The sequence below is a fragment of the Maritimibacter dapengensis genome (genome assembly GCF_019218265.1).
Classification (GTDB): Bacteria; Pseudomonadota; Alphaproteobacteria; order Rhodobacterales; family Rhodobacteraceae; genus Maritimibacter; species Maritimibacter dapengensis.
This window is the reverse complement of record NZ_JAHUZE010000005.1, coordinates 1-55,565: the sequence shown is the minus strand read 5'-3', so window position 1 is coordinate 55,565 and position 55,565 is coordinate 1. Positions and strand designations below refer to the sequence as shown.

Annotated in this window: 57 protein-coding genes and 1 pseudogene (1 of these 58 running past the window's edge); 35 read left to right on the top strand and 23 right to left on the bottom strand. The window is 61.8% G+C overall.

Annotated features, from left to right (window positions below; genetic code table 11):
• A protein-coding gene (locus KJP28_RS18335; RefSeq protein ID WP_255552475.1) for a TetR/AcrR family transcriptional regulator crosses the window boundary here: on the top strand, window positions 1–1,141 show its 3' portion. The gene continues 260 nt to the left of window position 1, outside the view; 1,141 of the gene's 1,401 nt are visible here — the last part of the coding sequence; its start codon lies off the left edge, out of view; the stop codon is at window positions 1,139–1,141.
• On the opposite strand, the gene KJP28_RS18330 is transcribed toward KJP28_RS18335, so the two are convergent.
• From KJP28_RS18330 to KJP28_RS18305, 6 genes are read right to left on the bottom strand one after another with little or no spacing between them, the layout of a single operon-like run.
• Complete coding sequence (locus KJP28_RS18330; RefSeq protein ID WP_204114568.1) at window positions 1,123–1,524, bottom strand: PaaI family thioesterase; 402 nt, start codon at window positions 1,522–1,524, stop codon at window positions 1,123–1,125. The genes KJP28_RS18335 and KJP28_RS18330 overlap by 19 nt on opposite strands.
• A complete protein-coding gene (locus KJP28_RS18325) occupies window positions 1,524–2,006 on the bottom strand; it encodes a PaaI family thioesterase (RefSeq protein WP_204114567.1) in 483 nt (160 codons plus the stop codon). Before KJP28_RS18325 ends, KJP28_RS18330 begins: the two co-directional genes overlap by 1 nt.
• A gap of 12 nt (window positions 2,007–2,018) precedes the next feature.
• Window positions 2,019–2,822 (bottom strand): enoyl-CoA hydratase-related protein, encoded by an 804-nt coding sequence (locus KJP28_RS18320; protein WP_204114566.1) that lies wholly within the window; start codon window positions 2,820–2,822, stop codon window positions 2,019–2,021.
• Window positions 2,815–3,669, bottom strand: a complete 855-nt coding sequence (locus KJP28_RS18315) for an SDR family NAD(P)-dependent oxidoreductase (protein ID WP_057796873.1) — start codon at window positions 3,667–3,669, stop codon at window positions 2,815–2,817. The genes KJP28_RS18320 and KJP28_RS18315 overlap by 8 nt, the downstream gene beginning before the upstream one ends.
• Before the next feature lie 9 nt (window positions 3,670–3,678).
• Complete coding sequence (locus KJP28_RS18310; protein ID WP_204114565.1) at window positions 3,679–4,878, bottom strand: acyl-CoA dehydrogenase family protein; 1,200 nt, start codon at window positions 4,876–4,878, stop codon at window positions 3,679–3,681.
• Window positions 4,879–4,891: 13 nt separating this feature from the next.
• Window positions 4,892–6,106: an acyl-CoA dehydrogenase family protein gene (locus KJP28_RS18305; RefSeq protein ID WP_204114564.1), complete on the bottom strand. Its 1,215-nt coding sequence runs from the start codon at window positions 6,104–6,106 to the stop codon at window positions 4,892–4,894.
• Between the two features lie 134 nt (window positions 6,107–6,240).
• Here KJP28_RS18305 and KJP28_RS18300 point away from each other — a divergent pair, with 134 nt between their 5' ends.
• From KJP28_RS18300 to KJP28_RS18280, 5 genes are read left to right on the top strand one after another with little or no spacing between them, the layout of a single operon-like run.
• Entirely contained in the window at window positions 6,241–7,026 is a 786-nt protein-coding gene (locus KJP28_RS18300; protein WP_204114563.1) for an enoyl-CoA hydratase-related protein, read from the top strand.
• Between the two features lie 21 nt (window positions 7,027–7,047).
• A complete protein-coding gene (locus KJP28_RS18295) occupies window positions 7,048–8,847 on the top strand; it encodes an acyclic terpene utilization AtuA family protein (protein WP_043753627.1) in 1,800 nt (599 codons plus the stop codon).
• Window positions 8,848–8,859: 12 nt separating this feature from the next.
• Window positions 8,860–10,329, top strand: coding sequence for an acetyl-CoA carboxylase biotin carboxylase subunit (locus tag KJP28_RS18290; protein WP_043753624.1), 1,470 nt, complete (start codon window positions 8,860–8,862; stop codon window positions 10,327–10,329).
• On the top strand, window positions 10,329–10,832 hold the full coding sequence (locus KJP28_RS18285; RefSeq protein WP_233145717.1) for an acyl-CoA carboxylase biotin carboxyl carrier protein subunit: 504 nt from the start codon (window positions 10,329–10,331) through the stop codon (window positions 10,830–10,832). Before KJP28_RS18290 ends, KJP28_RS18285 begins: the two co-directional genes overlap by 1 nt.
• Window positions 10,833–10,834: 2 nt before the next feature.
• Window positions 10,835–12,442 carry an acyl-CoA carboxylase subunit beta gene (locus tag KJP28_RS18280; protein ID WP_138424259.1) on the top strand — a complete coding sequence of 536 codons (1,608 nt, stop codon included), beginning with the start codon at window positions 10,835–10,837 and terminating at the stop codon, window positions 12,440–12,442.
• Between the two features lie 111 nt (window positions 12,443–12,553).
• Here KJP28_RS18280 and KJP28_RS18275 read toward each other — a convergent pair whose 3' ends face one another.
• A complete protein-coding gene (locus tag KJP28_RS18275) occupies window positions 12,554–13,165 on the bottom strand; it encodes an acyltransferase (RefSeq protein ID WP_204114562.1) in 612 nt (203 codons plus the stop codon).
• Window positions 13,166–13,418: 253 nt separating this feature from the next.
• Here KJP28_RS18275 and KJP28_RS18270 point away from each other — a divergent pair, with 253 nt between their 5' ends.
• The 11 genes from KJP28_RS18270 to KJP28_RS18220 all read left to right on the top strand — a co-directional run bounded on the left by KJP28_RS18270 (window position 13,419) and on the right by KJP28_RS18220 (window position 24,789).
• The gene (locus KJP28_RS18270) at window positions 13,419–14,603 is read left to right on the top strand and encodes a lipid-transfer protein (RefSeq protein WP_204114561.1); all 1,185 of its coding nucleotides are present in this window, start codon (window positions 13,419–13,421) and stop codon (window positions 14,601–14,603) included.
• Between the two features lie 24 nt (window positions 14,604–14,627).
• Entirely contained in the window at window positions 14,628–15,458 is an 831-nt protein-coding gene (locus KJP28_RS18265) for an SDR family NAD(P)-dependent oxidoreductase (RefSeq protein WP_204114560.1), read from the top strand.
• Window positions 15,459–15,637: 179 nt separating this feature from the next.
• Window positions 15,638–16,267 carry a TetR/AcrR family transcriptional regulator gene (locus KJP28_RS18260; protein WP_057817049.1) on the top strand — a complete coding sequence of 210 codons (630 nt, stop codon included), beginning with the start codon at window positions 15,638–15,640 and terminating at the stop codon, window positions 16,265–16,267.
• A gap of 4 nt (window positions 16,268–16,271) precedes the next feature.
• The gene (locus KJP28_RS18255) at window positions 16,272–17,870 is read left to right on the top strand and encodes an acyl-CoA carboxylase subunit beta (protein ID WP_204114559.1); all 1,599 of its coding nucleotides are present in this window, start codon (window positions 16,272–16,274) and stop codon (window positions 17,868–17,870) included.
• A gap of 9 nt (window positions 17,871–17,879) precedes the next feature.
• Window positions 17,880–18,674, top strand: coding sequence for a crotonase/enoyl-CoA hydratase family protein (locus KJP28_RS18250; RefSeq protein WP_138424255.1), 795 nt, complete (start codon window positions 17,880–17,882; stop codon window positions 18,672–18,674).
• The gene (locus KJP28_RS18245; protein WP_204114558.1) at window positions 18,659–20,674 is read left to right on the top strand and encodes an acetyl/propionyl/methylcrotonyl-CoA carboxylase subunit alpha; all 2,016 of its coding nucleotides are present in this window, start codon (window positions 18,659–18,661) and stop codon (window positions 20,672–20,674) included. The genes KJP28_RS18250 and KJP28_RS18245 overlap by 16 nt, the downstream gene beginning before the upstream one ends.
• On the top strand, window positions 20,671–21,837 hold the full coding sequence (locus tag KJP28_RS18240) for an acyl-CoA dehydrogenase family protein (protein ID WP_036540250.1): 1,167 nt from the start codon (window positions 20,671–20,673) through the stop codon (window positions 21,835–21,837). Before KJP28_RS18245 ends, KJP28_RS18240 begins: the two co-directional genes overlap by 4 nt.
• Window positions 21,838–21,885: 48 nt before the next feature.
• Window positions 21,886–22,452: a biotin transporter BioY gene (locus KJP28_RS18235; RefSeq protein ID WP_043753595.1), complete on the top strand. Its 567-nt coding sequence runs from the start codon at window positions 21,886–21,888 to the stop codon at window positions 22,450–22,452.
• 201 nt (window positions 22,453–22,653) lie between these two features.
• Entirely contained in the window at window positions 22,654–23,472 is an 819-nt protein-coding gene (locus KJP28_RS18230; protein WP_028288548.1) for an MBL fold metallo-hydrolase, read from the top strand.
• Window positions 23,473–23,680: 208 nt separating this feature from the next.
• On the top strand, window positions 23,681–23,935 hold the full coding sequence (locus KJP28_RS18225) for a hypothetical protein (RefSeq protein ID WP_141102078.1): 255 nt from the start codon (window positions 23,681–23,683) through the stop codon (window positions 23,933–23,935).
• A 107-nt stretch (window positions 23,936–24,042) separates the two neighbouring features.
• On the top strand, window positions 24,043–24,789 hold the full coding sequence (locus KJP28_RS18220; protein WP_088626515.1) for a hypothetical protein: 747 nt from the start codon (window positions 24,043–24,045) through the stop codon (window positions 24,787–24,789).
• A gap of 140 nt (window positions 24,790–24,929) precedes the next feature.
• Here the strand turns inward: KJP28_RS18220 and KJP28_RS18215 are convergent, their stop codons facing one another.
• Together KJP28_RS18215 and KJP28_RS18210 are read right to left on the bottom strand one after the other, a co-directional pair.
• Window positions 24,930–25,187, bottom strand: coding sequence for a helix-turn-helix domain-containing protein (locus KJP28_RS18215; protein WP_043753586.1), 258 nt, complete (start codon window positions 25,185–25,187; stop codon window positions 24,930–24,932).
• Between the two features lie 156 nt (window positions 25,188–25,343).
• Window positions 25,344–25,607: a hypothetical protein gene (locus tag KJP28_RS18210; RefSeq protein WP_202076281.1), complete on the bottom strand. Its 264-nt coding sequence runs from the start codon at window positions 25,605–25,607 to the stop codon at window positions 25,344–25,346.
• Window positions 25,608–25,808: 201 nt separating this feature from the next.
• Between KJP28_RS18210 and KJP28_RS18205 the strand changes: the two genes are divergently transcribed.
• The 16 genes from KJP28_RS18205 to KJP28_RS18130 all read left to right on the top strand — a co-directional run bounded on the left by KJP28_RS18205 (window position 25,809) and on the right by KJP28_RS18130 (window position 38,546).
• Complete coding sequence (locus KJP28_RS18205) at window positions 25,809–26,165, top strand: hypothetical protein (protein WP_028093938.1); 357 nt, start codon at window positions 25,809–25,811, stop codon at window positions 26,163–26,165.
• A gap of 43 nt (window positions 26,166–26,208) precedes the next feature.
• A complete protein-coding gene (locus tag KJP28_RS18200) occupies window positions 26,209–26,829 on the top strand; it encodes a lytic transglycosylase domain-containing protein (RefSeq protein ID WP_028093939.1) in 621 nt (206 codons plus the stop codon).
• Window positions 26,826–27,116: a TrbC/VirB2 family type IV secretion system protein gene (locus KJP28_RS18195; RefSeq protein WP_009803468.1), complete on the top strand. Its 291-nt coding sequence runs from the start codon at window positions 26,826–26,828 to the stop codon at window positions 27,114–27,116. Before KJP28_RS18200 ends, KJP28_RS18195 begins: the two co-directional genes overlap by 4 nt.
• Window positions 27,117–27,128: 12 nt before the next feature.
• Complete coding sequence (locus tag KJP28_RS18190) at window positions 27,129–27,407, top strand: VirB3 family type IV secretion system protein (RefSeq protein WP_028093940.1); 279 nt, start codon at window positions 27,129–27,131, stop codon at window positions 27,405–27,407.
• On the top strand, window positions 27,397–29,772 hold the full coding sequence (locus KJP28_RS18185; RefSeq protein ID WP_043753576.1) for a VirB4 family type IV secretion/conjugal transfer ATPase: 2,376 nt from the start codon (window positions 27,397–27,399) through the stop codon (window positions 29,770–29,772). The genes KJP28_RS18190 and KJP28_RS18185 overlap by 11 nt, the downstream gene beginning before the upstream one ends.
• Entirely contained in the window at window positions 29,769–29,936 is a 168-nt protein-coding gene (locus KJP28_RS18180) for a hypothetical protein (protein WP_185959040.1), read from the top strand. Before KJP28_RS18185 ends, KJP28_RS18180 begins: the two co-directional genes overlap by 4 nt.
• Before the next feature lie 10 nt (window positions 29,937–29,946).
• Window positions 29,947–31,080 carry a lytic transglycosylase domain-containing protein gene (locus KJP28_RS18175; RefSeq protein ID WP_407682148.1) on the top strand — a complete coding sequence of 378 codons (1,134 nt, stop codon included), beginning with the start codon at window positions 29,947–29,949 and terminating at the stop codon, window positions 31,078–31,080.
• On the top strand, window positions 31,080–31,907 hold the full coding sequence (locus KJP28_RS18170; RefSeq protein ID WP_229861760.1) for a type IV secretion system protein: 828 nt from the start codon (window positions 31,080–31,082) through the stop codon (window positions 31,905–31,907). The genes KJP28_RS18175 and KJP28_RS18170 overlap by 1 nt, the downstream gene beginning before the upstream one ends.
• Window positions 31,908–31,917: 10 nt before the next feature.
• Window positions 31,918–32,574, top strand: a complete 657-nt coding sequence (locus KJP28_RS18165; RefSeq protein ID WP_121066915.1) for a VirB8 family type IV secretion system protein — start codon at window positions 31,918–31,920, stop codon at window positions 32,572–32,574.
• A 123-nt stretch (window positions 32,575–32,697) separates the two neighbouring features.
• On the top strand, window positions 32,698–33,366 hold the full coding sequence (locus KJP28_RS18160; protein WP_035366665.1) for a TrbG/VirB9 family P-type conjugative transfer protein: 669 nt from the start codon (window positions 32,698–32,700) through the stop codon (window positions 33,364–33,366).
• Entirely contained in the window at window positions 33,363–34,745 is a 1,383-nt protein-coding gene (locus KJP28_RS18155; RefSeq protein WP_028093946.1) for a TrbI/VirB10 family protein, read from the top strand. The genes KJP28_RS18160 and KJP28_RS18155 overlap by 4 nt, the downstream gene beginning before the upstream one ends.
• 1 nt (window position 34,746) lies before the next feature.
• On the top strand, window positions 34,747–35,745 hold the full coding sequence (locus tag KJP28_RS18150) for an ATPase, T2SS/T4P/T4SS family (RefSeq protein ID WP_218394043.1): 999 nt from the start codon (window positions 34,747–34,749) through the stop codon (window positions 35,743–35,745).
• A complete protein-coding gene (locus tag KJP28_RS18145; protein WP_028093948.1) occupies window positions 35,732–35,926 on the top strand; it encodes a DUF4177 domain-containing protein in 195 nt (64 codons plus the stop codon). The genes KJP28_RS18150 and KJP28_RS18145 overlap by 14 nt, the downstream gene beginning before the upstream one ends.
• Complete coding sequence (locus KJP28_RS18140) at window positions 35,923–36,321, top strand: hypothetical protein (protein ID WP_028093949.1); 399 nt, start codon at window positions 35,923–35,925, stop codon at window positions 36,319–36,321. The genes KJP28_RS18145 and KJP28_RS18140 overlap by 4 nt, the downstream gene beginning before the upstream one ends.
• A gap of 6 nt (window positions 36,322–36,327) precedes the next feature.
• Window positions 36,328–37,407: a TrbL/VirB6 family protein gene (locus KJP28_RS18135; RefSeq protein WP_028093950.1), complete on the top strand. Its 1,080-nt coding sequence runs from the start codon at window positions 36,328–36,330 to the stop codon at window positions 37,405–37,407.
• A gap of 575 nt (window positions 37,408–37,982) precedes the next feature.
• Window positions 37,983–38,546, top strand: a complete 564-nt coding sequence (locus KJP28_RS18130) for a hypothetical protein (RefSeq protein ID WP_048534205.1) — start codon at window positions 37,983–37,985, stop codon at window positions 38,544–38,546.
• 70 nt (window positions 38,547–38,616) lie between these two features.
• Here the strand turns inward: KJP28_RS18130 and KJP28_RS18125 are convergent, their stop codons facing one another.
• The 6 genes from KJP28_RS18125 to KJP28_RS18100 all read right to left on the bottom strand — a co-directional run bounded on the left by KJP28_RS18125 (window position 38,617) and on the right by KJP28_RS18100 (window position 46,906).
• Complete coding sequence (locus KJP28_RS18125) at window positions 38,617–40,632, bottom strand: type IV secretory system conjugative DNA transfer family protein (protein ID WP_204115152.1); 2,016 nt, start codon at window positions 40,630–40,632, stop codon at window positions 38,617–38,619.
• 8 nt (window positions 40,633–40,640) lie between these two features.
• On the bottom strand, window positions 40,641–42,968 hold the full coding sequence (locus tag KJP28_RS18120) for a relaxase/mobilization nuclease domain-containing protein (protein WP_204114550.1): 2,328 nt from the start codon (window positions 42,966–42,968) through the stop codon (window positions 40,641–40,643).
• Complete coding sequence (locus tag KJP28_RS18115; protein ID WP_043753561.1) at window positions 42,955–43,548, bottom strand: hypothetical protein; 594 nt, start codon at window positions 43,546–43,548, stop codon at window positions 42,955–42,957. The genes KJP28_RS18120 and KJP28_RS18115 overlap by 14 nt, the downstream gene beginning before the upstream one ends.
• A gap of 567 nt (window positions 43,549–44,115) precedes the next feature.
• A complete protein-coding gene (locus KJP28_RS18110; protein ID WP_028093953.1) occupies window positions 44,116–44,322 on the bottom strand; it encodes a hypothetical protein in 207 nt (68 codons plus the stop codon).
• Between the two features lie 662 nt (window positions 44,323–44,984).
• Window positions 44,985–45,797 carry a hypothetical protein gene (locus KJP28_RS18105; RefSeq protein ID WP_188479606.1) on the bottom strand — a complete coding sequence of 271 codons (813 nt, stop codon included), beginning with the start codon at window positions 45,795–45,797 and terminating at the stop codon, window positions 44,985–44,987.
• Between the two features lie 179 nt (window positions 45,798–45,976).
• On the bottom strand, window positions 45,977–46,906 hold the full coding sequence (locus KJP28_RS18100) for a DUF2493 domain-containing protein (protein ID WP_043755221.1): 930 nt from the start codon (window positions 46,904–46,906) through the stop codon (window positions 45,977–45,979).
• 624 nt (window positions 46,907–47,530) lie between these two features.
• Between KJP28_RS18100 and KJP28_RS18095 the strand changes: the two genes are divergently transcribed.
• Window positions 47,531–47,920, top strand: coding sequence for a thermonuclease family protein (locus tag KJP28_RS18095; protein WP_043755224.1), 390 nt, complete (start codon window positions 47,531–47,533; stop codon window positions 47,918–47,920).
• Window positions 47,921–47,963: 43 nt separating this feature from the next.
• Here KJP28_RS18095 and KJP28_RS18090 read toward each other — a convergent pair whose 3' ends face one another.
• From KJP28_RS18090 to KJP28_RS18080, 3 genes are all read right to left on the bottom strand, one after another.
• On the bottom strand, window positions 47,964–48,470 hold the full coding sequence (locus KJP28_RS18090) for a JAB domain-containing protein (protein WP_081979737.1): 507 nt from the start codon (window positions 48,468–48,470) through the stop codon (window positions 47,964–47,966).
• Between the two features lie 40 nt (window positions 48,471–48,510).
• Window positions 48,511–48,741, bottom strand: coding sequence for a hypothetical protein (locus KJP28_RS18085; RefSeq protein ID WP_043755226.1), 231 nt, complete (start codon window positions 48,739–48,741; stop codon window positions 48,511–48,513).
• Between the two features lie 215 nt (window positions 48,742–48,956).
• Window positions 48,957–49,685, bottom strand: coding sequence for a DUF736 family protein (locus KJP28_RS18080; RefSeq protein ID WP_048534142.1), 729 nt, complete (start codon window positions 49,683–49,685; stop codon window positions 48,957–48,959).
• Window positions 49,686–49,957: 272 nt separating this feature from the next.
• Between KJP28_RS18080 and KJP28_RS18075 the strand changes: the two genes are divergently transcribed.
• On the top strand, window positions 49,958–50,938 hold the full coding sequence (locus KJP28_RS18075; RefSeq protein WP_218394042.1) for an IS110 family transposase: 981 nt from the start codon (window positions 49,958–49,960) through the stop codon (window positions 50,936–50,938).
• A 36-nt stretch (window positions 50,939–50,974) separates the two neighbouring features.
• On the opposite strand, the gene KJP28_RS18070 is transcribed toward KJP28_RS18075, so the two are convergent.
• From KJP28_RS18070 to KJP28_RS18050, 5 genes and pseudogenes are all read right to left on the bottom strand, one after another.
• Window positions 50,975–51,253: a hypothetical protein gene (locus tag KJP28_RS18070; protein WP_048534140.1), complete on the bottom strand. Its 279-nt coding sequence runs from the start codon at window positions 51,251–51,253 to the stop codon at window positions 50,975–50,977.
• An 81-nt stretch (window positions 51,254–51,334) separates the two neighbouring features.
• The gene (locus KJP28_RS18065; RefSeq protein WP_043754053.1) at window positions 51,335–51,514 is read right to left on the bottom strand and encodes a DUF5983 family protein; all 180 of its coding nucleotides are present in this window, start codon (window positions 51,512–51,514) and stop codon (window positions 51,335–51,337) included.
• A gap of 98 nt (window positions 51,515–51,612) precedes the next feature.
• Window positions 51,613–52,053: a DUF6915 family protein gene (locus KJP28_RS18060; protein ID WP_043754051.1), complete on the bottom strand. Its 441-nt coding sequence runs from the start codon at window positions 52,051–52,053 to the stop codon at window positions 51,613–51,615.
• Window position 52,054: 1 nt separating this feature from the next.
• A complete protein-coding gene (locus KJP28_RS18055) occupies window positions 52,055–52,441 on the bottom strand; it encodes a DUF6878 family protein (protein WP_009803668.1) in 387 nt (128 codons plus the stop codon).
• Between the two features lie 125 nt (window positions 52,442–52,566).
• Window positions 52,567–55,455: pseudogene (locus KJP28_RS18050) on the bottom strand (strawberry notch family protein); the annotation flags it as partial.
• Window positions 55,456–55,565 lie beyond the last annotated feature (110 nt).

Below are 55,565 nucleotides of genomic sequence, written 5' to 3'. Positions count from 1 at the left end.
CGTCCGTCAACTATATCAGGCGGTCAGTGAAATTGTTCGGTCGGCACCGACAAGTTCGGAGGATTTTCGCAAGACTTTCGGACTGCTGATTGAAACACATCTGACCTATCTCTTGACCGACAGCGACTTCACGTCAGCCAATATTCGGAACTATCCGATGTTGTCGGACGAAACACGCGCCCCGCATCGCGAATTGCGTGCATCATATGCAGGGGCCTGGGGCAAATTCCTGAATGACGCCAAACGCGCCGGCCACCTTCGAAGCGACATATCCACTGCTGTGATCCGCCAGTTCATCCTGAGTGCCATGAACTGGACCGTAGAATGGTACGATGTCGACAAGTATCCGGTGCGCATCCTCGCGGAACGAATGAGTAAGCTGATACTTGACGGAATGTGTCCACATCGCAAGGCGGGTACCGAAGGCTTGAAGCTGTGCCCCGCCACTCCCGCCAAAACCCCGGATCCCGACAGCAAGGCGGCTAAGACCCGTGCAGAAATTCTAAAGGCCGCAGCGCGCGTTCTGAGGGACAATGGCTACAAGGCGACCACGCTGAGAAAGATCGCGGAAGAAGCGGACATGAAAGCGGGCAGCGTCTATTACCATTTCAACTCCAAAGAAGCGATCGTTGACGAAGTTCTAAACGCCGGACTGAGGGACTTGCTATCAGGTGTCGAAGCCGCCGTTCGGAAATTCGATGCCCCGTACGATCATCACGCCAAGATAGCGACTGCAATCTGGGCGCACCTGGATTTCCTCTTCAAGGCAAGTGAATTCACCTCGGCGAATATCAGAAGCTATGGAATGCTCCCCAATCATTTCAGGGAGAGGCACAGGGGTATTCGCCATGAGTATGGAAAACTCTGGGATCGGATACTCCGTGAAGCTCAGGACGACGGTGCCATACGGTCGGATATCAAGATCGTCCCCTTGCGCCAGGTGATGTTGGGTGCCTTAAACTGGACGGTGGAATGGTTCGACCCGAACAAGGCAGGAGTGGAAGGATATCTATCACTGCCTGAATTCTCCAGCATGCTCATCTATCTGTTACTGGAAGGCATTTGTAACCGGGAAGCGGCCCCGTCCACAGGACAAGGTAGCCCTGAAAGCGGTTGCCCCGGTCAGACCAGAAGGAAGTGATACAGCCCTTCGGCAACCGCCTTTTCCCGATCCGTCTGCCAGCTGAGCACGCTGACGCTTGCCATCCGCTTGCCTTTGCGCGTGACGTTAGCGCGCGCAAAAAGCGGTCCCTTCACACCGGGTCTGAGGTAATCGACGGTCAGGTTGATCGGCTTGGCCGGAACGTCGGCGAAATCGGGCTGTACCGCGATGGCGGCAGTGGCCTCCATAAAACTCGCGATTATGCCGCCATGGTAGTACTCCATGATCGGGTTACCGATATGGGGGTCATCAAAGGTCATCTCCGCCTCAGCATGGAGACTGTCTAGACTTCTGACCTCAAAGTTGAGAAATCGGAAGAACGGCACCCGGGAAACATTGGCATTGACAGTTTGCACGTCCATCACGAGGTTTTTCCTTTTGTCATTGCGTCAAACAGGCTGGTTTCGCCGCGCGTCAATGCAAACGAGGCGGTTCCCCTGGCTATTTCAGCATCCTCATGGCCCGCGAACCAGACGCTGCCGGAATTGAAGGCGATGTGGCGGGTCTTGCGAAAACAATGCGCTTGAACGATGACATCCGCGCGCGAACGGGCCGGGCGCAGGTAATCAACTCTGAGGTCAAGAGTGGCCATGGTACTGACGCCTTCGATGGCAACAAAGTTCGCCAGTCCAAAGACACTGTCCAGAAGTGCCGTCAGGATACCACCGTGGAGCAGCGATTGTTCCGCATCGACGCAAAAGTCCGGATTGAACGGCATCCGAACCCGAACACGTTCGGTCGAGACCTCTTCGATCTCAAGCGCCATATGCGTTATCAGACCCTTGCCGCGCGCATTCCACATCTGCGCGATTTGCTCCATCTTCTTTTGGGTGATGTCTGACATGCGATCTTTCCTTTAACGCCCCGTGAAATTGGGTTTTCGTTTTTCGACGAACGCAGCAACCGCCTCGTGGTGGTCTTCGGTCTGATGCATGAGCGCCTGATAGGCCGCCGCGGAATTCAGAAAATCCGGCAGGTCCATCCGTTCGGCATTGCGCATCAGACGCTTGGCGACCCGCACCGCGCGCGGCGGTTTCGCGGCGATGACAGCGGCCCGTTCGCGGGCCCGTTCCATCAATTTTTCATGAGGCACAAGTTCAAGCACCATACCAAGCTCCAGCGCTTCCTTGGCCTCGACCATGCGCCCTGAGAAGGTCAGATCGGCGGCCTTCTGGTGGCCCAGACGACGCAACAGGAACCAGCTGCCCGCATCGCCCGGAATGATTCCGAGATTCAGAAACACTTCGCCGAACCTTGCTTTTTCCGACGCGATGCGCATGTCGCACATCATGGTCAGGTCGCACCCCGCGCCCACCGCCGGGCCGTTGACTGCGGCGATGGTCGGAATATCCATGTTGTAGAGCGCAAGCGGCAGCCGCTGCACCCCATCAACATAGCTCTGCGCCGCCGCCAGCGGCTCCTTGCGGAACACGCTGTCGGGATCGTTCATTTCCTTGATGTCGCCGCCGGCACAAAAGGCCGGGTCGGCGCCGGTCAGGATCATCACGCTGACCTGAGGATCGGCCTGCACCTTGGCGAAGGTCTCCAGAAGGGCAGCGATCATGTCGTTTCCGGTGACCGGGTTGCGCCGCTCGGGATCGTTCAGCGTAACCGTGGCGATCCTGCCGGAAATCTCCAGAAGGACTGGGTGTTTACTCATTCTTGCCATCTCCCCGTTCGCGTTTCTCGAACATCGCGGGGTTGATCATGTCCCGCGCGTCATGACCCATATGCAAGGTCTCACCGCCGTCTACATAAATGTCTTCTCCGGTGATGAAACCGCCAAGTTTCGAGGCCAGGAAAATGATCGTGCCTGCGATGTCCTCGGCCGCCCCCATCCGGTTTAGCACCGAGCGGTTCAGCTTTTTCCACTGTTCCGGCGGAATCGGATAGCGGCCAAGCGCATCGGTCTTGATCGTGCCCGGCGCGACACAGTTCAGCCGGATGCCGTACTCGCCCCATTCGGCGGCCAGCGTTTTCATCATGCCCGTTACACCGGCGCGGGCGGCGACGGTGTGTGTAAAGCCGGTAAGCGCGGTGCGCGCCGAGATGGCGGTGACAAACACAACCGATCCACCATTGTCGTACATGAAGTGATCCGCCGCTGCCCGGGTCATCTGCCAAGACCCGATCAGGTTGTTGCGGATCACGGCTTCGAAGCCCTTGTTGGTGATATCGCGGGCGGCCGCGATATACTGGCCGCCGGCATTGTTCACCAAAACATCCAACTGCCCATAGTGGTCCTTGATCCGCCCCATCGCAGCTTCGATACTGTCTTCGTCGCGGGTGTCTCCGGGCACGACAAAGGCCTCGCCCCCCGCCGCCCGGATCATTTCGGCGGTCTCTTCCAGCGGCTCTTCGCGGCGCGCGAACAGCGCAAGCCTGGCCCCGCAAGCGGCCATTTCGATCGCCGTCGCCCGGCCCATTCCAGATCCGGACCCCGTGACCAGGGCAACCTGGCCCGCCATGAGATCCGACGCGTAACGCCTTGATTTCGCTTCGCTCATGTTCCGCCCCTAATTCTTCAGCAATTCGCCAGAAATGATGAGTTTGCGAACCTCCTGGGTGCCTGCGCCGACCTCAAGCACGCGACCGGTCCGGTACAGCCGGTTCACTTCTGTATCACGCATGTAACCCGAGCCGCCGTGAATCTGGACAGCTTTGTCCAGCACGAAGGATGTCGCCTCAGCGGCCTTGTAGATCGCCGCAGCGGTGAGCTTGTGGATTTCGCCGCGCCCGCCTTCGCCCTCTTCGAGGCCTTCACACATGGCAGCGGTGCGCAAGGACAGGCTCCGCGCGGCCTCGATCTGCGTATACATGTCGGCCAGCATCGCCTGAACCATCTGAAAACTGGCGATCGGTTTGCCGAATTGCTGGCGTGTCTTGGCGTAGTCGATGGAAATATCCAGCGCCCGCTGCGCAATGCCCAGAGCGTTGAAACAGACGATGGCACGTTCCAGATCAAGTCCGGACATGGTAACGGCAACCCCGCCATCCAGCTTGCCGACCATGTTTCTGGCCGGAACACGGCAATCTTCGAATACCAGTTCGCCCGTCGGCGAGCCGCGGAATCCCATCTTGTTGAGCTTCTGCGCCACCTTGAAACCGGGCGTGTCGGTTTCCACGATAAAGGCGGAAATGCCCTTGGCCCCTTTTTCGGGCGATGTCTTGGCATAGACCAGCACCAGATCGGCAATCGGCCCATTGGTGATGTAGATCTTGGCGCCGTTCAGGATGTAGTCGTCGGCATCCTTTTTGGCCGTGGTCCGCATCGAGCCAAGCGCATCAGACCCCGCGCCGGGTTCGGTCAGACCCAGGGCGCCGATCAGCGTTCCGTTGCACAGACCTGGCAGGTATTTTCGGCGCAGATCGTCATTGGCGTTGCGATAGATGTTGTTGACGCACAAATTGTCATGCGCCACATGAGTCAGCCCAATCGCGGCAGAGGCCCGCGACAGCTGTTCGGTGATGATGCAGGCCGAGGTGAAATCCAAACCAGCGCCGCCGAATTCCGGCGGCACGTTCAGTCCCAGATAGCCCATTTCGCCCAGCTTGGGGAAAACCGAAGACGGCAGGTCATCAGTATCGTCCATTTCCGCATTCAGATGGTGGAATTCGGACATGAAGAACTTGCCGGCCTGATCGGCCAGGGCCTGCTGTTCGTCCGTCATGAAATGTGTTGGCAGAGCGGTGTCGTTGCGCAGTTGCTTGTTCATTGTCTCGTCCCCCTCAGGCGCGCAAAAGTTCTTCGGCAATGATGATCTTGCGGACTTCGCTTGTTCCCGCGCCGATCTCCAACAATTTGTTGGCGCGGAACAGCCGGTTGATCTCGGTGTCCTGCATGTAGCCAGAGCCACCATGAATATGACAGGCTTCGGTCACCGCCTTGTTGAATGCCTCGCCTGCGTAAAGACAGGCCGCCGCGGTCAGTTTGTGGATTTCGCCACGGCCCCCGGCCCCTTTTGGTAGGCCCGTACAGGCGGCCAGTGCCCGATAACCGAATGCGCGCGCGGTTTCGACCTCGGTGTAGATCTCGGCCAGTTTCGACTGCATCATCTGGAAACTTGCAATCGGTTTGCCGAATTGTTCGCGAATCTTGGCGTATTCCAGCCCTAGTTCCAGGGCGCGTTCGGCCATGCCAACGCAGACTGAGGCAACCATAGCACGCTCCAGATCCAACCCGCTCATTACCACCGAAACGCCGGTGTTTTCCGGTCCAACCATGGCGGATGCGGGTACGCGGCAATCCTCAAACACCAGTTCTCCGGTTGGCGAGCCGCGAAAGCCCATTTTGTCAAGCTTTTGCGCCACCTTGAAACCGGGATTGTCCGTCTCGATGATGAAAGCAGAAATGCCCTTGGCGCCCTTCGACTTGTCGGTTTTGGCATAAAGCAGGATCACATCGGCAATGGGGCCGTTGGTGATGTAAATCTTCGAGCCGTTGATGACATAATCATCACCGTCGCGGCGGGCAGTGGTGGCCATGGATCCGAGCGCATCGGATCCCGCACCCGGTTCGGTCAGGCCCAAAGCACCGACGAGCTCGCCCGAGCAAAGGCCCGGCACGTATTTCTTCACCTGCTCTTCGGAGCCGTTGCGCAGCAGGTTATTCAGGCACAGGTTGTCATGCGCCCCGTGCGAGAGGCCCACAGCCGGGTTCCACTTCGAAATCACCTCGGACACCAGCGCCTGGGTGAACTCGTTCTGCCCCGATCCGCCCAGCTCCTCCGGCGCGGTAATCCCCAGCAGGCCCAGCTCGCCCATCTGCTTGAACAGATCATCGGGCCACCATTCCTCGTCATCCATGCGCGCCTGCAGCGGGTGCAGCACCTCGCGCGATACCCGATCCACGTGATCGACGATCTGGCTTTGCTCATCAGTCAAAGAATAGTTCGCCCTGATGGCTTCCAGATCAGCCGCGATAGCCTCACTTTGAGTGGTCATATCATCCTCCCGAAAAATGTCGTCCGCAGTGTTGACCAAAATCAAACATATGTTAGAAAATAGATCAAGCCAAGCTTTTGACGACCTGACGTAAGAAAGCGCGGTGTCCTGAATACAGGGGGGGAGCTTCGGAAATGACTGAGAGCGTTGTTCAATCGCAGGCGCTCGGCAAAGAAGTGCGTATCACGATTCGACGTCCTGACAATCGAAATGCCCTCAACCGTGAGGTCGCAGACGGGATCATGGCCGCCATATGTGCTGCCGAGACGGACAGCGATTGCCGCGTGATCGTTCTGACCGGCGAGGGCGAGCGCGCCTTCTGTGCCGGGGGCGACATCAAGGCGGGGGCGGATGGCGGCCCGTTTGTTCAGGATCCGGCGGACCCGGATCATTTTGCCGGAAGGTTGTTCGAGACGATACAGGCGTGCCGAAAGCCAACGATCGCGCGCATCAATGGCGTCGCGATGGGGGCGGGAGCGGGCATCATCTGTGCCTGCGATCTGGCTGTGATGGCGGATCATGCCCGCATCGGAACGCCGGAAGTGAAGGTAGGTCTGTTTCCCATGACGATCGTGCCACCCATGATGCGCGTGCTGCCCCGGCGGAGGCTGATGGAGATGTTCATCACCGGCGTTCCTCTGACGGCCGAGGAAGCCCTGCAGTTCAATCTGGTCAACTATGTGACCGATGCCGCGGGGCTGGACGACAAGGTTGCAGAACTGGTTGCCCAGATCGCCGCGCAGTCGCCGAGCGCGATCCGGCTGGGAAAATACGCCTGTCACGCGATGGAGGACATGACCTATCCGCAGCAGATGCGGTTTGCAGAAACACTGTTACCGCGTGTGGCGCAGACCGAAGACGCGCGCGAAGGCTTTGATGCCTTTATTGAGAAGCGCAAACCCGAATGGACGGGCCGCTGATCAAACGGGGAGGAGAGGAATATGTCGGAACGAAAGCTGCGCATCGGATGCGCGTCGGGCTTCTGGGGCGATACGCCGGAAGCGATCGGTCAACTGGTCTCAAAGGGCGAGATCGACTATCTGGTGTTTGACTATCTGGCAGAGGTGACAATGTCGCTGATGGCGCGGGCCCGCGCCAAAGCGCCCGAGTCGGGCTATGCGCCGGACTTCGTCAAGGCGCTGGCACCCTGGTTGTCGGATATCAAGGCAAAAGGGATCAAGGTCGTTGCCAATGCAGGGGGCGTGAACCCGCGTGGCTGCAGCGATGCGCTTGCCAAAGCCGCCGCCCAGGCCGGGATCGATCTGTCCATCGGAGTCGTGCTAGGCGATGACCTGTTGCCTAGGGCCGATGAAATTCGCAAAAACGGTCAGACGGAAATGTTCTCGGGTGTCGCATTTCCAGATGATATCTGGAGCATGAATGCCTATCTGGGTGCCCGCCCCATCGCTGCCGCGCTGGATGCCGGGGCCGACATCGTGATCACCGGACGCTGCGCCGACAGCGCGGTCGCGCTTGGTCCCCTGATGCATGAATACGGTTGGGGCGACGATGACTGGGACAAGCTCAGCCAGGGATCGCTGGCCGGCCACCTGATCGAATGCGGCCCCCAGGGAACCGGCGGCAACTTCACCGACTGGCAGGACGTGCCGGGTTGGGACAATATGGGCATGCCCATCGTCGAGGTGTCCGAAGACGGCAGTTTCATCATGACCAAGACGCCTGACACCGGCGGGCTGGTCGTGCCCGGGTCAGTCGGAGAGCAGATGCTCTATGAAATCGGGGACCCGCGCGCCTACCTGTTGCCCGACGTGATCTGCGACTGGTCCGGGGTCACCCTGGAACAGGTCGGACCCGACCGGGTGCTGGTCAAGGGCGGCAGGGGGCTTGGGCGCACCGACAGCTACAAGGTGTCGGCGACCCATGCCGATGGCTGGCGCGCGGTCTCTACCCTGACACTGGCCGCGATTGACGCACCCGCCAAGGCCGAACGTGTGGCCGAGGCGATCCTGACCCGCTGTCGCCGGATTTTCCGCGACCGCAACATGGGAGATTTCCGGCAGGTCAGCGTCGAGGTGCTGGGGGCCGAGGCGGCCTATGGCGCAAATGCGCGCGCCCGGACCCGCGAGGTGGTGCTCAAGATCGGCGCGGTCCATGACGATCGCGCCGCGCTGAACATCTTTGCCGGCGAAATCGCACCGATGGCGATTTCGACCGCGCAGGGTCTGACCGGGTTCTTCGCCGGACGGCCAAAGGTGCAGCCGGTGGTCCGTCTATTTTCCTTCCTTCAGAGCAAGGCCGAGACCCCCGTCGCGGTCGAGGTCGACGGCAAGGATGTGCCCGTGAGCGTGGCCGCCACGCCAGTCCACCTTGATCCGCCTGCCGCACCGCCCGCAGATAGCCGCGAGCCCGGTCCGGACGTTGTCAAGGTCCGCCTCGTCGATCTGGCCTGGGGCCGCTCGGGCGACAAGGGGGACATCGCCAATATCGGCATCCTCGCGCGCAAGCCGGACTACCTGCCATATATCCGCTCGGCTCTCAGCGAAGAGGTGGTGAAGGACTATTTCGCCCATGTCTGCGACGGCAGGGTAGAACGGTTCGACCTGCCCGGAAGCCATTCGCTGAATTTCCTGCTGCATGACTCGCTGGGCGGGGGGGGCATCGCTTCGGTCCGCATAGACCCGCAGGGCAAAGGGTTCGCGCAGATGCTGCTTGATATCGAAATTCCCGTGCCAGCCGATCTGGCCGCACGTGACGGACTGAATGCCGCGGCCCGGAACTAAGAGGACGACACCATGACCATTTCGAAACTCCTGGTCGCCAATCGGGGCGAGATCGCGGCGCGCGTGTTGCGCACCGCTAAGGCCCGCGGGCTTGCGACTGCCGTGTTGCGTCATGTCGCCGAGCAAGAGGGGCCGGCGCATCTGATTGCAGATGAGGTCGTGATGATCGACGGCCCGACGCCCGTGGCCGCCTATCTCGATATTCCTCAGATCGTCGAAGCCGCCAAAGGGATCGGCGCGGACGCGGTTCATCCCGGCTATGGCTTTCTGTCAGAGAATGCCGGTTTTGTCGCGGCGCTGGAAAAAGCCGGAGTGACCTTTGTCGGCCCGACGTCCGAGGTCATCGACCTGATGGGGGACAAGGTCCGCGCCCGCGCCTTCGTCGAGGAACGCGGGTTTCCCGTCGCCCCCTCGGCCATCGAGGATGATGATCCGGCGAGCTTTGTCGAACGCGCCCGCGCCGTTGGCTATCCGCTGCTCATCAAGCCCTCGGCCGGCGGTGGCGGCAAGGGCATGCGCGTCGTACGCGAGGACAGCACGCTGGAGACCGAAATCGAAACCGCGCGCCGCGAAGGCGAACGATATTTCGGCGACGGGCGGCTTTTCGTCGAACGCTATATCGAACGCCCGCGCCATATCGAGGTGCAGGTGATGGGCGACGGACAGGGCAACGTGGTCCATTTCTGGGAACGTGAATGTTCGATCCAGCGCCGGTTCCAGAAGATTATCGAGGAAACGCCGTCACCGGCGCTGACCCCCGAGCAACGGGATGAGATCTGCGAGACCGCTGCCGGAATTGCCCGCGCCGTCAAATACCGCGGGGCAGGGACTGTCGAATTCATCTATGCACAGGATGGGGCCTTTTATTTCCTGGAAATGAACACCCGCCTTCAGGTCGAACATCCGGTGACCGAGATGGTAACCGGCTTTGATCTGGTTGCCGAGCAGCTGCGTGTCGCGGCGGGCGACGGGCTGAGCGCCGTGCAGGCGGATATTCCCCAAACCGGACACTCGATCGAACTGCGCATCTGTGCCGAGGATGCGACCGCCGATTTTCGCCCCGCGATCGGCAATATCCTGCTGCTGGACGAACCCCAGGGCGAGGGGATCCGCGTAGACAGCGGCATTCTGGATGGCGGCAAGGTAACGACCGACTTCGACCCGATGTTGTCCAAGCTGATCGTGCATGGCCCGGATCGCGCGCAGGCCATCGCCCGTGCCCGGAGCGCGGTGCAAAGCTATGTGATTCTCGGGGTAACGACCAACACTGGTTACCTGGATGCAATCCTTGCACATCCGGATTTCGCCTCTGGTGACGTTTCAACTGGCTTCCTGGCTGAACAATCCGAAACGCTGACCGCGCCGGGCGAAGATGTCTCTGACTTGCTGATGGCGGCGGCGGCCCTATCGGACGAGCGCCTGGTGAGTGACGTAATGCAGATACCGGAAATGTACCGCAAGATGGGTGGGTGGAGAAACTGATGCAACGGATTTTTCAGATGGACGGAGAAGAGACTGATTGCTGGCTGGGTCATGATGGCAGCCGGTTCGTGCTCAATACCCCCACTGGCGCTGTTGCCTGCCAATTGGACCCGACGGGTCTGCCGGGCGGTTACAAGCTGAGGGCCAAGGGTGTTGTGCGCGAATTGCGACTGGCCGTGGGGCCGGAAGCAACTTTTGTGCACATGGACGGGCGAACCTACGAAGTCGGGCGGGTTGATCCCGCCGAACGCCTGGCCGGAAGCGACGGTGGCGCGAGCGACGACCGATTGGTGGCGCCCATGCCGGGTGTCGTGGTGTCGGTTGCGGTTAAACCCGGCGATGCGGTTGAAGAAGGCCAGCCGCTTCTGGTGATCGAAAGCATGAAGTTGGAAACCACACTGACGGCCCCGCGCGACGGGGTCGTTGCCGAAATGCCATTCGCCGAAGGCGACAGTTTTGGTCTGAAAGACATCCTGGCCCAATTGGCCCCGGAGGAGGAGTGACAATGCGCAGGATTGAAAGTCTGATCGACACCAATGCCGCCGACTACAAGGCAAACTATGCCGCCATGTCTGAACGGCTGAAGGAATTCCACGCCCGCCAGCACGCGGCGCGTTTCGAACGCCCGCAACGCGATATCGACCGCCTTGCCCGCCAGAACAAACTGGGCGTGCGCGAGCGGTTGAAACTGCTGCTGGACCCCGGCACTCCGTTTTTGGAGTTTTCCACACTTGCCGCCTGTCGCGAATACGATGGAACCGTGCCTGGCGCCGCTGTGGTGACGGGCATCGGTATTGTGCAGGGTCGCGAGGTCGCCATCCACGCCAACGACGCTAGCGTCAAGGGCGGGGCTTGGTATCCACATACGGTCAAAAAGGTCGTGCGTCTTCTGGATGTCGCGCTGGAAAACCGCCTGCCGGTCATCCATATCTGTGACAGCGCGGGCGGTTTCCTGCCGCTGCAGCACGGGGTGTTTCCCGACCGGTATCTGGGCGGGCGGGTGTTCCGCAACCAGGTCAAGCTGAGCCAGGCCAATATCCCGCAGATTGCCGTGGTCGGCGGTCACTGCACGGCTGGCGGCGCCTATGTGCCGACGCTGAGCGACTACAACATCATCATCGAAGGCACAGGGGCGATTTTCCTTGGCGGTCCCCCGCTGGTCAAGGCGGCTACCGGCGAAGAGGTCGGTGTTCAGGAGCTTGGCGGCGCGGTCATGCACACCTCGGTATCGGGCACCGGCGACTATCGCGCCGCGACCGAAAAACACGCCTTTTCACTGGCCCGCGAGATTGTCGGCCAGTGGAAGCGCACGCCGAAAACGATCATCGAAACCGCGGCCTATGAAGAGCCTTACTATGACCCCAAAGAACTCTACGGGATCATTCCAAAAGACCGGAAAACCCAGTTCGACATGCGCGAGGTTCTGGCCCGGATCGTGGACGGCTCACGCTTTCACGAATACCAGCCGGACTATGGCACCACGATGGTGTGCGGCTTTGCCCATATCTGGGGTTACAAGGTCGGCATCCTTGCCAACAACGGGGTGCTGTTCAACGACAGTTCGCTCAAGGCAGCGCATTTCATGCAGTTGTGCAACCAGAACCGCACGCCTCTGGTCTTTTTCCAGAACATCACCGGCTATATGGTGGGCCGCGAATACGAAGAACGAGGCATCGCCAAGGATGGCGCCAAGATGCTGATGGCGCAGGGCGGCTCGGTCGTGCCGAAGTTCACAGTAATCGCCAATGCGTCTTACGGGGCCGGCAACTACGGGATGTGCGGACGGGCCTGGGACGCGCGCACGCTGTTCATGTGGCCCCAGGCCGAGATCGGCGTGATGGGGGCGGATCAGGCCGCAAATACCATGGCGGACGTCAAGATTCGGCAGCTTCAGCGCGAAGGCAAAGAGCTGACCGAAGAAGAAATCGCCGCGATCCGCGAACCGGTGCTGGAAAAATACAAGCGCGATGTCGAGGCTTATACCTCGACCTCGGAATTGTGGGACGACGGCATCCTCGACCCGGCGGACACACGCAACGCGCTTGGCATGTCGATTTCTGCCTCGCTCAATGCACCGATCGACGATCCGCACTACGGGATCTTCCGTCTGTAAAGGCTTGAGGGACGGCACACCGGGTCGGGGGGTGCCGTTCCGCGTCAAGGCGCTTGCATCTGGCGCTTTCGGAATCTGAAGTAGTCCTGACCGGTCCGGTTCCCGGACAGGTCAGGACGATGTCCGCCGCGCCTCCTGAATGGAGACGACGTCAGAGGCCGCCATGCCGGGCCGGTCTGCCTCGACCGCCTTCAGCGGCTCGACCGGCCTCAATCCGGCCAGACAATCGCGCGCAAGTTGCTGGTATTCCGCGGTGCCGCGCGTTTTCCACGCGATTTCTTTCTCGCTGACCTCGCGGATCACCTTTGCCGGCGATCCCACCACCATCGAACGCGCCGGAATCACGGTTTCGCCACGCACAAACGCCTGCGCGCCGACAATCGATTCCGCCCCAAGCTCTACACCATCCATAATGACGGAATTCATTCCGACCAGAGCGTTCCGGCCCACTGTGCAACCGTGCAGGATCGCGCCATGGCCGATGTGGCCGTCGCTTTCCACCACGGCGTCGCGGCCGGGAAAGGAATGGATGATGCAATTGTCCTGAACATTGGCTCCATCCCCGATCACGATCCTGCCGAAATCGCCCCGCAAGCTTGCTCCGGGGCCGATGTAGCATCCATGACCCAAGATGACATTTCCGATCAGAACGGCCTGGGGGTGGACATATGTATCCTCGGGCACGACGGGTATAAAACCCTTGAACTCATAACAGTATGCCATTCCGACCACCTTTCGTAAGCTGAGTGCTAAACGCTTGTCAGCGGTTGCGCCGGGACCAGAATCCCTCAATTGTGCCGCCGATCAGGGCGTGTGGCCCGAAAACAAACACAAGTTAGAAAATAGCGCAAGCTCCCTACGTCACAGCTTGGCGATATTGACACTTCCCAAGGTTGGGATTTAAAATCTAACAAATGGTAGAAAATAGGCTGGCGGACCGATTAGGGTGGCCTGACCGAACTAGGGAGAGAGAGAAATGACAGACAAAGCCTATGTTGCAGGCGTTGGGATGGTCCCGTTCCAGAAGCCGGGAAAATCCGAAAGCTACGATGTGATGGCGACCGCTGCGACCCGGTCCGCTCTGGCAGACGCGGGGTTGGATTATGATAAAGTCCAACAGGCCTATGTGGGCTATGTCTATGGCGACAGCACCTGCGGTCAGCGCGCCTTGTACCATGTCGGAATGACAGGCATCCCGGTTCTGAATGTGAACAACAACTGCTCGACCGGATCGTCCGCCCTGTTCCTGGCCAGGCAGGCAGTTGAAAGCGGCGCGGTCGAATGTGCTCTGGCACTTGGGTTCGAACAGATGCAGCCTGGCGCAATCGGTGCGATGTTCCATGACCGGGTCAGCCCGTTTGCGGCATTCGACAATGAAACCGACGAACTGGTTGGCAGTGCCGAGATCCCGCTGGCGCTGCGGTACTTCGGCGGTGCCGGCAAGGCGCATATGGACGAGTTCGGCACCCCCCTAGAAACCTTCGCAAAAATCCGCGCCAAGGCCAGCCGACATGCTGCGAAGAATCCGGTTGCCCTGTTCCGGCAGAAGGTGACGGCGGAAGACGTCATGGCCGCCCAGGTCGTCTGGCCCGGCGTCATGACCAAGCTCATGGCCTGTCCGCCAACCTGTGGCGCGGCCGCCGCGATCATTTGTTCCAAGGAATTCGCCGACAAGCACGGACTGGACAGTTCGGTTCGGATCGCGGCGCAGGCCATGACGACCGACGGCCCGGAAACTTTCGAAGCCCATGACATGCGCGAAGTGGTCGGCTTTTCGATGGCCAAGCGCGCCGCCGATCAGGTTTACGAGGACGCGGGCATCGGGCCCGAGGACGTGGATGTGGTCGAACTGCACGACTGTTTCGCCCACAACGAGCTTATCACCTATGAGGCGCTTGGCCTTTGCGGTCGCGGCGAAGCGGCGAAATTCGTTGATGATGGCGACAACACCTACGGCGGAAAATACGTGACCAACCCGTCGGGCGGTCTTTTGTCCAAAGGCCATCCGCTTGGGGCGACCGGCCTAGCGCAATGTACCGAGCTCGTTCAGCAGCTTCGCGGCCAGGCAGATGCGCGCCAGGTTGATGGCGCACGTCTGGCGCTTCAGCACAATCTGGGCCTCGGCGGGGCCTGCGTCACCACGCTTTATGAAAAAGCCTGATAGCGCCTTTCGGGAGGAATCAATATGACTGGAAAACTCGACGGGCGCGTGGCGCTGGTCTCGGGCTCGGGCCGGGGCATTGGCCGCGAAATCGCTCTCAAACTGGCCTCGGAAGGGGCCCGGCTGGTGATCAACGATCTGGACGCCGGTCCGGCCAATGAAACCGCCGAGGCGGTGCGCGCAATGGGAGCTGAGGCCGTGGTCTGTGCCGGCAGCGTTACCGAAGTCGGTTTTGCCGAACGGTTCATCAAGACCGGCGTGGACAGCTTTGGCGGGTTAGACATCATCGTGAACAACGCAGGCTACACTTGGGATAGCGTCGTTCAGAAGATGTCCGACGAACAGTGGCAGGCGATCATCGACGTCCACCTGACGGCACCTTTCAAGATCCTGCGCGCTGCCCAGCCGGTGATCAGCGCCAAGGCCAAGGAAGAGGCCGCCGCCGGGCAAGAGGTGTTCCGCAAGGTAGTCAACATCTCGTCCATCGCAGGGACCGGCGGCAATGCTGGCCAGATCAACTATTCCGCCGCTAAGGCCGGTATCCTAGGGGTCACCCGGACGATGGCCAAGGAATGGGGCCGCTATAAGGTCAACGTCAACGCCGTCGCCTTCGGCCCGATTCGCACCCGCTTGACCGAAGGCAGCGCGGATGGCGACAGCACGATCAAGGTCGAAGAAAAAGAGATCAAGGTCGGCGTGAATCCCGATCTCCTGTCCCAGATGGAGCGCATGATCCCGCTGGGCCGGGTCGGCACTCCGGAAGAAGCTGCCGGTGCCGTCTATCTGTTCTGTGCGCCGGAATCGAACTTCATTTCAGGCCAGCACGTCATCTGCGGTGGCGGTTTCGTGATCTAAGGCAGTTGCCCGGACCCGATGACGTGGTCCGGGCAAGCACATTAATGTCTGGGCGGCCTCTTGGCGGTCGCCAATGCGGAATTTTCCGCAAACTCTAGTCTGGCACGATCACGACGATTGACTCACTTGAGTTATTAACCTAACAGGCGTTAGTTAGGCGTTGGGGGATACGAAAGTCTATGGCACAAAACACGGCAATCAAAGTCAACGAGACATCGCGCAGCGCGGTTGGACGGGACGGGGTGCTGGACATTGCCGCGCGGCTTTTCCGCGAACAAGGCTACGGGTCCGTTTCGCTCCGAAAAATTGCCGAGGCCGCCGGGATCAAGGCGGGTAGCATATACTATCATTTCGGTTCCAAGGACGAGATCGTCGCGGCCGTTCTTGATGCAGGGATTCGAGTCGTTCACGCGAGCATGAGAGACGCCATCACCGACCTGCGGGCCGATACCGACGGCGAAACGGTACTGCGCGCCGCGATCCGGGCGCATCTGCGCGCACTTCTTGATGTGAGCGATTATACATCGGCGAATGTGCGTATTTTCGGGCAGGTGCCGCAATCCGTCCGGGATGCCAACTTGCCTACGCGAAGGGCCTATGAGGCAGAGTGGGACAGTCTTCTGTCCCAGCTTAAGAAAGACGGCACGCTGAAGCAAGACGTCGATATCCGTCGCCTGCGCCTGATGCTGATCGGTACATTGAACGCCACGCTCGATTGGTTCGACCCGGACCGCGGTAGCGCCGATGCGTTGTCACGCACCTATGCCGATGTGTTCCTCAACGGGATACTCCAAAGACAGGATACCTGACTTCATGGCACGTCTTGAAACAGCGGTGCTGACCGCATCAGAGACCTACACCCGCAACCACGCCGCACTAAGCGAGCGCGTCGAAACGCTGCGCGCGCGGATCGCCGAAGCAACGGCTGGCGGCCGCCCCGATATGGTCGCGCGGCATCGCAAGCGCAGCAAGCTGTTGGTCCGCGAACGGATCGACCTGCTGGTGGATCCGGGCACTGCGTTTCTTGAGCTGTCGTCGCTTGCCGCCTACGGTCAATACGGGGGCGAGGTGCCCGGTGCGGGGATCGTGACCGGTATCGGGATCGTCCACGGGCTGCCCTGCGTTGTGATCGCCAACGATGCGACAGTGAAGGGTGGGTCTTTCTATCACGAAACCGTGCAGAAACACATCCGCGCCCAGGAAATCGCAGCCGAGAACCGGCTGCCCTGCCTCTATCTGGTGGATTGCGGCGGTGCCTATCTGCCAGAGCAGGACCGGGTTTTCCCCGATGCCCGCCATTTCGGCAATTCCTTTTATCGTCAAACCAACATGTCCGCGAGCGGCCTGCCGCAGATCTCGGCGGTCTTTGGAGGCTGCACGGCCGGTGGGGCCTATATCCCGGCCCTGTCGGACGAAGTCATCATGGTACGCGGCAACGCACGCATCCATCTGGGCGGCCCCTCGATCGTCAAGGTGGCGATCAACGAAGAGGTTGATGGAGAAACATTGGGGGGGGCCGAGATGCATTCGCGCTTCTCCGGTGTGTCTGACCATCTGGCCGAGGACGAGTATCATGCGCTTGCTCTGATGCGCGACATCGTATCCGAACTGGGCCTGTCGCGCCCGATGGGTCCCGATGCAACCTGCGCGCCGCCGGCGCGCAACCCAGAGGAACTGCTTGGCGTCATCAGCGCCGATCGCAAACAGCCCTATGACATGCGCGAGGTTCTGCTGCGCATGATCGACGCCGGCGAATTCCGCGAATTCAAGCCCGGATGGGGTGAGACGCTGGTCTGCGGCACCGCGCGGATTCACGGCTATCGAGTGGGCATTCTCGCAAATAATGGGGCGCTTGTGTCCGACAGTTCGCTCAAGGGCGCGCAATTCGTGTCGATGTGCGATCAACGCAACATCCCGCTTTTGTTCCTCCACAACATCTCGGGCTTCATGGTCGGCACCGAAGCCGAGCGCGGCGGCATTGCCAAAGACAGCGCCAAGCTGGTCTATGCCATGTCGGTTGCCAAGGTGCCGCGCCTGTCGGTCCTCTTGGGCGGCTCATACGGGGCAGGCAACTACGGCATGTGCGGACGTGGTTTCGCCCCGAATTTTCTCTTCGCCTGGCCCACGGCGGAACTGGCCACCATGTCTGCCGACATCGCCACAAATGTGATGCTGGAACTGCGCCGCCAGAAAGGGGGCGACCCGGGCAAGATGGAGGCCGACATGAAGCTAATCGAGGAGCAGGTTCGGGCCCAGTACGGTGAACAGTCCGATCCCTATTATGCCACCTCGCGGCTTTGGGATGACGGGCTGATCGAACCCGCGCAAACCCGCGATATCCTTGGCCTGTGTCTGGCCATCGTGACATCGGTGCCCGAAGCCGGTCGCCATACGCCTGTATTCAGAATGTGAGGCTTCAAGTTGACCAATACCTACAACACGATCCTTATCGAAACCGATGCGCGTGGCGTCGCCAGGCTGACGCTCAACCGCCCCGACAAACACAATGCGCTGAATGGCGAATTGATCGCAGAGCTATACGATGCCGCCGAAAAGCTGGCTGCAGATGACGATGTGCGTATTGTGGTCCTGACCGGCGCGGGCAAGAGCTTCTGCGCGGGCGGCGATTTCAACTGGTTCGCCTCTAATGTCGAGAAAACCCGTAGTGAAAGGGTCGCACAAAGCGCCACGCTGGCGCGGCTGTTGCGCCGCCTTGACACGCTGCCCAAGCCCTTGATCGGGCGGATCAACGGCCCGGCCTACGGTGGCGGTGTCGGCATGATCTCCGTCTGCGACTACACCATCGGCGCCGAAGGCGCGCGCTTCGGTCTGACCGAGGTCAAACTGGGCCTTCTGCCCGCGAATATATCGCCTTATGTGGTGGCCCGCATCGGCAAGGTGCATTCGCGTGAAACCATGCTGTCGGGGGCGTTGTTCGACACGGCCCGCGCCGAGCGGATCGGTCTGTTGACCGAGGTTGTCGCGCCGGGCGACTTGGACGCCACGGTGAACCGGGTGGTGCATGATCACCTTCAGGCCGCGCCGGGTGCCGTGGCCGATACCAAGGCGCTGATCGCCTATGTCGCGTCCCACGATCTGGAGACCAACATGATCTACACCGCCGACCGGCTGGCCGATGCGTGGGAGACGGAGGAAGGTATCGAAGGCATCAACAGCTTCATCAACAAGGGCGTTCCGTCATGGCGGGTGAAATGAGCTTCACCCGCGTTCTGATCGCCAACCGGGGCGAGATTGCCCGGCGCATCCAGCGCGGGTGCCGCAAACTGGGGCTGGAAAGCGTAGCGGTGTTTTCGGACGCGGACCGCGACGCGCCCTTCGTGGCCGAGGCCGATCATGCCGTCTGCATCGGTGGGGCCGCCCCGTCAGACAGTTATTTGAACGTCGAGGCCATCCTTGAGGCCGCGCGGGCGACGGGCGCGGGTGCGGTGCACCCGGGATATGGTTTTCTGTCTGAGAATGCCGGTTTCGCGGCGGCGGTCGAGGCGGCGGGCCTTGTGTTCATCGGGCCGGAACCCGACGCTATCGCGCGGATGGGCTCCAAGATCGAGGCCAAGGCTGCCGCCGAAGCCGCAGGCGTGCCCGTCCTGCCCGGCTATCGCGGCGAGGATCAGTCCGATGCGCGCCTGCTACAAGAGGCCGAGGCGCTTGGCACCCCCTTTCTGGTCAAGGCCAGCGCCGGCGGCGGCGGACGCGGGATGCGGCTTGTCTCCGATCTGGGCGACGCACCCGAAGCGATTGCATCTGCCCGGGCCGAAGCGCAGAGCGCCTTCGGCGATCCGGCGGTGTTCCTCGAACGCTATGCGCCCCGTGCCCGCCACGTCGAAGTGCAGGTTCTGGGCGACACTCACGGCACCGTGCTGCATCTGGGCGACCGCGATTGTTCGCTGCAACGCAACCACCAAAAGCTGATCGAAGAAGCCCCCGCCGCCGATCTTCCCGAGGCTGTGCGCGACCGCATGCGTGCGGCAGCGGTGCGGTTGGCGCAGGCGATCGGCTATCGCTCCGCCGGAACGGTGGAATACCTCTATGACCCCGGGCGCGGTGAATACTACTTTCTGGAAATGAATACCCGGTTGCAGGTGGAACACCCCGTGACCGAGGCGATCACCGGCATCGATCTGGTCGAATGGCAGTTGCGCATCGCGCGGGGCGAGCCGCTGGCGCTGACGCAAGGCGATGTGCAGTTTGACGGGCACGCCATTGAAATCCGCATCGCCGCCGAAAACCCGGCCGAGAATTTTCACCCCGAAACGGGCGAGATCACCCTTTGGGCGCCGCCTGCGGATGTGCGGCTGGACACTGGGGTAGAGTGCGGTTCGGTCGTCGGCCACCACTACGATTCCATGATTGCCAAGCTGATCGTCCACGCGCCGGATCGGACCGGGGCGATCCGCCGGGCGATCACCGCGATCGATGCTTTTGCCGTCGGCGGCGTCGGCCTGAACCTGGCCTATCAACGCGCGTTACTGGCACACCCGGATTTTGCGGCGTTCCGTCACCATACCTCGGGCCTGCCCGAGATGTTTCCAGGCGGCTGGACTGAACCGTCCGCTGATCCCCGGGACATGGCCTTTGCCGCGATGGCGCTGCATCTGCGTCTCGTGCCGGCGGGCGCGTCGCCCTGGGAAAGCCTAGGGTCATGGCGACTCACAGCCCCTGCGGGACAGTCCGGCGCGGCCTTCTATTGGGACACAACCAAAGACGAACCGATCCGCATGTACGGCTCCGGGTCGGGGTTGACTGCCATTCAACCGGACGGCCAGACCATCACGGTCGAGAGTGCCGTTTTAACAGGATGCCGTCTGAGCGGACGCATCGACGGGGTTCCGTTTTCGCGCATCGCTTACGTCGTGCGCGCGCCGAGTCACTGGCGAGTGCACCTGCAAACCCCTGCTGGAATGACCGCGACAGACCTGCGTACGCTGGAAGACCAGCATCTGCAACGTGCCACCGGCGGGTCTGGCGTCGCTGACCTGTTGTCCGCACCCATGCCCGGCGCCGTGGCCGAGGTGCGCGTCGCACTCGGCGACCGCGTCAAAGCCGGTGACACGCTGGTGGTGCTTGAGGCCATGAAGCTGTTGCAAAGCCTGCCCGCGCCGGTCGCGGGCGTGGTGACTGAAATCTATTGTGCACCCGGCGATACGGTCGCCGGGCACGCCCCACTTATCAAACTCGATCCAGAGGAAAACACATGACCAGACAAGACAGCATTACTCAGGTCACCGGCCCGTTCAACGAAGACCTCGAGATGATCCGCAACCAGTTGCGCCGGTTCATTGAAGCCGAGGTGACCGCCAAGGCCGAGCCTTGGGAGGAGGAGGGCAAGGTACCCCGCGACGTGCTGCGCCGGATGGGTGATCTCGGCGTGCTGGGGATGCGCTATGACGAACAGTATGGCGGCGCGGGGCTGGACGTGATGTCCAGCGTGGTTTTGGCCGAAGAGGTCGGGCGATCCACTTTCGGCGGGTTCTCGGCCACCGTTCTGGTCCACACCGACATGGCCTCGCCGCATCTGGAAAACGCCGGCACGCCCGAACAGAAGGCGCGCTGGATGCCGTCGATCGTCTCGGGCGAAATGATCACCGCCGTTGCTGTGACCGAACCGGGCGCGGGCTCGGACGTGGCGGGCATGCGCTCCCGCGCGGTGCGGGACGGGTCGGATTGGGTGCTGAACGGCACCAAGATGTTCATCACCAACGGCGTGCATGGCGATCTCTACTTTGTCGGTGCCAAGACCGATCCCGATGCCAAGGGGTCGCGCGGGATCACCATATTTGCGGTCGAAAAAGGCACGCCGGGCTTTTCGGTCGGACGGGCGTTGAACAAGACCGGCTGGCTGTGCTCGGACACTGCCGAACTGATCTTCGAAGATGTCCGTATCCCGGCCGAAAACGTCTTGGGCGAGGTCAACCGCGGTTTCTATTCGGTAATGAAGAACTTCCAGAACGAACGCATTGTGCTGGGTGCGATGGCCTGTGCCGAAGCGCAAACCGCGCTGGACATGACCGTGGATTATGTCAAGCAGCGCAGGGCCTTTGGCGGCGTTCTGTGGGACAAGCAGGCCGTGCGCCAACGGCTGGCCGACTGTCAGACGCGGATCGCTGCAGGACGTCAGCTGGTCTATCACGCCGCCGGTCTGGATGCCGCGGGCGGTGACTGCGTGAAAGAGGTCTCGATGGTCAAAGCCTATTGCGGCGAACTGGTGAACAGCGTGCTTTATGACTGCGTCCAGTTTCACGGCGGTATGGGTTATATGCGCGAAACACCGGTGGAACGCATGTCACGCGATGCCCGTGTGCAGGCCATCGGCGGCGGGGCGAGCGAAGTCATGTTGGAAGAAGTCGCCAAGCGCATGTGAGCTTACTATCCAAAAAATTAACAATCTACAGAAACAAGGACGAAAAAGATGAATCTGGAAACCACTCAAAGCCAAACACTCGCAAAACTTACCCAAGAGATCTCGATAATTCTCGTCGGCACAATTCTTCTGACACTATCCGCCAAAATCGTGGTGCCGTTCTACCCGGTTCCCATGTCTACACAAACCCTGGTTGTCTTGGGTCTGGGCCTTTTCCTGGGGCCGGTGCGCAGTAGTCTTGTTGTTGTGACCTACCTTTTTGAAGGTCTGCTTGGCCTGCCGGTCTTCGCAGGCACGCCTCCGGCTCTGGCCGGACCGGCGTATATTGCGGGTCCCACAGGCGGATACTTGGTAGGCTTCGCACTTGCGGCGGCCGCCGCCGGGTGGATTGTTCAAGCACTGCAAGGACTTCGGCCTGCGTTCAGAGCATCTGTCGCGGTCTTTTTGGGTTCGATAGTCATGTATTGCGCAGGGCTGCTCTGGTTGGGTGGCTTTGTCGGCTATGGCGAAAAGTTGCTGAACGCCGGTCTTTACCCGTTCCTTCTCGGGGATCTGACGAAGGCGACAATTGCTGTAGTTCTGTATACTGCTTACCATAATCGCCGCGCTGTGTGACTGCCAGCCCAAGACTGTATCAGACTGTTTCAGTCTCATACGGGCCTGGTCCAATGTAAGTTGAAATAGTCCGATGCCGGATTTGACAGGCATCGGACGCCAGCCTGAGGTTTCCGGCGCCATGCGAGAGCAATGCGCAAAACTGTGCGAACCAAATTGTTCGCAATCAATACCTGGTCGCACACAATGAAAAGAAGCAGCATGTTTTTCTCAGAGCCGGAGCCTTGCCGCGCGAAGGGAGTCGAATTGGCCCCTGGAATTCTGAGGATCGTCGCGAACAATCCCGGAAAGATGACCTACCACGGGACAAATAGCTACATCATTGATACGCCTGATGGTCGGTTCATAATCGACCCCGGCCCAGCAGAAGACAGTACACATTTCGGGGCAATCATCGAAAATTTGGGGGCCAAACCATCTGGGATTCTGCTCACACACCACCATTCTGATCATTTTGGAGTCGTCCCAGCCCTGCGAGCACGGACAGACGCACCTGTTTATGCCTCACGGGCATTCCCTGACGATGCATTTCGACCTGACCGGTTTCTGGAGGACGGACAGGTCATTGCCGGTCTTACCGTCCTGCACACACCTGGTCACGCGAGCGACCACCTTTGTTTCGCGAGACCTGACGGAGTGCTCTTCACGGGCGACCACGTTATGAGTTGGAACAGTTCGATCGTCAGCCCCCCTGACGGAAACATGCACGACTACTGCGCGCAGCTACAGCGGCTGATTGAGCGCGACGATAGGATCTACTTTCCGGGGCACGGACCTATACTCCGGGATCCGCAACCTTACGTCAAACGGTTGCTTTCCAACCGCATGCGTCGCGAGGCGGAGATCCTCGCCCACCTCTCAAACACCCCGGATTCGGTCCAGAATATCGCCGCTTCCGTCTACAAGAAAACCGACCCACAAATCGCAATGGCCGCAGGACGAAACGTTGCGGCGCATCTGGAGAAGCTGTTGTCTGAGTCGCGGGTGGTACAAGATGGCGGGGTCTGGAAATTAACATAAGAAGGATTATGCGCAACATGAAATTCCCCTATTTTCAATAGGTTTCGCCCTCTACCACCTCCCTGTGGGCGAACCTCTGGCGGCACCGACGCGGTCGGTGTCGCCCCTTTTTAACGAGCCAGGAATAAGTTCAACCGAGATCAGATCACGGGAACGTCCCAGCCGAATAGGACTGAAGAACCGAAGCAGAAAAGGCGGACACGAACCGGTGAGCATCGAAAAGGAAGAAGCGGTTCCGGTCGCGCGGCTTGTTGACGGTCGCAGTGATCGAACCGTTGGTTGGGTCTATCGCTGGAATACGTCAGAACTGTCCATCCTCTGGCTCGATCCCAAACGTACGGCACACCATATCGATCCCCCGTTAAGCCGGAACACGATTGCGAATGCAAAGACTGTCACCACCGATGAGGTTACTGACCTTTTGGAGGAGCTGTCGCTCAGGGGCTCAGCCGATCTGCTTTAGCATCAAGGCGCTCCAAGACAGTTACAAAAATTCGAATTTGACCGCTCGACGATAGTATATTATCGTAATCCTCAGATTCTGCATCACAGTCAATCGAGCTCTTGGATATGCGCAATTTCCTTCGTAATTTTTTTCTCGCTGTCGTCGCGGGAACGGCCTCGCTGAGCGGAGGTGGAAACAGCGCGTCGGCGCAGACCTACCCGATCGATTGCGCCATCCTGCTCTGCCTCTCCGGCGGCTGGCCGGCATCAGAGCCCTGTTCGCGGGCACGTGCAGAGTTCATACGACGGATCACGCCATGGCCTGTCGAGCCTCCCCTCCAGATCTGGCGTTGCCCCATGGGGGCCTCCTTCGAACCTGTAGACGACCCCGGTCGCACTCGGCGTGTCATTGACATCCTCTTCTCCAACGCTTCTACCCTGCCCCAGAACCTCGCGGAATCTGACCCCGAAAAAGCTGGCGCCCTCTTGCCTGCCGTCGTGCGGTCGAAAGGCGTCGAGCCACTACCTCACCCTGACGGGTTTGCGTTACATCTGATCCAGGACCGAGCCGACATCGACATCAGTGGACCGGAGTTCAACTTCATCCGCTCGATCCGTGTCTTCGATGTTCGGTATGCGCGCCAACACGAATCCCGCGACAGCGATTGCAGCCGTTTCGAAACAGTCCTTCTCGGTTCCTATGGAATCCAGGGCGATTTTTACTGGTCTCGTTCGTCCGTCGCCGCGTTGCCCGAGGCGCATGTCGGCTTGGAACGTTGGGGCGATCATTGCCCCTCCATCTATCACCGCTCGGTGTTCGTCGACTGGCGAGACTATGAGGGCAATTACGGGTTCGAGCAGGTGAACTACTAAGACGTTGTCCTCTGCACCAAACCTGCATTAGAGACCGTGGATCGCAGCGTCCCATAACAATCCGCTGTTATCATTGCCCTTCGGTCCCACCGAGGCTTGATTTCGTCATACCATCCGAGGCGACAGCCCTTCGCCTCGTCTTAAATCCGGTGATCGAGTTCCGTCGCCGCCTCGGCCGCTGCCAGTAGCGTAACCGCATCGATCTGCAGAGCACGCGCGAGTACGATCAACTCAACTACGTCGACCCTACGCTCTCCGCTCTCCAGACGAGCGACGAAGGACTGGTGGCATCTGAGACGTAAAGCGAGCTCGGCCTGCGTTAAGCCAGCCGCCTTCCGCGCCGCAATCAAAGCGTCGCGAAGTGCCTCATGTCCCGAACTCCTGATCGTTTTCGCCACGTGTCACAAACCTCTTGTGACAGGGCTAATCTACTTTATAGATTATCTAAAAAGTGGATAGTGGGCGTTTACATGATGATAGAGACTCCGAACTGCACGCCGCCGATACGGCCAGATTTCACAAGACGGCGGCCCTTCGAAAAGGTCGCGGCCAATTCACTCGTCCATCAATTCCAGGAAGCGTCCGTAGTCCTGGCTCACCTCGCGCGCCTCTTCGAACGCCCGCGCGCGCTCAACCTCAAGGCACCGAAAGTAGCTCTGGATGTCCCGCATGTAGATCTCAAAGTCGCTGCGGATGAGATCGACATAGTCCCGCGCGGCTTGAGAATCGCTTGGCACGAACGGCCTGGGCGGCGGCAAACAGGACGCGGCGGAGACTTCGCCTGCCAGGCACGCGACCAGAAGTATAGCTTGTGCCATGATCGACACGCACAACCTGAAGGCGTCCAAGCCCCTTATTTTCTTGATCAAATGCATGGGAACCGTCTATTCGTCAATTGAGCAACAATCCGCTTGTCGCATCAAAAGTTTATCTTGTGCGCCAATACTATATCATCGTATGCCTGGACTTCAACACCTGAAGCCTGGTCATTCGCCCTATTGGAGAACGTGATCCGGGTGATGGACCTAGAAAAAGAAGCCCCGAATGTGGTCACCGAACCCAGATTCCGCGATCTGGTCGCCAGCGGCTATCGCGTCGAAGTTGTCTGCAAGGAAGACGCCTTCAAGAAAGGCCCCAACTGGCATGGGGTCTGGATCATGCGCGCTGTCAGCGACGATGGGATCGAGAAACTTCTGGTCACGGCCCGGACCCGAACCTCGCGCAACGACATCAAGATCCGCGAGATCAAGACCGTCACCGGGGTCATCTCCTTCCTGCAAGGGATCGGTTTCTCGCACGCCGACGTGCCTCTGGAAGAGGGCAAGCGGACGGTTCACAAACTCTCCAGCGAAGAGATGGCTGCCAGCCGGGCTTAGCGCCCTTTTCCTTTCCTACCTGGGCCTCCCGGCATCGGCAGACATGGTCCTGGTGATGGCGGGGGACGGTTCTCTTTCGCCGTCGCGCGCCCAGGAGCGGTTCGCGCGCAACTACAATGACGGGGTTGGCGTTGGCTCGGCTTCGGACGGTTTGCGCATCTTGGGCGAGGAGCGCCGCACTGAGCGACGTGAAGGGGTGCGCGTCGCGGCGATGATCCCTCGCGCGCTCACACCACGCCCGGATATCCTCGCCGCGATCGAGGAGACCGGACTGCGCTATGCGAGCCACCCTGGGCTCCGTGCAGCCGATATCACCGTCACGGACTGGCTCCACCTCTATCGCGCCAATATCGAGATCGAGAGTGCGTACAATCCGCACGCCGTCTCCCATGTCGGGGCGGTCGGGCTCGGGCAGTTGATGCCCGATACAGCCCGCGCTCTTGCCGTCGACCCCCATGATTGGAAACAGAACCTCGACGGCTCCGCGCGTTACCTCGCCCTGATGTTGGCCGAGTTTGGCGACGCGCGACTCGCGCTCGCCGCCTACAATGCCGGACCCGACGCCGTGCGCGAGCATTCCGGCATTCCACCGTTTCGAGAAACCCAAAACCACGTCCAGCGGGTGCTGGCCGTCTTCAACCGGCTGGAAGGAGCGTCCCCATGAAGCCATTGACGAAATCCCTGATCACCCTTGCCGCTCTCCTCATCGTTGCGGCAGAACCGGCCCTGGCCCAGAGCATCGACCTCTCACCGATTCAGAGCTTGCTTCAGGGCATCGTGGACGCGCTGACCGGACCGCTTGGAGTCGTCATCGCCACCCTCGCGGTCCTCGGCGTGTTCCTCAGCTGGTTCTTCAACATCATCGATCTGCGCCAAGCCCTCTGGGTGCTGGTGGGCATCGCGGGTGTTGCGGCCGCGCCGACCATCGTTGCCGCCGTCTTCGGGTCGTGAGAGGAGGCGAACGTGGCCGAACGATCGCCGCTCTTTCTGGGCCTCGTACGCCCGCCCAAGCTCCTCGGCCTGCCGATCATGTATGCCATGGTCTGGCTCTTCGGCTCTGTGCTGCTCTTCGTCTGGGTGCAGCACCTGGTTGTCCTGGGCATCACGGCGGTGCTCTATCCGGTTCTCTGGAAAGCGGCTGACTGGGATCCGCGTTTCATCGACGTGATGATGACGGCGATGCAGGAGACGCCGCCGACGCGGAACCGGTCCATCCACGGGGGCGATAGCTATGCGCCATAGTGAAGCCCTGGACGAGACCGTCGATGAACGCACCCTCATGCCGGCCTGGTATGCCCGCGAGAAACGCCTCGCGCACATGCTGCCCTATGTCAGCCTCGTCGATGATCAGACAGTCCGCACCCGGGTCAACGAACTCTTCCAATGCATCCGCCTGAGCGGGGTGAACAGCTACACCACGGACGACGCCTATCTCGACAAGGTGACGGCGCTCTTTGCCCGGATCATCGCGCAGCTGGGCCCCGAGTTCAGCTACTACGTGCACAAGGTCTCGAAGTCGATCACGCCGGACCTGCTCCCGGTCAAGGGGGACGGCTTCGCTCACGCCGTGGATGATGCCTGGCGCGCAAAGCTGGCCTCGGCAGGTCTCCGGGACAAGACCCTCACACTCACAATCATCCACCGCCCGACGCCCAGTAGTTTTCTTGGTTTCGTGAACCGTTCCGCACCGGAACGCTTTAAGGCGGAGACCGCGAAACGGATCAGGCGCCTCAACGAGGCGGTCGGGGTCTTCACCTCCGGCCTGGCGGAACTCAAGCCCCGCATCCTTTCAGCAGCTTCTGGCGAGTTGGTTGGATTCCTCGGCGCGCTCAACACGGGCCGCGAGTTGCCGCTTTACCCCGCCAACCGCTACGGGTTTCTGGCTTACAACATTGCCAACACTCGCGTGACGTTTCTCGAAGATCACTTCGAGCTTTCCAATGGCGTTGTCGGCCATCGCTTCGGCAAGAGCTTCACCATCGGCGAATATGCCGAAGGAACGACCTGCACGATGTTCGACATGCTGAACCTGCCGGTCGACATGATCGTCACGCATTCCTTCACGCCGATCAATTCAAACCTGATGGCGGGCCGGATCAAACGCCAGAAGCGTCAAATGCAGGCCTCTCAGGATGCCGCTCTTTCGCTCCTCGAGGCGCTCGACATCGCGCACGACGATCTTGAGGCCAAACGCCAAAGCTTCGGTGAGCACCACATGGTCGTGACGGTCTTCAGTGACAGTCTTGACGAGTTGCAGTCCCTCGGAGCCGAGATCGTGAACGCCGCGGCCGCCGAGGGCGTGAAGATGATCGGCGAGCGGATGGCCGCGAAATCTCACTACTTCAGCCAGCATCCGGGCAACCAGCCAAAACGGGTCCGCGCCAGTGCCGTCACCAACCGCAACTTTGCGGACTTCGCAGCACTTCACCGGACGCAACTCGGCAAGGAAAAACACCAGCTTCCCTGGGGCCAGGAGATTACACTCTTCCCGACCCCGGAGCAGAGCGCCTACCGGTTCTCCTACCACGAGCAGGGCAGCCCCGAGACGGAGCCCACCAGCGGCCACACCCTCATTCTAGGCCGCCCCGGTTCCGGCAAGTCCGTCCTCTCGGCCTTCCTCATGACGCAAGCCCGGCGGGTCGGCGCGCGCATCTTCGTTTTCGACTACCGGCTCGGGATGGAAATGGCCGTCCGCGCCAATGGCGGGCGCTACGCCTCGATCAAGGCGGGACAGGCGACCGGCCTCAACCCGCTCTGGACCGAGATCGATGAGCGCGGCACGGCCTGGCTTTCGGATTGGCTCGCCTCCTTGCTCTACCGCTCCGACAAGCCCCTGACCCCGGCGCAAACGAACCGCATCAAGGAGGTGGTCCGCCAGAACTCCACAGCCACCAACCCGGCCTTGCGGAACTGGAAGGACTTCGCCTCGCTCTTTGTCTCGACCGACGACAATGGCGATCTTCACCAGCGGCTTCTCGAATGGACCGAGGATGGGCGATACGGCTGGATTTTCGGCCAAAGCCTGGAGGACACTTTCTCGCTTGATGGCGACGTCGTGGGGTTCGACCTGACCGGCATTCTCGACAGCGAAAGCGAGAAGGAGCGCATGGCGGTGCTCTCCTATCTTTTCCGCCGGATTGAGCGAGAGATCGAGGACCGGCGTCCCACCATCATCGTGATCGACGAGGCATGGAAGGCGCTCGACAACCCATACTTTGCCGAACGGCTCTCGAACTGGCTGGTGACCGCCCGGAAACAGAACACGGTCGCGGTGATGATGACGCAATATGCGAGCCAGCTCGAACGCACGCGGACCGGCAAGACCATCGTCGAGGCGGTGCCAACCCAGATCCTGCTCCCCAACATCCGGGCGCACGCCTCGGATTACGCGATGCTGAACCTCTTCGAGAAGGAACTCGACGTGCTCCTGAACACCGGCAGCGACAGCCGCCTCGCGCTCATCCGTGACGACGGTGGCTCGGTGGTGGTCGATGCCGACCTCTCCGCCCTCGGCCCCCTCCTCACCATCCTCGGCGGCATGGAAAAGGGCGAGGCCCTCGTCGGCCCCGACTACCGCGACCGTCCTGATTTCTGGAGGCTCTCATGATCCGACCCCTTATCCTCCTCGCCGCGCTCGGCGTTCTCTCTTCCTGCGCCGAATATCGCGAACCCAAGGCCAACTGTTTCGCTTTCCGCGCCTCGCTCGACCGCGCCGAGCCGGATTGCATTTTCACACCCATCGGAAACCCGGACGACAGCGTTGAGGCCTAGGGTCGCACATATCCTCCTTGCGGCTCTCCTGCCGGCAGCCGCGCTCGGCCAGGGCGTTCCCACCAACGATTCCGGGCTGACGGCCCGCGATATCGTCGAGACGGGCGACCGGGACGCTGACCTCGCCGTCCAGCGTGAGAAACTCACCGTCGAAGAGTTGCTGACCGAGATCGAACGGGAACAGCTCGCCACGCTGCGCGCCATCCTCGACGCGCAGACGAGCTTCGGCGGCCAGGGGCTGCCGGGTATGGTCGCAGACTTCGAGGGCGGCGGCGGCGATCCGGACCGATCCGCAGCGGCGGTCTACGGCTCCGGCGATGTCGATCCCAACCCCGGCGGCGCGGGTATGTTCGGGGATGCGGCAGAAAACATCGAGCAGCTGATCATCCGGGTCGCCCAGGAGACCCACGGGCGGCCCGGGGTCGGGCGGGCCGGTCTTTCCGTCGTGCAATGGCGCGCCCTCCTGCAGGCGCTCATCTGGCAGGAGAGCCGCTTCTCCATCGGCGCACGCTCGCCCGTGGGCGCTTTCGGCCTCACCCAAATCATGCCGGGCACCGCAAGCGATCTCGGGATCAACCCGGAATATTATGACAGCCCCTACCTGCAGGTCGAGGGCGGCGCGCGCTACCTCGCGGCCCAGCTCACCACCTTCGACGGCAACGTCGTCAACGCGCTCGCGGCCTATAACGCCGGGCCTGGCCGTGTGTTCGAATATGGCGGTGTACCGCCCTTCAAGGAGACCCAGCACTACATCAGGGTCATCCCCGAACGCTACAATCTCTACCTCGCGCGGATCGGCGGCATCGAAGCGCTCGGCACGATCGACCCCGCGCTTCTCACCAACGCCAATCTCTCGTTCAGCGGGTTCGGCGCCGCCTTCTACGGCAGCAATTCCCCCGCCGCCATCCGGCAGGCCGCCCTGCGCGTCCAGGACATCGTCACCATGATCGGCGCGACCCAGGACATCCAGGAGAGCATGGCGCTCAACACCTATGCCCGCGCCGAACTGGTCCGGCTGATGGCCGCGCGCATTCGCCTGAAAGCCGCACGGACCCAACCGCTCAGTGCGGCCCAATTGGCCCAGGCCGCGGCCCGCATGGTCGAGAACGAATTCATGGAGTTCACATTGGAGGATCTGGATTGATGGCCCGCAGAATGTTCATTTCAGCACCATTTCGCGCGTTGACCCTGGCCAGCGTCTTGGCGCTTTGCTCGCCTTTCGTGACCAGTGCCCCCGCCCTGGCCCAGGGCGTGCCGGTCGTGGACACCCAGAACATCGCCCAAAACATCCAGCAGCTCCGGCAGATGATCGAGGACGAGATCCTGCAAAACGAGCAACTCGTGCAGCTCCGCGAACAGCTTGCCACGCTCACGGAGCAGCTCGCCGAGCTACAACGAACGTATGAGGCGTTAACGCGTCTCGCAGAGTTGCCCGAGATCATCCGGACACAGATGGAAGACGAACTAAACGGTCTCCTGGACCAGGAGTTCGGCGACATCATCGCCACGATTCAAGCCATCAAGACGGGGGATTTTTCCGGGCTCACCGGATCCGGCGCCGTCGAGATCGAAACCCAGATGGACCGGGTGCTGGCCGATCTCGGCTTCGACGAGGACACGCTCTCGGAAATGGCCCGCAGCGGCAATCCCGGGGCCGTGCGCGTGGCGACACAGGCCACGACCGGCGCGCTGGTCTCGGCCGCGGCCCAGAACAGCTATGAGGATGCCGGGCAGTCGCTCGAACGTGTCGACCGGCTCGTCGGGCTCATCGACGACATGGATGAGCTCAAGGAGAGCGTCGATCTCAACACGCGGGTGACGGCAGAGCTCGCCATCGCGCTCGTCGCCATGTGGCAGCTCGAAGCGATCCAGACCGTAGGAGATGGCACCGGCGGCGTGATCGATGCCGCCACCATCGCCGAAGAACAACGCTTCATGGAGTTCACGCTTCCGGAACTGAGCGCGGATTGAGGACTGATTGTTGGACGAAGAAACCGCCATCATCGAGGAGGAACTGGTCTACGGCGCACTGAGACGGGAACGGCTCTGGCAGCGCCTGGGACTCATCGGCCTCGGCTTTGGCATCCTGGGCTGCCTCAGCGCGGCCGCCGTGGCCATCCTCGATGTCGATCCGCCCCCAGTTGTTGTGCCTTACGATCCCGCCACCGGCTTCGCCCTCCCCGAAGCCACCGTCGGGGCCACCACCGTCACCGAGAACCGCGCCATTATCGAGGCGGAGGTCTTCCGCTACGTGACGGACCGCGAGGTCTACAACCAGCTCGACAATGACGTGCGCATCCGCAGCGTGTTGCGCCGTTCGGACCGTGCAGCAGGGGCCTCACTGCGCCAGATCTGGAACTCGGCCAATGCAGAGTATCCGCCGTCAGTCTACGGGCCAAATGCACGGCTCGATGTCGAGATTCTCAGCATCAACCTGATCGGCAACAACCGGGCCACGGTGCGGCTTCGCAAGCGCCTGACCTCGATCCAGGGGGTCCAAGCGGGCCTCTTCACCGCGACGCTCCTCTTCGAGTTCCGCCCCGAAGAGAGCCGCTCCATCGACCAGGTCTGGACCAACCCGTTTGGCTTCACGGTCGTCGAATACGCGATCCGCTCGGACAGATTGGAGAACCAGTAAGTGCGCTTCCGGAACAAGAAATCAGGGAACGCCTTGCCAGCGTCCCAAAAGCGCGAGAGGCGCCAGGCTTTTTGCAATGCGAAACACGCCGGACACGCCAAGGCGTTCCTCGCGACCTTTTTGATGGTCTCACTGTTTGCGTCCTACGCGTCAGCCGAGGCGATCCCGCGCGGGGGACCCAACGACCACCGCGTCCGGGTCGCATCCTACCAGGAAGGCCAGGTCTACAGGCTGAACGTTTCCCTGACCCATGTCACGACCATCGAGTTCGGGACAGGCGAGAGCATCCGCTCAATCATCGCCGGCGACACGGAAGGCTTCGAGATCGACGGTGTGCCCGGCGGGCGGGCCTTTGCTATTAAACCCGTTGCCCGCGGCGTCCATACCAACGTGACCGTCTACACCAACAGACGGAGCTATTATTTTAATGTGAACGAGGTCTCGAGCCCGACCTTCTATGTCGTGCAGTTTCGCTACCCCGAGGACAATCGCCGCCCTTCCAACGCCATCGCGCGCGCCGCACCGAACACCAATTACGCGGCCAGCGCACGGACGGAGTTCACGCCGACCCGGGTCTGGGACGACGGCACCTTCACCTATTTCGCCTTCCCGCGGAACGCACCCGTCCCGGCGATCTTCCGGTACACGAACGGGCGCGAGCGCACGGTGAACACAGGCCCGGTCGAAGACGGTGTGATCCGTGTCTCGGGCGTGGGGCGCCAATGGGTGCTGCGTCTGGGCGAGGACGTGGTCTGTATCGAGGCGACGCCGCCCGCGGAGGCCGCCTCATGAGTGACAACAACCCGGATCTCGAACAGCGCCTCGCTGCGCTTGAACGGGGCAACCCGCGCCTCGGACCCGCTCCGAAACGCCGCTCGCCGCTCCTCGCCCTCCTCCTCGCAGGGCTCATCCTTGCGGGCGGCTTGGTCCTCTTGCTATTCTCGGGCCCTGGGGAAGAGGTCGCCCTGCCGACGGCCACCCCGGACGAGTTCCAAACCGAGGGTGACGGGTTCGGAGAGATCGAACTCTTCGTGCCACCACCCGCCCCGGAACCCGAGATCGTTCTCGTCGAACCAGAACCCAACGCCGAACTTCTGGCGCAGATCGCCGCGCTCCAGGCCCAGATCGAAGAACTGCGCGATGCGCCGGACTCCGACGCCGGGGCGGACAGCGCGGCCGCCGAGGCGATCGATGCGCTGACCGCACGGATCGCCGACCTACAGGACGCCTCCGAGAATGCTCAGGAACAATTCCAGGCCGAACTCGCCGCACGAGATCGAGAGCTGCAACAGCTGCGTATGGACCTGGACCTCGCGCGGTTGGAGGCCAACAAGCCGACGCCCGCCCCGCTCGGACCCACCGACGAAGAGTTGCGCGCCCGCGAAGAAGAGAGGCTGCGGCGCGAGGAAGAGGCGCGACGGCTGGCCGAACTGCAACGCCGGGCCGAGGAGGAGCGTGCCTTCCAGGAACGGCGGATTTCCTCCCCCGTCATCGCCTTCGGCGGAACGGGCGGCGCCAATGCGGGCGAGACAGAACTTACCGAGCGCACCTTCGGCGAGGTGACAGACTTCGTGCTGAACGGCGCGTTGCCGAGCGCCATCACACAAGCCGAAGTCATCGCAAATCCCTCGAACACCGTCATCCAGGGCACGATGATCCAGGCCGTGATGGAGACCGCACTCGACAGCTCGCTCCCTGGGCAGACCCGTGCCATCATCTCAGAAGACGTCTTCAGCTATGACGGCTCACGGCTCCTGATCCCGCGCGGCTCGCGCCTCATCGGACGCTTTCGTTCCGGCATCGAGATCGCGCAGCGCCGGGTCACCATCGCCTGGGACCGGATCATCCTGCCCAACAACCAGACCGTTCAGATCAGTTCCTTCGGCGGCGACGAACTCGGGCGCTCGGGCGTCACCGGTTTCGTGGACACGCGCTTCGACGAGCGTTTCGGCTCTGCCGCACTGATTTCGATTATCTCCGCCGCCCCGAGTGTGGCCGCCGCCCAGGTCGAGGATGAGACCACCGCGGACGTACTTGAAGATGTGGGCGACGACCTGGCCAACGCCACCGACAGTGTGATCGGTGAATATCTCTCCATCGGTCCCGTCATCTACGTCGACCAGGGCGCACGCGTCACCGTCATGGTCGACCGGGATCTGGAGATTTTCTGAGATGACGCTCTCCTACCTCCAGACCTCGCTCGATAAGCTGAAGGACGCCGCCCGCGATGACGTGATCGAGATATGCATCAACCCGGATGGCTCTTGCTGGGGTGAGTTCCAGGGGGATCACTTCATGCGGGCACTGGATCAGCGTCTGACGGTCACGGAGGTGCGCGATCTCGGCAACCAGATCGCCTCCTCAGCCAACACGACTATGAGCAAGGACAAGCCCATCGTCTCGGTCTCGATCACCTATCGGGGCCGCCCCATCCGTGCCCAAGTCGTAACCCCGCCCGCGGTGCTCTCGGGCATGTCGATCTCGCTCCGGTTCTTCTCGAGCCTACCGCTGGACCATATCGAGCTTCGTTTCCTCTATGGCGAAGAGCGCAAGCTCGAGAAACTGCGCCAGGAGAAAAACCGCGCGCTGCGCGAGGTCGTTGCCGCCGGTGACATCTACGCGGCCATCCGCTTCTGCGTCGAGAACAAGCTCAACATGATCGTCTCCGGCGGCACCTCGACCGGTAAGACAGTCGCGGCTCGAAAAATCCTCTCCTACGTTCCCGATGAGGAACGGATCGTCACCATCGAGGAAGCCGCAGAGCTTCTCCCCGCTCAGCCGAACGCGGTGACCCTGATCGCCAACCGCGATGCGGAGTTCCAATCCGCCGACGTGCTTCTAACCGCGACGCTGCGCATGAGGCCCGACCGGATCATCCTCGGAGAGGTGCGCGGCAAGGAGGCCATGACCTTCCTCGAGGCGATCAATACCGGCCATGGCGGTTCGATGACAACCCTCCATGCCGAAACCCCGCAGCTCGCCGTCCAGCGTCTCGCCATCGCCGCGCTCAAGACCGAGATCCCGATGACCTACCAGGACATGGTCCAATACATCGAAAGCTCGATCGACGTGATCATCCAGGCGGGCCGCGAGGACGGCCAACGCGGCATCACCGAATTCTATCTCCCCGGAACCGATCTCAGCGGAGGCATGACCCATGAAGCGGTTTGAATACCAGATCATCACCTATCCGATGGACAAGAAAACCAGCCTGATCGCGATGCAGGACGATCTGAACGCACGTGGGAAAGAAGGCTGGGAAGTCGTATCGGTCAGCTCGTCAGAGTTCGCGCATCTTGGCCACACCGCGTTTCTGAAGCGCGAGATTGCCGAAGGAGCTGGCGCGAAATGAGAAACGCCTTGCTTTGCATCTCGATCACCGTTGTGGGGTTTCCGGCTGCCGCCGAACGCGACTTCGTCCCCTCTCTCGACAGCACGTCGGATGTCTGCATCGATCGGCCCGCTGAGCCTGAGTGGATGCAGAACATCACCGTGCGAGAGGCTTACAGACGTGTCCTGGTGCAAGACATTTACCGTGCTCAGAACCTTGAACGTATCGTCGAAACCGGATCCTGCACCTGCGACACACGCTTCCCGTCCTGGGAAGCGGCGGAAACGGAGTTTCGGGAGCGTTTCAACACAGCCGAACGATGGGAAATGCTGGAGGCCTCGGACACTTACAACCGGCGCGCCAACGCGTTGAGACCTGACGCGATGGCAATCTGCGAAGCCGAGGGCAACTGGTAGCAGATTATGAGCGTCGTCACCTACTTCGTCGAGACCTCCCAGGGCTACCTGGATTCTGCCGCAGAGACGCAGTTCGGCGCGGTGGCGGCGACAGTCGGCACGATGCTGGTTCTCGGAACGACGCTTGTGGTCATTCTGGTCTGCGTCAACATGATCTACCAGTACCGCTCCATGGATGGACGCACTGCGTTCTGGCTCGCGGTGAAAGTCGGCCTCATAGGGGTCTTCGCGACAAATTGGGTGCAGTTTAACGCCTTCTCCTCCGCTGTCCTAAACGGCATCGACAGCATCGCCGGATCGCTTGTCGCCTCGGTCGGCGGCGGCACGCCCGGACCGTCGGGGACCTTCGCCGAGGAATTCGACCGGCTGATCGCCGAACTGGGTGAATACCTGAATGCGGCCGGTTCTGAACTGAACTGGATGGCCGGGGCGTTGCTTGACGTTCTTGGCGTACTCCTGCTCTCGATCCTGGGCGGGCTCGCCGCATTCATTCTCGTGGCATCCCGGCTGATGATCGCACTCCTGATAGGCATCGCGCCGGTGATGATCTTCCTCACCCTCTTCGAGGTGACCAAGGACTATTTCGCGCGCTGGCTCTCGGCGCTGATCTCCTTCGCGCTCTATCCGATCGTCGTTGCAGGCGTTTTCGCGACAATCACCGGCGTCAGTTCGGCATTGATCGGCGAGCTCGGCGACCCTGAGGGCGCGTCCAACATCGGGGCCCTCATCCCATTTTTCATGATGGTGCTCATGGCCAAGGGGTTCATCATCGCGACGCCGTTCATTGTCCGCGCGATCTCGGGGAACATCATGATGCCAGCACTATCAGCAGGCCTTGGCGGTACATACGGGTTCGGTCGGGCGCTTGGCGGCAGTCAGCAGGCTTATAATCGGTATCTCATTGGAGGAGCGACTGGCGCTGAATATGCTGCGCTGCGTGCGCGGCAGTTCTTCGGGGTGCAGACAATGCCGCAGAGGCCGGGTGTTAGCCAAACCGTTCCGACGAACCCTGACACTGGTTCGGGCAGCTCAGGCGCGCGAATGCTGGCACAGTTGGCCCGCCTAAGCAGGCTGGGCCGAAGGTAGCATTGACCGTCAAAGGCTTCACCAGCGGGAACATGTTCTTTGCGAGCCTATACCTTTGCCTTCAGCAGAGCTCGCGGCAAACTGCCTGAACGGATTTACCTTGGCACCATCATGCCATGTCCGGGTGAAGTGGAACGGCATCGGCGCCGGTGTTGCTGTCTGGGACGTCTATCCTGTATCCCCTTCTTACATCAAAGCATTCGACGGCAAGCTTCCTTTGGGAAATTGCCGGTAGCGGGCAGTAAATTGCCGCGATGTTCTCGTTGAATTTTTAACTTGTCACTTGACAATTTAAGAGAGTGGAGTATCTAAGGTGCCAAGGAAGAAGCACACATCAAAGGAAATCGAGGCCGTCATCCAGGAGCTCGAAGAGCTGGGATGGGACCTTATTGAGGGCAAGGGGCACGCGTGGGGGATCCTCCGATGCCCGGCCAACGATAAGGATTGCCGCTGTGGCGAGTTTTGTCAGATGTCTGTCTGGTCGACCCCGAAGAATCCACAGCAGTTCGCGAAAAGGATCCGACAGAAGGCTCTGGCCTGCGTGAAGCTTCAGAAGAACGACGAAGGTAATGCCGATGGCTGAAGAATTCGAATTCGAACTGGTCTTTGCGCTCCCCGACGGAGAGCACGATGCGTTTGCGCTCTCTGACGCGGTCTTCGAGGCGGGTTTTGAAGATGCGCTCGTGGGCACCGGTCACGCCGGTCTCCTAGGTGTAGAACTGGAACTTGAAGGGGATGAGGCCGAGAGCGCGATCCTTGAAGCGGCGCGGGCGCTGATCAAGGCGTTGCCGCAGGGCACTGTCCTGCGCGAGGTCCGTCCCGACCTGGTGTCTCTCGCGGATGTCGCCGAGAAGCTCGAGGTGAAGCGACAGGCGCTCCAGCAGCGCAAGATGCCCCTCCCCGTTGCCGGTGGCCTCTACCGCATCGATGAAATGATCGAGGTTCTGATGGAGGCCTCAAAGCCGGCGAAGGGGCAGCGTCGTCCGCGCTTTAACCTGGCTTCCGCCGCGAAGTGGTTTCGTGCGGGCCCCGCGGCCCGCAGGGTGAACGCCCAGTTGACGATGCGTGAGATCGACCCTGCGACGATTGAGCGAGCCCCTCGACCAGAGCGCGACGATCCTGGTTTTCTTCACCCGTGACAATGGTCGATTCCGGGGCGCGGGCACAAGGCGCCATCGTGGCATGCTTTCGTGTCGCCCGCATGGCGGCTTAGCCAAGCCCGAATTTCTCGCCCGCCTCGCTGACTTTTGCTTCCGAACCGGACATCTCCGCCTCCAGCCGCTCCAGATCACTCACGGCGTCCTGCACCCGGACTACGTCGTCTTCTGTCGCAGCCTCCACCTCGAGATCTGCCTGCCGCCCGAACTCCATCTCGAACTGCCGCTGATCGTCCGCGAGGACTGCGGCACGACCGCACCGAAGCGCTTGAGCCGGGCCGGGCTCAATGGGTGCATTTCCTTCGGTTTTCGTAAGTCCCATCCTGGCCTCGAAATCGCGTTCCGTGAGACCAGACCCACGCGGAGCTGAAGGCATCGCCCGGACACTCAGGGGCAATTCCCCCATCGGAGGGACCGGCCCCTTCGGAAACGGCAGATCCCCCTCCTGCGCCGAGTGGATACCCTTGAAGAACGGATCCTCGTAGTAAACGACCCGCTTCGCCCGGACCGGCATCTGCGCGTCCACGACCACCACGATCTCATCAAGCGGCAGACGTCGCGCCTCGTCTTCCGGCAGGAGCGCGACTTCTTCCGTCCGCTCAGACTGGCTGCGACCCTCGAACGGGTTCTTCCCGACCGCGCGGGAACGGGTGACCACGGTCTTGGTGGTCTTGCCCACGGCCTTGCTCAACTCCTCGACGGTCTTTTCGTCCGAGGGCGTGAGGTAGAGCTTGATGCCTGCATTGCCCTGCAGCGCCCGCCGCGTGTTCTCGCCGTAGATCTCGTCGATGGCCGGGATGGTCTGGGTGACCACCGCGAGATGCCCGCGATAGGCGCGCAGCACTTCGATGCTCTCGGCCACGATCGGCATCTTTCCGAGCCGGTTGAACTCGTCGAGCATGATCATGACCGGCCAGGGCTCGTCGGCGCCCGGTTCCTTGTCCTGCAGGGCGGAGAGAAGATCAGAGAAGAACAGTCGGATCAACGGCGCCAGCGGTTTCACCATGAGGGGCTGCACGACGAGATAGACGCTGAAGGGTGTCTTGCGGATCGTCCGGAAGTCAAAATCCGATACCGCCGTCGCATCGTCGATCGCCGGGTTCTGCCACTGATCGAGGCCCGAGGTCATCAGGAGCGAGACATAGGAGGTCAGCGTGTCGTTGTTGGTCGAGGCCAGCCGCGTGAATATCAGCCGCGCCGCGGCGTTCTGGACCTCATGGGCGCGCGCGAGATACTCCTTCTGCTTCTGCCCGCCCGAGGCGGCGATGCGGTAGATCTCCCCGAGCGTCGGCCTGCGGCGTTGGAACGCGAGTAGCCCGGCCGCGACGAAGAGATCGATCCCGCCCTTCAGGAGGCCCTGCACGCGGTCGTTGTCGTTCTGAAGGAAGAGCGTGGCCAGGAGCTGCAGCTCCATCTGCTGGCGGGCCGGGTCTTTGAACTCGTAGATGCGCAGGAGCGGATTGTAGCGATGGGTGCGCCGGTCCTCCCAATCCGTGGGCGCGAACCGGAACACCTCGTCGCCCTGTGCCGCCCGGTGGCGGGCCGAGGCCTCGAAGCATTCGCCCTTCACGTCCAGCACGACCGCCGATCCCTGCCAGGTCAGCAGGTTCGGGATGACGAAGCCGGTGGTCTTGCCGCGCCCGGTCGGTGCCACGATGAGCGCGTGTGGGAAGGTCCGGGAGCAGAGAAAGGGCGCGCGGGAACCGGGCTTGCCCAACTTGCCGATCACGAAACCTGTGCCGGGCGCGCCGAAGAAGCCGTTCCGCTTCATCTCGCGGCGGGTCTGCCAATGGGTGTAGCCGAAGCGGGTGAGGGCCGAGCCCGACATCGCCAGGCTCATCATGAGGCCCGCCAGCCCGGCCCCGCCCATGATCAGGTTGATCAGGCGAAAATCATCGGGGCGGGCGGCACCGATCGCCCGGTAGTTCTGCGCGATGTAGAAGAAATCGATCTCGGCCTGGAAACCCAGGTCCCGGAACGTCACGACAGCCGAGGCGATGACGTAGCCGATCGCGATGGCGACGAGTGTGACCAGCACCACGCCGAGGGCGAGGCGGCCTTTCCCCATCCCTCCCATCAGTGGGTCTCCCCGCGCTCGGTCTCACCATCGACAAGATCGGCGCGGTGGATTTCGAACTCGCGGTCGGCGATCTCCTCGACCACGGCGCGGGTCGCCTCGCTGTTGGCGGTGGCCGGATCCGTCTGCAGGTAGGTCTTGGCGGCGTAGAGCCGGTCGAGACGGTCTTCGATCTGGGTCTTCAGCACGTCGACATCACCGTCCCGCAGCCGGTCGATCTGCGCCGCGTCCAGCTCGCGCTCGACCGCGGCGCGATAGGCCAGTCGCTGACCGTCATCCTGGAACGGCCCATGCAGATTGCCGGCCCGTTCATGGTCGACGACCCGCCGGATGTCCGGATCGGCAATCGGCGCGCCCTCGACAGCGTCCCCCTCGCGCACGTCCGAAAGCCGCCCGTCGCGCAGGTCGAGCGCCACCTCCTGCAATTCGTTTTCGCGGCGAACCTGGTCGATGGCCTCGGTGTCACGCAGTTCGGTGACGGCCGCATAGGTCGCGCCAAGCCCGCGGGCAAGATGCGACGGCATGTCGGGATAGCGCGCGCGGAACGCGTCCGTGACGGCCTCCGCAACGGGGGTCCGCGCGTCGCGACCCTCCATGATCCGGTCGACTTCGCGGGTGATCTCGCGGGCCCGATCCTCGTCGGTGATGTGCTCCCGGTAGGGTACGGACCGGTCGATCACGTCACCGGGGCGCGCGAGGAGTTCCGGATGCGCATCGAGGTACCTGCGTTGCTCTTCTTCGATACGCCGCTCCGCGCGGGAGACGATCTCCGACTCCCGCGCCTCGATCTGGTCTTCGGTCAGACCTTCCGAACGCATGTCCTGGCGGATGGCGCGCTCCATGTCCTCAGTGGCGTCCCGATGATAATGGACCCTCTCCGTCACGGTGCGATCTTCCACGACACCGTCCTCACGCAAGACCCCTGCCCGCTCCAGCGCGACGCCGAGCTGGACATGGGCCCGGTTGAGGGTCTCGCGCGCCGTCTCCAGATCCGCGCGGCGCTCGAGGTTGAGACCGTCCCTCTCGGCCACCCGCGCCAGATCGTCAGCGATCCATTGCCGCTCGAGCGCCGCGTTCTGCGCGCCCGTCTCCATCCGCGCGACCACCACGGACGAACTGATCCCGGTTCCGCGCAGCGCGGTGTCGACATGCGCCCGCACCTCGGGGTCGCGCAACCGGTCGAGCCGGGCCGCATCGATATTGGTCTCGGAATAGATCCCGCCGTCGGACGGCTTCTCGGTCAGTGTCACGGAGCGCAGCCCCAAGGGCTGCATATGCGCGAGCCGCGACTGGATCTCGTTGAGGCTGCGCTCGAGCCTCGGCCGTTCGGCCTCCGGCTTCGCATCAATCATGCCCTGCACGCGCGCGACCTGATCGGCATAGCGGGTCCTCAGGTCGTCGAACGATTGCTCCTCAGCCATGTAGACCCCTCCTTCCGATGTGAGTTTGCCGCCCTTCGCCAGCAGTTCTCCGGACCGGAACAGGGCATCGGCGATATCTTCGCGGTTGTCCGCGGAGGCCTCGGCTGCGAGCGAGTGATAGATGATCCGTGTATTGGCGATCTCTTCGAGAGCGCGATCCAAGTCTGCCCCGACCCGTGGCCGTGGTTCCGCGGCCCGCCCCTCAACCTTGGCCGCATAGACCTCGCGGGTGCGCGGCGGGTAGTGCACGACACCTCGGTCGAGCCGCCGCGTGGCCTCCAGACGCACGCCGAATTTCTCGGCCTCCTCGACCATGGCGAGGCGGAAGTCGTCATAGTTGAACCTGTGATCGCGACCCAGGAAGAAGAACTCGCCCTCCTGGGACCGGCGGTTCAATACTATATGCGCGTGGGGATGATCGCGATCCTCATGCACTGCGATGATGTAGTCGAAATGCCCCTCGTCGGACTGAAAGAACCGCTCCGCGACATTGGCGGTGATGTCGCGCACGTCCTCGCCCCGGGTGCCGATCGGGTAGGACATGAGCATATGCGTCGTCTGCCCGAGCTTGGGCTTGAACCCCGCGCTCCAGCGCTTGGCGAACCGCTCCGTCAGGTCCTTGATCTCGGATGCCTCGAGCTTCGTCTTCCCGTCCAGGAAGCCGCTGCTGTCCACGAGATGCGAGGACTTCGTCGTCAGGTAATCGAGCTGGTTCATCAGCTGCGATTTGGTATGCGTGCCCCCGCCCCGGATCGCCTTGAAGACCGCTGCACGGTGACCGGCGGCGGCCCGCACGAGCTGCCTCTGCCGGGACGCCTGCAGCCCCTGCATCGAGCCCCGAATGCGGCTCCAACCGTCCCGGAAGATTTCACCGGTGACGTCATGGACGGCATCATTCAGCCGCATGGGCAAACTCCCTCAGAGCGGCAGTGGCGGCGAGCTGCATGGCATCCCGACGACGGCGCAGCAGCAGATCGATCTCGTCAGCGGAATCAAGGATGAACCGCGCCAGACCACGCATCTGCGCGAGGCGCAGTTCGGACAACTCTGCGTTCGGTGCGGAGCCTTCCCCCTGCCCCGCCCGGCTGGCTTTCATCATCTGCTTGGCGACCTGTACGACGCCGTTACCGACCTCGTGCAGGGAGGCCCGGTAACGTGCCATCTCAGCCGCCAGCTGCGCGTCCGGAACGAAGGTTCCCCCCGCCGCCTGGATCAGCCGCCGGACCCCCTCCGTGCGGGTCTCGATCCCCGCCGCGGCCAGGACCTCATCCAGCGCACTAAGCTCTTCGGGGGTCAGTTTCACGGTCACGGCGGCCGTGGCCACGGCCGCATCCTTCTGGCGATCTTCGTCCGCCTTCAACGTGTACTGGATGGCCCGCGGCGTGACCCCGAACCGCTCCGCGAGCTCAGACGTCCCCACACCTTCTCCGGCCTCACGGATAATCTCCGCCCGCTCCGTCTGTGTCAGTCTCCTGGTCCGGCTCATACGAAGAAAGCCCCCCTATTTCCTGCCACCTTCATTCAAGGTCGCCCTCATCATACGAAACTATATGTTGCGGTCAATACAATATTATTGTAGATTGCCCCCAGGCGACCTTGAATTCCGCTTCAAGCCGAGCACCGCAGGTGCGAGGCCCGGCCCGAAGGGCCCAGCAACACCGACCATCTCCAACCGCACCTCGGCCACCTGTTGTCATGCCCGCGCCCGAGGGTCTGGCCGAACACGGACCCGTGTTCGGACGGAAGCGAGGGGCGGCGCATCTCTTCACCGACGGGGCTGACGGACAGGGTCAAGGGCGGCCAGATTTGGCTTGGCCCAAATCTCTGCCGGAAAAACCGGCGGGCTTCAGCCCGACTGTTATTCCGGATGGCCCCCTTGAGGCTGGCCGGCAGACCTGTTCCAGGCGATCTCTGAAATCCCCCGTCAGGACCGTGCACGGTCCTGACACCTTATCGGGGACACCGGCCGAAAGCAGGGGTCCCCGGTCTTGGCGCAGCCTTCCCTGAGACAGGGAAAGGGCCGCCTCTAGGGCGGCCCATCCTCCTGGGAGGATTACTCCTGCGGTTCCTTGGAGCTCGGCGGGAACATCACCAGCTCCTGGACCGCGACGGGGAAGTCGAGCTTGAGGCTGAAGAACTCCGAGCCGTCCCCGTTGCGGGTGTTGCGGAACATCGCGCCGACGCGCTGGAAGCGGGTGCGCTCCTGACCTTCGTTGTCGGTGAACTTGACGGGAACGGTGGCGACGTAGTGGTTGGTCATTTGGGTCTCTCCTTTTTGCGATGGGGATCACCCGGCACGGGGGGCAAGGGAGGTCCGCAAACACAAATGCGGAGGGTCCGCGCGCCCCGCGCGTGGAAACCGTATTTGTGTTTGCCGGAGCGTGAGCGGAGGGCACGGACCGCCCGACCCCGTGCGATCCACATCTATGAGCAAAGAGGGGAGACCCGGATGTGCACCCCGCCCCTCAGCCGTTTTCGGTCCTGTCGAGTTATGTCAGACATGACCATGTCCGCGCCGCTCTCATCCAACGCGGCGGCGGGATGGTTCGCCCAAGCCCGATCGGCACGACCGCGATCGTCTGCCTCAAACTCGACTTCCCCGTCGCAGTCTCGCGATCCGGGGAGGTGATGCATCCGCGGGCCTGGCAGCAGCGTTGCCCGCCCGGACGGGTCGCCGCCATCGGGCGGCGCAGTCGATGCGCTGCGCCCGCCCCAGCGATCTGCACCCGCACGGCCGGATCGCGGGGTTTCAGGCGCGCATGAGGGCAACCCCGCCGGCAGGGGCCCGTCTTGACCGAACCAGTCACGGATCATCGTGTGATCAGACCGCAGTATTTTGTCCAGTTGGAAGGGCGAGCTGTCCAGCCGGGCCTCGGTTTGGCGGGGCTGACGAGATCATCTTATCGACTTGTTGCTCGACACTCATTTTGCGTCCAACTCGCCGAACTTTTCCAAATCGATGATCCGTTCGGGCGGAGTGGCGACCCGTTGCATCATGCAACAGTCAGTTCGCAGCTTGGCAATATCGAAGCTGGGGTTCGCTACCTTGAATGCCCAGCTGTTCAGGAAGACGCGTGCAATCCCAGGAATTTCGCCCATGCCGGTGATGTCAGAATAGCTGAAGTGCGGATGAGCACCTCGCACGAGTTCTTCGCCACCAATGCGGACATGTACGATGATGGGAACGGTTTCCGAGTGGAGCAGGTGAAGGCCCGATTGATCGCCGAACAACCGCTGCACGACATGCTGATCAAACTCAGAGCCGTGACTCAAATAGTGGTCGAAACCATTCGCGAGACCCGATCGAGATAGACTGAAATGAACTTGTCCTTCCCGTCGGCCTTGCTTGTTTTTCGGGCCGACATCTTCAAGTACCTCGGCAAGTTGGTGTTCTAGATGATGCCACTGAGGATGGGTCTTGAGAATTTCTGTGAGTCTTTGCCTGCGGTCTGCGGCCACCAATGGACGCAGACCAAGTTGCTGCACAGATAGGATTTCGTCCGGCAGCAAACGTGTACCATGGAAGACGCAGAATTCATGTGCTTGCAGCCAATCGTAAATCGCGTCTGACGCCGTTTCGATGTCCGTATGCCGAACCACGGAGTCGCCCGCATCCTCGATGAATTCAAAATTCGATGAAGCGAGGGTTTCGATCGCTTCCTTGCCTACCAGATCAACTGCCAGTTCGCGGAAAGACCCCTCCCAGGTCTCAAACTGATCGTAGTAAATAGTCATTTCTCTGGGGACCTGTGACAGTTGCCAACTGGCTTACCCGTCTAGCGTCTCAGGGGAATCTTGCAAACGGTGTCATCGGCGAAAAGCTGCATCTAGTGAGTTCGATACGTCCGCTTGGTCGCATTTAGAGGCCGACGTGAAAACGACAAAAGGGCCGCCCAAAGGCGACCCTCTCTCATTCACGCGTCTGCCGACTTCTTCGCCGGATCGGCGACCCGCATGACGGTGAGCCCCTTCGCCTCGGCCTTCTGCCCGAGGTTCAGCGCGACCCCGTTGCCACCGAAGAGCACAACTCCCGTCGCAGCAAACTTGTCGTCCAGCATCTCATCGTTGCATTTGAAGGGTGCCGCCCGCCCATGCGCGGACCAGCGCGGATCGAAGCGCGCCTGCGCGACGCCGCGCGCCCGAGCCCACCGGGCGGCGATCATCTCGGCCCCGTGCTTGCCACCCTTATGGCAGAGGAAGATCTCCTGGTTGCGGTTCTGCCGGATGCGTTCGCGAACCTTGTCGAGTGTCGAGAAGATGACGTCGATATCGGTCCAGTCGGTCGCCCCCGACACGATCAGGGGAACCCCCTCGACCTTCGACTTCGCGGCCGTTTCGCGATCATGCTGTTCCAGCAACTGCCGGGCCTCGAAGACCGCTCCGGTCTCCTGAGCGCGAGCGCTGGCGCGCGATCCCGCGGCCGGGATGAAGGCATGGCCGGTCTCGACCTCGTAGCATTCCGCCGCCGCCTCGCTCATCACCTCGATGGCCGCGACAATCTCGCGGACCTGCAGGAAGCGGGCCTGCGCCTCTTCGAGCGCGGTCTCGGCGATCTCCGATCCGTCGTGGGATTTTGCCAGGGCGCCGATCTTGTCGGCGGTGCGGTCGAGCTCCTTGCCGAGAGCGATCTTGCGGCGCTGCAGGATTGTGGCGAGCCCGTGCGCGAGCGGTTCGATCTCGGTCTCGAGACCGGTGCCGCGCAGCTGGCCGAGCAGGGCCTCGAAAGTCTCGCGGACGACGCTGTCGGTCAGGATGTGATCCTCGGGGATGGGCAGCTCCGCGTCTTTCTCCGTCAGGCCGAAAAGTTCGATGGTCTCGTAGGCGTTCGCGTTCTCGTAAGTCATGTTGGTGTCTCCAGATGTTCGGGGAACCACCACGGGAGTGTGGTGGCATGGCCGTACGTCTGGTTCACCGAATCTGTCCGGGTCAGGGACGGCGAAGCCGCCGGCGTGCCGGGCGCAAAAGTTTTCCGGGCGCATCGCCCACCACGGGCGCGTCATCGAAAACTGGACCGCCCTTTCGACCCGCGCCGCCTTCGCCGAAAAGTTTTGCGATCCTTGACGCGGGCTGATTTGGGGGCCATCCGGAGGATATGCTTCCGCACTCATGTGTGTGTTGTTGACGGTAGGTTTGCCCGACGCGAGCAGGCAAAGGGCGCGACCGGACGCGGGAGACGGATGGAGCGGCGGGATCGTTTTGCCCCGCAAAACAGACCGGAGCGCAATCCGGCGGAGCGGCCGGGGCGCGGCCTGCTCGCGAGACGGGCAAACCGGGATGCCAAGTGCTGCGCCGCGGTGAGGCCGCATGGCCGAATGCGCGACGGACCGCAGGGCCGTTCTCGCCTGCGACACGCGAAGCCGAGCGGGGGAGGCCGTCAGGCAGTGGGCGCTTCGGGCCAATTAATGCGATAAGGGTCTGAGAGTGTTACGCCCGGAAGAATGTGAACCCACCTGCAGAGGAGGCGGAAGTTGAAATATCTGATCCCGATCGTCGTGATCCTGCTGACATCACCAGCCATCGCGCAGGTGCAGATCCGGGACGCCGACACCATCGTCGTCTCCGGCACACCTGTGCGTCTGAATGGCGTCGATGCTCCCGAGCTCCGAACGCGGGCGGGCCGGGATGCCCGGCGCTGGATGGTGAACTACCTCGATGGCCGTTCGATAGAATGCGAGCTCAACGGCGAGCGGACCCATGACCGATGGGTGGGCATTTGTTACGCCGATGGTGAGGACATAGGCGCCGCGCTGATCGCGGCCGGTCACGCGCTCGATTGTCGGAGATATTCCGGAGGTCGGTATGCCCATCTGGAGACGCCGGCGGCGCGGTCGCGGATCAGGCGGGCGAGATACTGCTAGCGATACGACTGCCAGGGAGCTGCGCGACGTTCAGTGCGCGAATTTAATCCGACAACATCCCTGCCGCCCGCATGCTGAAGGCGTTCTTCTCCCGCCCGAAGCCGACGATGATGTGATCGTGGACCACGATCTCCATCACCTTGCAGGCCTCCACGATCTTGCGGGTGAGCTCGATGTCGGTCTGGCTCGGATGCGGATCGCCGGAGGGGTGGTTGTGGCAGAGGATGAGGGCAGAGGCATCGAGAACGAGGGCGGCGCGGAGCACCTCGCTGACATAGACCGGGACGTGATCGATGCTGCCGCGAGTCATGACCCTGTCGCGGATCAGCCTGTTCTTCCGGTCCAGAAGCAGCACCCGAAACACCTCGACCCGTTCATGAACGGCGTTCAGAGCCAGGTAGTCGGTCAGCATGGTCCAGGACTGCAGTGCGGAGGTCGAGCGGGCATGCCTGCGCAGGATGATGCGGGCGGCGTCGATGGTCGCGATCTCGGCTTCGGAGAAACCGGATGCGCCTCGTTCGGCGATCTTTTTGGGATCGTGCTGTATCATGTCGTTTCCAATCTTTTGAGAGGATCGCGGCCAGCGCCGCTCAGTTCATGCCTGCGATGACGAGGCCGGATTTCATGGTGGGGCGGCCACAGGCCTCGCAGAAGCCGGCGCGCTGGTCGGGTTCGAGATCGGCGGTGTGGTCGCAATCGGGTGCCATGCAGATCGCGGGCACGATGCTGCCCTGCGCATAGTCCTCCAGGAAGTCCACGACCTCTGCGTAGCCTTCGGCCTCGGCGAGCGTGACCAGCTTGGGATGGGTGAGATTGAACATGCGTCTAGTCCTACTGATGAGGTGATACGAAAAGAGGGGAGCCGCGTCACTGCGGCTCCCCTCGCGGGACCTGCCTCTTGGGGACAGGAGGCGCGGGCCGGTCGGAGACAGGACCGGCACCACCCCGTCAGGCCGTTTTGGGAGGAGGATCAGGCCTGCACGGGCGAAAGCGCCCCGGTTGCCCGGGGCGCCAGTTCTGTAGCAGTCGCTGCCTGTCAGCCGACCAGGGCGAGCCCGGCGTTGTCCGACCGGTCCTGGCCTGCACTCTCGACGAAGGGAATGATCGAGAAGGTCTGGCCGCCGCGCTGCTCCTCGTTCTGCACGGCGTTCACCCGCAGATCGCCATCGGGCGTGTTGATGAGGAGCGAGACATAGTCGTTGCCGGTCCGGTTGCTCTTCGCCATCCAGGCCGAGCCGACGCGGATCGGGTGGCCCTTGGGCGAGCTGACCTCGATCCGGTAGTCGGGATGGGTCTCCTCGGTCTTGAACTCGTTCTCGATGAGCATGAAGTCGAGGTCAAACATCATGTTGGCGATGTAACCGGCAAAGGCGTTGTCTGCATCCATCGCCGTCAACTCGCCCGAGATCGAACCGGACTTCATCGCACCGTTCGAGACCAGCGGGATGATCTCGAATTCACCGGTCATCGCTTCGCGTGCTTCCTTGGTCTGCACGGCGTTGACCCGGAAGGGCCCGAGGCCGACATCGATCTGCATCGAGATGTAATGGTTACCGGTGGTGTTGCCGGTCTCGTTCCAGGCCGTGCCGATGCGCACCTTGCGGCCCGACTTGTTCACCGCCGTCACATCATAGTCCGGGCTTCGCTCGGACATCTTCGTCCGAGTCTCGAGCTGGATGGCGATGTCAAACCGGGTCGAATGGATCATGCCGGAATAGGCGGTGGCTGCGGTTTCGGCATTCTTGGTCAGGGTTCCTGCGAACATAGGTCTTCTCCTTGGGTTTGCCGCTGCCCGGCACTTGGCCAGAGCACGCGGGATTGCTTTTCGACCCCTCATGGGATCGCAAAACCACAAAGCCCTCTTGTATCTTTGATTGCGCGACGATCCCGCACGCGGAACGTCGAAATCTGGGATCGGCATTGCTAACCATCCCTGCGGAAGTCGGACCGAAAGCCTTAAGGTAGAGATGTACCGAAGGAGAGAATGGTCGGCTTCCGAAGATGGAACTGTTCTGAACAGATGAAGGGGAGTCACCGATGTCCCGAATACAAGAAAAGAAGACCATCACCACGGCGACCTCCCCATTCATTGTCGTTGGGGTCGACGTCAGCAAGGATCAGCTGGACGTGTATGTTTCGCCGGCTGGCAATCATCACAGCTTCAAGAATGACGCTGGAGGCGCTGTCGAACTGGTCAACGTCTGCCGAGATCACGATGCCGATCTTGTGGTCCTCGAGGCGACGGGACGCTATCACAGGATGGCGCATGAAACGCTTCATGGGGCTGGTGTTAGGACTGCTGTCGCGAACCCTGCTCGAAGCAGGAATTTCGCGAGGTCAATAGGTCGCCTGGCCAAGACCGACAGGATCGATGCGCAAGTCCTGGCTGAGTATGGTGAAAGGCTTCGACCTCCGGCGAGTACACCCCCTTCCAAACTGCAAGCAAAAATTGCCGAGATTACAGTCGCTCGGAGGCAAATCGTCGATGAAATGAAGATCCTGAAACAGCAGCAAACACAGACACTGGACGACCTGGTGATCGCGCAGATCGCGGCGCGCATTTCTCTGTGTCAGGGTCACTGCAAAGATCTCGAACAGCTATTGGCCGAATTGATTCAAGAAGACGATGGCATCAGGCGAAAGCATGAAATCCTTACATCAATACCGGGCATCGGCCTGACCACTGCTGCAACTCTGATATCCGAGTTGAACGAACTGGGCGGCGCGAATGCCAAGCAGATCGCATCTCTTTCCGGTGTCGCGCCCATGAACCGTGATTCAGGCAGCTTCCGCGGAAAACGTAAGATCGGCGGCGGACGCAAACCAGTGAGAGACGTCATGTATATGGCTGCCGTCGTCGCGATCCGCTGGAACAAGGACATGGCCGCTTTCTATCAGCGCCTCAAGAAGGCGGGCAAACCTTTCAAAGTCGCAATCACCGCCGTGATGCGAAAGCTCCTCATACTCGCGAACACGCTTCTCAGCGAAAACAGGCTCTGGTCAGAAACGCAGCCTTGATTTTCAAGACAGATGCTTTCCTTTCTCTCCTGCCCGTCAGCCCGGCCCGGCGGTAGACGAGGTGTCCGACGTCGCCCCGCGCACCACCCTCCCCTGCGCTGTCGCGCCATCATGGCCCGGCTCCGATATGAAGAAGTCGGCCTCGGCTCCGTTCAGCCTACGGCCGCTCCGGTCGGTCAACCCGATCGTGCTGCCGTTCGGCACAAAGGTTATGAGGTATTGGCCAAGGCCGTCCCGATGCACCCGATACCCCTCATTCGCCCAGTGGACGGATTTGCCGGCATCCACGGCGAGCTTTATCTCCGCGACGTTCATCCGGATCTCCATTTCAGTATTGGTGTTGGAAACAAGAGAGGCCCGATCCGTGGATCGGGCCTCTGTGCAACCGCGATTGACCTACCAGTCGAAGACCTCGAGATAGGGGGCTGGCGGGACGTCTCGATCGAAGAGGACGTAGTCACACCCGGCATCCATCGCCAACGCCATGACCGCCTTGAAGGCGTCGCAGTCGACGCCTTCCGGCATGTCGGCGAGGGTTACAGGGACGGAGAACAGCCAGCCATACTCATTCTGCATGCTCGGCGATTTGGCAAAGAGCCCGTTCTCGATAGCCTGGACGGTTTATTCAGGCAGATGTGCGGTGCTGCAATCGTAGAACCTGCGAACGTTGCGCATCATGATCCCCTCGCCTCCATCCAGTCCTTGAGGCCGAGGATCGTCTTGCCCCCAGCCACCTCGGCCAGCCATTTCGTGCGCGGATCGCCGACGGGCTCATGCGCTTGCCGGTCGATCTGCCCGTTGGCCATCCAGGGCTCGGGCTGGATCCGTCCGAGCCAGTCGGCGAGGCTCGGAATGCGGCCCTGACAGTCTTCGCGGACATGCTGCTCGCCGATCCAGCGGATGGGAATCTCGCGCCCCGCCCCGTTGGTGAGGGAGAGCCCGAAGACACGTTCGGCCTCGAAGATGCCTTGCGTGTGATGGCGCAGAGCACGGTGGGTGAAGATGGCGAGATGCTCCTTTGAGGCATCGAACCAGTCGTGAACGGCCTGATAGTCGGATGGCGTTCCGCCATACTTCCGGGCGGAACTTTCGGCATGATGGAGGGGATGGGCCATGTCACAGGCCCTCATCGAAACTGTGGGAGCATTCAACGTAGCGGTCGGCATGATCGAGGGTGATGCTGTCGGCGATGACATCCCAGGTCAGCGTGCCGTAGCCGCCCTCGTTGTTCTCGAAGCCGGGATGCTGGTGATAGGCGACGGACCAGGCGAAGTCGCCAACCTTCGTGCAGAGTTCGTCAGGGAGCGCAATGCCTGCGGGCTGCACCGTTACGTCTTCGATATTGCCGGAATCGCCGTAGCCTTCGTATTCGGCGGTGACCTCGGTGATGCCGAGGCCTCGCAATTGCGGGAGCAGCTCGTTTCGGGTGGCCTTGTTGGCGGCTTCGCGCTCGGCCTGCCACTTTGCCATCGTCTCGGCAAAGGTGGTCTCGGAGTTGGTCATGGGTCTCGTCCTCTTGTCTGGGATTGGGGAAGGCGCCGAGGGGTCTGGAGACACGCCACGGCGGCGGAACGCGAGGGGGCAAAGCACCCTTCCGCGTTCCCCCGACCCAAGGCCCGCTTTTCCTTTCAGGCGGCGCGATCAGCCCTGGAGGCTGATCCGTCCGCCACGATCCGGCCGAGGATCGCAGCGGTATCGACGCCCTCCCCGTGGGGCACGAAGACCCGAAGCTGGAAGGCGATGATCTCGGTGAAACACCCCAGGGCCTTCAACCCGTCGATCGTGCCCCGGTCGGCCCCGTCGATCTCGAGACGGGCCGCGCCCGCGACCCGGCGGCGGGTGAGCGTGAGGCCGCGTCCCAGATCGACCGGCGCGGTGGATCCGAGCGCGGCCGTCAGCATGTCCCGCGGGGTTTTCGGGGTGCCGACCATGAACCGCGCACGCAGGGCCGCGGCGCCGTCCTCGCTGACGGTCCGGCCGATCATCGCTGTCTGTGCCTCAGGTGTGACGCGGTAGATGCGTTCGTTGCCCGAGGGGATATCCTTCCAGATCGGCAACAGCAGCCCGGTCAGCAGGTATAGCTTCGTCGTGGTCACCTTCGGCAGGCTGTTGGCCTCCTCGTCCCAGAGGCGGCGGAACTCGGGCTTTTCGATCTCTTCCCAGGCGGAGGCCTGGAACTTCCCTTCCTCGACATAGGTGGACCCGCTTGGCCGGGTCACCTTGCGCATGAGCGTGACGATCTCTTCGTCATACATCTGCATCGGACGCGAGGAGATCAGCGCCGCACGTCCCGAGGCACTGTTGATCATTGGCAGCTTGTCGGGGTTCCGGTCCAAAGCTTCTTCTGCGGAGAGGATATGGACGGGGTCCGTCACCTCCAGTCCGATGATCCGTGTCACCGCTCCGGAGCGCGGACAGGTCCAGAGATCCTCGGTCGAGACCTGCTCGATCCTCTCGCCGCGCAATGTCTCGACGCCGAGATCGAGTGTGCCTGCAGCCCGCGCCCGCTCGGTCTGATCGGCAATCCGGCTCATGAACTCGACAAAAAGTGCATTCTGCATGTGGATCGGCAGCGCCAGGACACGGTTGAGGAAGCGCTGGATCGGCGGCAACTCTTCCAGGAGCACGCCGTCCTGGTCGATCAGTCGAAGAGCTGTCCAATCGCTGAACTGTTCGTAGCTCATGGCCGCCGCGCGCCCGGCGGCGAGATCGGCGTAATAGCCTCGCAGCGCACCCCTTGCGATCGGGCTTTCGAGATTGTCCTCCTCGCGGAACATGCCCTGGGAGCCGGTCTCGCGCTGGCCCTTGGTGAGGGCGCCCAGCTGATCAAGCCGTCGGGCGATCGTGGAGGTGAAGCGTTTCTCGCCGTGCACATCCGAGGTGCAGACCCGGAAGAAAGGCGCGCTGACCTGAGCCGAACGATGCGTGCGGCCGAGCCCCTGGATCGCGGCATCGGCCCGCCAACCGGGCTCCAGCAGGTAGTGCCGTCGCCGTTTCTGGTTCTTGGCCGTTTGAGCGGCATGATAGGACCGGCCCGTCCCGCCGGCATCGGAGAAGATCAGGATGTCCTTCTCGCCATCCATGAAGGCCCGGGTTTCAGAAGAATTACTGCTGGCGGACCGCTTCTCGATGAAGAGGGCACCTTCGCTGGCTTTCAGGGGGCGGATGGAGCGCCCTGTCACCTCGGCCACGACCTCATCCCCGAAGGCCCAGAGGATCTGGTCCAGCGCCGAAGGGATCGGCGCCAGGGACATCAGCTCTATCATTGCCTCATCGCGCAAGGCCTCGGCCTCGCGGGAGACAACCAGGGCGCCATTCGCATCCCGCAGCGGCTCCGCGACCATGTTCCCGTCGATCTCCACGATCTTCTGGGCATGGATCGGGAAGGCCTGTTCGAGGTAGGAGAGCACATAATCCCGAGGCGTCAACGCCCCCTCGACCAGCTCGTCTTCGGGGTCCATCGCCTCGAGCCGTCGCTTCAACAGGCTCTCGCCCGTCGAGACCACCTGGATGACGCAGGCAAATCCCTCGGCCAAATCATCTTCAATGGCACGGATGACGGTCGGGGCTTTCATGCCCATCAGAAGGTGGTTGAAGAAGCGCTGCTTGGTGCTCTCGAAGCGGGATTTGGCCGAGGCCTTCGCGGCAGAGGCGTTCGTCTGACCGGAGGCATCATTGACCCCGGTCGCGGTCAGCGCCGCCTCGAGATTATGGTGGATCGTCCGGAATGCCCCGGCATAGGCGTCATAGATCTCGATCTGCGCCGGTGTCAGCGCATGTTCGAGCACGTCATATTCCACACCATCGAAGCTGAGCGCCCGCGCGGTGTAGAATCCGAGCGTTTTGAGGTCGCGCGCCACGACTTCCATCGCGGCAACGCCTCCGGCCTCCATTGCCGAGACAAAGCTCTCCCGGCTCGGGAAGGGATAGTCCGGACCCTGACCCCAGAGTCCGAGGCGGGAGGCATAGGCCAGGTTCTGCACGCTGGTGGCCCCGGTCGCCGAGACATAAAAGACCCGCGCCCGGGGCGTGGCGAGCTGCAGACGCAGCCCGGCGAGACCCTGCTGGGAGGGTTTGACCCCCCTGCCCGCGTCGGACCCCGCGGCGTTCTGCATGGCGTGGGCCTCATCAAAAGCCAGCACGCCGTCGAACCCGTCGCCCATCCAGCCCAGAACCTGGCTCAACCGGGTCATCCCGCATTTGCCTGCGGACCGGAGTGTCGCGTAGGTCACAAAAAGGATGCCATCGCCCATGGAGATAGGCTGGTCAGGCTTCCATTTGGAGAGCGGCTGGATGTCGGCGGGCGAGCCGCCGAGGTCGGTCCAGTCGCGGACTGCGTCCTCGATGAGCGTGGCGGATTTGGAGATCCAGACCGCCTTGCGCCGACCCGCGAGCCAGTTCGCCAGGATGAGCCCGGCGCATTCGCGGCCCTTGCCGCAGCCGGTGCCGTCGCCGAGGAAGTAACCGAGCCGATAGGCGTACGCCTCTGGATTATCATCGGCGCGGGTTGTCACTGTACCCTAATTAATCAGATTCTGCGGATTGGAAGCGTTTTCGGCAGATTCTGTACCCTTAATTGCAATATATCCACAGGGCGCTGCGTCAGTGGCTGACACAGCTTTGGCGC

What these genes read in the sequence shown, in the direction of transcription:
- KJP28_RS18220 (WP_088626515.1), top strand. Translation starts at nt 24,043, where the DNA reads ATGCGCAATTTCCTTCGTAATTTTTTTCTCGCTGTCGTCGCGGGAACG.
- KJP28_RS18315 (WP_057796873.1), bottom strand. Translation starts at nt 3,669, where the DNA reads ATGAGCGAAGCGAAATCAAGGCGTTACGCGTCGGATCTCATGGCGGGC.
- KJP28_RS18160 (WP_035366665.1), top strand. Translation starts at nt 32,698, where the DNA reads ATGGTCTCACTGTTTGCGTCCTACGCGTCAGCCGAGGCGATCCCGCGC.
- KJP28_RS18145 (WP_028093948.1), top strand. Translation starts at nt 35,732, where the DNA reads ATGAAGCGGTTTGAATACCAGATCATCACCTATCCGATGGACAAGAAA.
- KJP28_RS18320 (WP_204114566.1), bottom strand. Translation starts at nt 2,822, where the DNA reads ATGAGTAAACACCCAGTCCTTCTGGAGATTTCCGGCAGGATCGCCACG.
- KJP28_RS18060 (WP_043754051.1), bottom strand. Translation starts at nt 52,053, where the DNA reads ATGGCCCATCCCCTCCATCATGCCGAAAGTTCCGCCCGGAAGTATGGC.
- KJP28_RS18305 (WP_204114564.1), bottom strand. Translation starts at nt 6,106, where the DNA reads ATGACCACTCAAAGTGAGGCTATCGCGGCTGATCTGGAAGCCATCAGG.
- KJP28_RS18170 (WP_229861760.1), top strand. Translation starts at nt 31,080, where the DNA reads ATGGCCCGCAGAATGTTCATTTCAGCACCATTTCGCGCGTTGACCCTG.
- KJP28_RS18090 (WP_081979737.1), bottom strand. Translation starts at nt 48,470, where the DNA reads ATGATACAGCACGATCCCAAAAAGATCGCCGAACGAGGCGCATCCGGT.
- KJP28_RS18270 (WP_204114561.1), top strand. Translation starts at nt 13,419, where the DNA reads ATGACAGACAAAGCCTATGTTGCAGGCGTTGGGATGGTCCCGTTCCAG.
- KJP28_RS18185 (WP_043753576.1), top strand. Translation starts at nt 27,397, where the DNA reads ATGCGCCATAGTGAAGCCCTGGACGAGACCGTCGATGAACGCACCCTC.
- KJP28_RS18330 (WP_204114568.1), bottom strand. Translation starts at nt 1,524, where the DNA reads ATGGACGTGCAAACTGTCAATGCCAATGTTTCCCGGGTGCCGTTCTTC.
- KJP28_RS18260 (WP_057817049.1), top strand. Translation starts at nt 15,638, where the DNA reads ATGGCACAAAACACGGCAATCAAAGTCAACGAGACATCGCGCAGCGCG.
- KJP28_RS18195 (WP_009803468.1), top strand. Translation starts at nt 26,826, where the DNA reads ATGAAGCCATTGACGAAATCCCTGATCACCCTTGCCGCTCTCCTCATC.
- KJP28_RS18100 (WP_043755221.1), bottom strand. Translation starts at nt 46,906, where the DNA reads ATGACTTACGAGAACGCGAACGCCTACGAGACCATCGAACTTTTCGGC.
- KJP28_RS18115 (WP_043753561.1), bottom strand. Translation starts at nt 43,548, where the DNA reads ATGAGCCGGACCAGGAGACTGACACAGACGGAGCGGGCGGAGATTATC.
- KJP28_RS18295 (WP_043753627.1), top strand. Translation starts at nt 7,048, where the DNA reads ATGTCGGAACGAAAGCTGCGCATCGGATGCGCGTCGGGCTTCTGGGGC.
- KJP28_RS18055 (WP_009803668.1), bottom strand. Translation starts at nt 52,441, where the DNA reads ATGACCAACTCCGAGACCACCTTTGCCGAGACGATGGCAAAGTGGCAG.
- KJP28_RS18235 (WP_043753595.1), top strand. Translation starts at nt 21,886, where the DNA reads ATGAATCTGGAAACCACTCAAAGCCAAACACTCGCAAAACTTACCCAA.
- KJP28_RS18155 (WP_028093946.1), top strand. Translation starts at nt 33,363, where the DNA reads ATGAGTGACAACAACCCGGATCTCGAACAGCGCCTCGCTGCGCTTGAA.
- KJP28_RS18280 (WP_138424259.1), top strand. Translation starts at nt 10,835, where the DNA reads ATGCGCAGGATTGAAAGTCTGATCGACACCAATGCCGCCGACTACAAG.
- KJP28_RS18085 (WP_043755226.1), bottom strand. Translation starts at nt 48,741, where the DNA reads ATGTTCAATCTCACCCATCCCAAGCTGGTCACGCTCGCCGAGGCCGAA.
- KJP28_RS18230 (WP_028288548.1), top strand. Translation starts at nt 22,654, where the DNA reads ATGTTTTTCTCAGAGCCGGAGCCTTGCCGCGCGAAGGGAGTCGAATTG.
- KJP28_RS18120 (WP_204114550.1), bottom strand. Translation starts at nt 42,968, where the DNA reads ATGCGGCTGAATGATGCCGTCCATGACGTCACCGGTGAAATCTTCCGG.
- KJP28_RS18300 (WP_204114563.1), top strand. Translation starts at nt 6,241, where the DNA reads ATGACTGAGAGCGTTGTTCAATCGCAGGCGCTCGGCAAAGAAGTGCGT.
- KJP28_RS18125 (WP_204115152.1), bottom strand. Translation starts at nt 40,632, where the DNA reads ATGGGGAAAGGCCGCCTCGCCCTCGGCGTGGTGCTGGTCACACTCGTC.
- KJP28_RS18285 (WP_233145717.1), top strand. Translation starts at nt 10,329, where the DNA reads ATGCAACGGATTTTTCAGATGGACGGAGAAGAGACTGATTGCTGGCTG.
- KJP28_RS18275 (WP_204114562.1), bottom strand. Translation starts at nt 13,165, where the DNA reads ATGGCATACTGTTATGAGTTCAAGGGTTTTATACCCGTCGTGCCCGAG.
- KJP28_RS18255 (WP_204114559.1), top strand. Translation starts at nt 16,272, where the DNA reads ATGGCACGTCTTGAAACAGCGGTGCTGACCGCATCAGAGACCTACACC.
- KJP28_RS18150 (WP_218394043.1), top strand. Translation starts at nt 34,747, where the DNA reads ATGACGCTCTCCTACCTCCAGACCTCGCTCGATAAGCTGAAGGACGCC.
- KJP28_RS18310 (WP_204114565.1), bottom strand. Translation starts at nt 4,878, where the DNA reads ATGAACAAGCAACTGCGCAACGACACCGCTCTGCCAACACATTTCATG.
- KJP28_RS18130 (WP_048534205.1), top strand. Translation starts at nt 37,983, where the DNA reads ATGGCTGAAGAATTCGAATTCGAACTGGTCTTTGCGCTCCCCGACGGA.
- KJP28_RS18110 (WP_028093953.1), bottom strand. Translation starts at nt 44,322, where the DNA reads ATGACCAACCACTACGTCGCCACCGTTCCCGTCAAGTTCACCGACAAC.
- KJP28_RS18075 (WP_218394042.1), top strand. Translation starts at nt 49,958, where the DNA reads ATGTCCCGAATACAAGAAAAGAAGACCATCACCACGGCGACCTCCCCA.
- KJP28_RS18135 (WP_028093950.1), top strand. Translation starts at nt 36,328, where the DNA reads ATGAGCGTCGTCACCTACTTCGTCGAGACCTCCCAGGGCTACCTGGAT.
- KJP28_RS18070 (WP_048534140.1), bottom strand. Translation starts at nt 51,253, where the DNA reads ATGAACGTCGCGGAGATAAAGCTCGCCGTGGATGCCGGCAAATCCGTC.
- KJP28_RS18065 (WP_043754053.1), bottom strand. Translation starts at nt 51,514, where the DNA reads ATGCAGAATGAGTATGGCTGGCTGTTCTCCGTCCCTGTAACCCTCGCC.
- KJP28_RS18265 (WP_204114560.1), top strand. Translation starts at nt 14,628, where the DNA reads ATGACTGGAAAACTCGACGGGCGCGTGGCGCTGGTCTCGGGCTCGGGC.
- KJP28_RS18325 (WP_204114567.1), bottom strand. Translation starts at nt 2,006, where the DNA reads ATGTCAGACATCACCCAAAAGAAGATGGAGCAAATCGCGCAGATGTGG.
- KJP28_RS18245 (WP_204114558.1), top strand. Translation starts at nt 18,659, where the DNA reads ATGGCGGGTGAAATGAGCTTCACCCGCGTTCTGATCGCCAACCGGGGC.
- KJP28_RS18140 (WP_028093949.1), top strand. Translation starts at nt 35,923, where the DNA reads ATGAGAAACGCCTTGCTTTGCATCTCGATCACCGTTGTGGGGTTTCCG.
- KJP28_RS18205 (WP_028093938.1), top strand. Translation starts at nt 25,809, where the DNA reads ATGGACCTAGAAAAAGAAGCCCCGAATGTGGTCACCGAACCCAGATTC.
- KJP28_RS18240 (WP_036540250.1), top strand. Translation starts at nt 20,671, where the DNA reads ATGACCAGACAAGACAGCATTACTCAGGTCACCGGCCCGTTCAACGAA.
- KJP28_RS18180 (WP_185959040.1), top strand. Translation starts at nt 29,769, where the DNA reads ATGATCCGACCCCTTATCCTCCTCGCCGCGCTCGGCGTTCTCTCTTCC.
- KJP28_RS18210 (WP_202076281.1), bottom strand. Translation starts at nt 25,607, where the DNA reads ATGGCACAAGCTATACTTCTGGTCGCGTGCCTGGCAGGCGAAGTCTCC.
- KJP28_RS18290 (WP_043753624.1), top strand. Translation starts at nt 8,860, where the DNA reads ATGACCATTTCGAAACTCCTGGTCGCCAATCGGGGCGAGATCGCGGCG.
- KJP28_RS18105 (WP_188479606.1), bottom strand. Translation starts at nt 45,797, where the DNA reads ATGACTATTTACTACGATCAGTTTGAGACCTGGGAGGGGTCTTTCCGC.
- KJP28_RS18080 (WP_048534142.1), bottom strand. Translation starts at nt 49,685, where the DNA reads ATGTTCGCAGGAACCCTGACCAAGAATGCCGAAACCGCAGCCACCGCC.
- KJP28_RS18200 (WP_028093939.1), top strand. Translation starts at nt 26,209, where the DNA reads ATGGTCCTGGTGATGGCGGGGGACGGTTCTCTTTCGCCGTCGCGCGCC.